Annotated in this window: 49 protein-coding genes and 7 tRNA genes (1 of these 56 only partly in view); 38 read left to right on the top strand and 18 right to left on the bottom strand. The window is 62.3% G+C overall.

Annotated features, from left to right (window positions below; genetic code table 11):
- Both efp and earP read right to left on the bottom strand, forming a co-directional pair.
- Positions 1-163, bottom strand: partial view of an elongation factor P gene (gene efp, locus P0D70_RS17365; RefSeq protein ID WP_091792575.1) — the beginning only. The gene continues 395 nt to the left of window position 1, outside the view; 163 of the gene's 558 nt are visible here — the first part of the coding sequence; the start codon lies at positions 161-163; its stop codon lies off the left edge, out of view.
- Between the two features lie 408 nt (positions 164-571).
- Positions 572-1,765 (bottom strand): elongation factor P maturation arginine rhamnosyltransferase EarP, encoded by a 1,194-nt coding sequence (gene earP / locus P0D70_RS17360; protein WP_408185403.1) that lies wholly within the window; start codon positions 1,763-1,765, stop codon positions 572-574.
- 263 nt (positions 1,766-2,028) lie between these two features.
- Between earP and uvrC the strand changes: the two genes are divergently transcribed.
- The 12 genes from uvrC (at position 2,029) to P0D70_RS17300 (ending at position 10,156) form a co-directional block, all read left to right on the top strand.
- Positions 2,029-4,227 (top strand): excinuclease ABC subunit UvrC, encoded by a 2,199-nt coding sequence (uvrC, locus tag P0D70_RS17355; protein ID WP_408185402.1) that lies wholly within the window; start codon positions 2,029-2,031, stop codon positions 4,225-4,227.
- 132 nt (positions 4,228-4,359) lie between these two features.
- Complete coding sequence (gene pgsA / locus P0D70_RS17350; RefSeq protein ID WP_091792578.1) at positions 4,360-4,953, top strand: CDP-diacylglycerol--glycerol-3-phosphate 3-phosphatidyltransferase; 594 nt, start codon at positions 4,360-4,362, stop codon at positions 4,951-4,953.
- Positions 4,954-5,181: 228 nt separating this feature from the next.
- Positions 5,182-5,257: transfer RNA gene (locus tag P0D70_RS17345), tRNA-Gly, on the top strand.
- Between the two features lie 63 nt (positions 5,258-5,320).
- Positions 5,321-5,396, top strand: a tRNA-Gly gene (locus P0D70_RS17340).
- Between the two features lie 63 nt (positions 5,397-5,459).
- Positions 5,460-5,535: transfer RNA gene (locus tag P0D70_RS17335), tRNA-Gly, on the top strand.
- 63 nt (positions 5,536-5,598) lie between these two features.
- Positions 5,599-5,674 (top strand) — tRNA-Gly (locus P0D70_RS17330).
- Positions 5,675-5,779: 105 nt separating this feature from the next.
- Positions 5,780-5,853: transfer RNA gene (locus tag P0D70_RS17325), tRNA-Cys, on the top strand.
- Positions 5,854-6,356: 503 nt separating this feature from the next.
- The gene (locus P0D70_RS17320; protein ID WP_408185401.1) at positions 6,357-7,091 is read left to right on the top strand and encodes a hypothetical protein; all 735 of its coding nucleotides are present in this window, start codon (positions 6,357-6,359) and stop codon (positions 7,089-7,091) included.
- A gap of 102 nt (positions 7,092-7,193) precedes the next feature.
- Positions 7,194-7,592 (top strand): hypothetical protein, encoded by a 399-nt coding sequence (locus P0D70_RS17315; RefSeq protein WP_408185400.1) that lies wholly within the window; start codon positions 7,194-7,196, stop codon positions 7,590-7,592.
- Positions 7,593-7,640: 48 nt separating this feature from the next.
- The gene (locus tag P0D70_RS17310; protein WP_408185399.1) at positions 7,641-8,399 is read left to right on the top strand and encodes a TraB/GumN family protein; all 759 of its coding nucleotides are present in this window, start codon (positions 7,641-7,643) and stop codon (positions 8,397-8,399) included.
- Between the two features lie 189 nt (positions 8,400-8,588).
- Positions 8,589-9,569: a sensor domain-containing diguanylate cyclase gene (locus P0D70_RS17305; RefSeq protein WP_408185398.1), complete on the top strand. Its 981-nt coding sequence runs from the start codon at positions 8,589-8,591 to the stop codon at positions 9,567-9,569.
- 92 nt (positions 9,570-9,661) lie between these two features.
- Positions 9,662-10,156, top strand: a complete 495-nt coding sequence (locus P0D70_RS17300; protein ID WP_408185397.1) for a GNAT family N-acetyltransferase — start codon at positions 9,662-9,664, stop codon at positions 10,154-10,156.
- Positions 10,157-10,224: 68 nt separating this feature from the next.
- On the opposite strand, the gene P0D70_RS17295 is transcribed toward P0D70_RS17300, so the two are convergent.
- The 3 genes from P0D70_RS17295 to P0D70_RS17285 are packed head-to-tail and all read right to left on the bottom strand — an operon-like array spanning position 10,225 to position 12,258.
- Positions 10,225-11,109: a cytochrome c oxidase assembly protein gene (locus P0D70_RS17295; protein WP_408185396.1), complete on the bottom strand. Its 885-nt coding sequence runs from the start codon at positions 11,107-11,109 to the stop codon at positions 10,225-10,227.
- 9 nt (positions 11,110-11,118) lie between these two features.
- On the bottom strand, positions 11,119-11,580 hold the full coding sequence (locus tag P0D70_RS17290; protein ID WP_095418637.1) for a copper chaperone PCu(A)C: 462 nt from the start codon (positions 11,578-11,580) through the stop codon (positions 11,119-11,121).
- Positions 11,581-11,598: 18 nt separating this feature from the next.
- Positions 11,599-12,258, bottom strand: coding sequence for an SCO family protein (locus P0D70_RS17285; RefSeq protein ID WP_408185395.1), 660 nt, complete (start codon positions 12,256-12,258; stop codon positions 11,599-11,601).
- Between the two features lie 383 nt (positions 12,259-12,641).
- Between P0D70_RS17285 and otsB the strand changes: the two genes are divergently transcribed.
- Complete coding sequence (gene otsB / locus P0D70_RS17280; RefSeq protein WP_408185394.1) at positions 12,642-13,391, top strand: trehalose-phosphatase; 750 nt, start codon at positions 12,642-12,644, stop codon at positions 13,389-13,391.
- A gap of 55 nt (positions 13,392-13,446) precedes the next feature.
- Positions 13,447-14,904, top strand: coding sequence for an alpha,alpha-trehalose-phosphate synthase (UDP-forming) (gene otsA / locus P0D70_RS17275; protein ID WP_408185393.1), 1,458 nt, complete (start codon positions 13,447-13,449; stop codon positions 14,902-14,904).
- 126 nt (positions 14,905-15,030) lie between these two features.
- Here the strand turns inward: otsA and P0D70_RS17270 are convergent, their stop codons facing one another.
- Positions 15,031-16,902 carry an ABC transporter ATP-binding protein gene (locus tag P0D70_RS17270; protein WP_408185392.1) on the bottom strand — a complete coding sequence of 624 codons (1,872 nt, stop codon included), beginning with the start codon at positions 16,900-16,902 and terminating at the stop codon, positions 15,031-15,033.
- Between P0D70_RS17270 and P0D70_RS17265 the strand changes: the two genes are divergently transcribed.
- From P0D70_RS17265 to P0D70_RS17250, 4 genes are all read left to right on the top strand, one after another.
- Positions 16,858-17,154, top strand: a complete 297-nt coding sequence (locus P0D70_RS17265; protein WP_408185431.1) for a hypothetical protein — start codon at positions 16,858-16,860, stop codon at positions 17,152-17,154. The two genes, P0D70_RS17270 and P0D70_RS17265, sit on opposite strands and share 45 nt — an antisense overlap.
- A 405-nt stretch (positions 17,155-17,559) precedes the next feature.
- The gene (locus tag P0D70_RS17260) at positions 17,560-18,624 is read left to right on the top strand and encodes a glycosyltransferase family 4 protein (protein ID WP_091792589.1); all 1,065 of its coding nucleotides are present in this window, start codon (positions 17,560-17,562) and stop codon (positions 18,622-18,624) included.
- Positions 18,625-18,874: 250 nt separating this feature from the next.
- Positions 18,875-19,729, top strand: a complete 855-nt coding sequence (locus P0D70_RS17255) for a hypothetical protein (protein WP_408185391.1) — start codon at positions 18,875-18,877, stop codon at positions 19,727-19,729.
- A 151-nt stretch (positions 19,730-19,880) separates the two neighbouring features.
- Positions 19,881-20,345, top strand: a complete 465-nt coding sequence (locus P0D70_RS17250) for a DUF2214 family protein (RefSeq protein ID WP_408185390.1) — start codon at positions 19,881-19,883, stop codon at positions 20,343-20,345.
- A gap of 185 nt (positions 20,346-20,530) precedes the next feature.
- Here P0D70_RS17250 and P0D70_RS17245 read toward each other — a convergent pair whose 3' ends face one another.
- From P0D70_RS17245 to P0D70_RS17225, 5 genes are all read right to left on the bottom strand, one after another.
- Positions 20,531-22,408, bottom strand: a complete 1,878-nt coding sequence (locus P0D70_RS17245) for an ABC transporter ATP-binding protein (RefSeq protein WP_408185389.1) — start codon at positions 22,406-22,408, stop codon at positions 20,531-20,533.
- A gap of 589 nt (positions 22,409-22,997) precedes the next feature.
- A tRNA-Val gene (locus P0D70_RS17240) sits at positions 22,998-23,072 on the bottom strand.
- A 48-nt stretch (positions 23,073-23,120) separates the two neighbouring features.
- Positions 23,121-23,855, bottom strand: a complete 735-nt coding sequence (gene dnaQ, locus P0D70_RS17235; protein WP_408185388.1) for a DNA polymerase III subunit epsilon — start codon at positions 23,853-23,855, stop codon at positions 23,121-23,123.
- 80 nt (positions 23,856-23,935) lie between these two features.
- Positions 23,936-24,382: a ribonuclease HI gene (gene rnhA / locus P0D70_RS17230; protein WP_408185387.1), complete on the bottom strand. Its 447-nt coding sequence runs from the start codon at positions 24,380-24,382 to the stop codon at positions 23,936-23,938.
- Entirely contained in the window at positions 24,379-25,245 is an 867-nt protein-coding gene (locus P0D70_RS17225) for a class I SAM-dependent methyltransferase (protein ID WP_408185386.1), read from the bottom strand. The genes rnhA and P0D70_RS17225 overlap by 4 nt, the downstream gene beginning before the upstream one ends.
- A gap of 19 nt (positions 25,246-25,264) precedes the next feature.
- On the opposite strand from P0D70_RS17225, the gene gloB reads away from it, so the two are divergent.
- The 7 genes from gloB to P0D70_RS17190 all read left to right on the top strand — a co-directional run bounded on the left by gloB (position 25,265) and on the right by P0D70_RS17190 (position 35,643).
- Entirely contained in the window at positions 25,265-26,056 is a 792-nt protein-coding gene (gloB, locus tag P0D70_RS17220) for a hydroxyacylglutathione hydrolase (RefSeq protein WP_408185385.1), read from the top strand.
- Positions 26,057-26,212: 156 nt separating this feature from the next.
- Positions 26,213-27,907: a transglycosylase SLT domain-containing protein gene (locus tag P0D70_RS17215; protein ID WP_091792596.1), complete on the top strand. Its 1,695-nt coding sequence runs from the start codon at positions 26,213-26,215 to the stop codon at positions 27,905-27,907.
- Between the two features lie 212 nt (positions 27,908-28,119).
- Positions 28,120-29,364, top strand: coding sequence for an MFS transporter (locus tag P0D70_RS17210; RefSeq protein WP_408185384.1), 1,245 nt, complete (start codon positions 28,120-28,122; stop codon positions 29,362-29,364).
- Between the two features lie 502 nt (positions 29,365-29,866).
- A complete protein-coding gene (carA, locus tag P0D70_RS17205; RefSeq protein ID WP_091792599.1) occupies positions 29,867-31,021 on the top strand; it encodes a glutamine-hydrolyzing carbamoyl-phosphate synthase small subunit in 1,155 nt (384 codons plus the stop codon).
- A 209-nt stretch (positions 31,022-31,230) separates the two neighbouring features.
- Positions 31,231-34,485 (top strand): carbamoyl-phosphate synthase large subunit, encoded by a 3,255-nt coding sequence (gene carB / locus P0D70_RS17200; protein ID WP_091792600.1) that lies wholly within the window; start codon positions 31,231-31,233, stop codon positions 34,483-34,485.
- Between the two features lie 151 nt (positions 34,486-34,636).
- Complete coding sequence (gene greA / locus P0D70_RS17195) at positions 34,637-35,113, top strand: transcription elongation factor GreA (protein WP_091792601.1); 477 nt, start codon at positions 34,637-34,639, stop codon at positions 35,111-35,113.
- Between the two features lie 20 nt (positions 35,114-35,133).
- A complete protein-coding gene (locus P0D70_RS17190) occupies positions 35,134-35,643 on the top strand; it encodes a DUF4149 domain-containing protein (protein WP_408185383.1) in 510 nt (169 codons plus the stop codon).
- A 146-nt stretch (positions 35,644-35,789) separates the two neighbouring features.
- Here the strand turns inward: P0D70_RS17190 and P0D70_RS17185 are convergent, their stop codons facing one another.
- The gene (locus tag P0D70_RS17185; protein ID WP_091792603.1) at positions 35,790-36,317 is read right to left on the bottom strand and encodes a YhbY family RNA-binding protein; all 528 of its coding nucleotides are present in this window, start codon (positions 36,315-36,317) and stop codon (positions 35,790-35,792) included.
- A 202-nt stretch (positions 36,318-36,519) separates the two neighbouring features.
- On the opposite strand from P0D70_RS17185, the gene P0D70_RS17180 reads away from it, so the two are divergent.
- The 11 genes from P0D70_RS17180 (at position 36,520) to phoR (ending at position 48,846) form a co-directional block, all read left to right on the top strand.
- A complete protein-coding gene (locus P0D70_RS17180; RefSeq protein ID WP_408185382.1) occupies positions 36,520-37,182 on the top strand; it encodes an RlmE family RNA methyltransferase in 663 nt (220 codons plus the stop codon).
- A gap of 188 nt (positions 37,183-37,370) precedes the next feature.
- Entirely contained in the window at positions 37,371-39,260 is a 1,890-nt protein-coding gene (gene ftsH, locus P0D70_RS17175; RefSeq protein WP_006051983.1) for an ATP-dependent zinc metalloprotease FtsH, read from the top strand.
- A gap of 170 nt (positions 39,261-39,430) precedes the next feature.
- Entirely contained in the window at positions 39,431-40,243 is an 813-nt protein-coding gene (folP, locus tag P0D70_RS17170; RefSeq protein ID WP_408185381.1) for a dihydropteroate synthase, read from the top strand.
- 28 nt (positions 40,244-40,271) lie between these two features.
- Positions 40,272-41,630, top strand: coding sequence for a phosphoglucosamine mutase (gene glmM, locus P0D70_RS17165; RefSeq protein WP_408185380.1), 1,359 nt, complete (start codon positions 40,272-40,274; stop codon positions 41,628-41,630).
- Positions 41,631-42,011: 381 nt separating this feature from the next.
- Positions 42,012-43,043 (top strand): phosphate ABC transporter substrate-binding protein PstS, encoded by a 1,032-nt coding sequence (gene pstS / locus P0D70_RS17160; RefSeq protein WP_091792606.1) that lies wholly within the window; start codon positions 42,012-42,014, stop codon positions 43,041-43,043.
- Between the two features lie 136 nt (positions 43,044-43,179).
- Positions 43,180-44,181 carry a phosphate ABC transporter permease PstC gene (gene pstC, locus P0D70_RS17155; RefSeq protein WP_408185379.1) on the top strand — a complete coding sequence of 334 codons (1,002 nt, stop codon included), beginning with the start codon at positions 43,180-43,182 and terminating at the stop codon, positions 44,179-44,181.
- Positions 44,178-45,074 (top strand): phosphate ABC transporter permease PstA, encoded by an 897-nt coding sequence (gene pstA, locus P0D70_RS17150; protein ID WP_091792608.1) that lies wholly within the window; start codon positions 44,178-44,180, stop codon positions 45,072-45,074. Before pstC ends, pstA begins: the two co-directional genes overlap by 4 nt.
- A gap of 17 nt (positions 45,075-45,091) precedes the next feature.
- Complete coding sequence (pstB, locus tag P0D70_RS17145; protein ID WP_091792609.1) at positions 45,092-45,940, top strand: phosphate ABC transporter ATP-binding protein PstB; 849 nt, start codon at positions 45,092-45,094, stop codon at positions 45,938-45,940.
- A 28-nt stretch (positions 45,941-45,968) separates the two neighbouring features.
- A complete protein-coding gene (gene phoU, locus P0D70_RS17140; protein WP_091792610.1) occupies positions 45,969-46,673 on the top strand; it encodes a phosphate signaling complex protein PhoU in 705 nt (234 codons plus the stop codon).
- 26 nt (positions 46,674-46,699) lie between these two features.
- Positions 46,700-47,401 (top strand): phosphate regulon transcriptional regulator PhoB, encoded by a 702-nt coding sequence (gene phoB, locus P0D70_RS17135; protein WP_091792611.1) that lies wholly within the window; start codon positions 46,700-46,702, stop codon positions 47,399-47,401.
- Positions 47,402-47,532: 131 nt separating this feature from the next.
- Positions 47,533-48,846: a phosphate regulon sensor histidine kinase PhoR gene (gene phoR, locus P0D70_RS17130; RefSeq protein WP_408185378.1), complete on the top strand. Its 1,314-nt coding sequence runs from the start codon at positions 47,533-47,535 to the stop codon at positions 48,844-48,846.
- Between the two features lie 237 nt (positions 48,847-49,083).
- Here the strand turns inward: phoR and ppk1 are convergent, their stop codons facing one another.
- Positions 49,084-51,147 (bottom strand): polyphosphate kinase 1, encoded by a 2,064-nt coding sequence (gene ppk1 / locus P0D70_RS17125; protein WP_408185377.1) that lies wholly within the window; start codon positions 51,145-51,147, stop codon positions 49,084-49,086.
- Positions 51,148-51,348: 201 nt separating this feature from the next.
- Between ppk1 and P0D70_RS17120 the strand changes: the two genes are divergently transcribed.
- Positions 51,349-52,974, top strand: a complete 1,626-nt coding sequence (locus P0D70_RS17120) for a Ppx/GppA phosphatase family protein (protein ID WP_408185376.1) — start codon at positions 51,349-51,351, stop codon at positions 52,972-52,974.
- Between the two features lie 108 nt (positions 52,975-53,082).
- On the opposite strand, the gene P0D70_RS17115 is transcribed toward P0D70_RS17120, so the two are convergent.
- From P0D70_RS17115 to P0D70_RS17095, 5 genes are all read right to left on the bottom strand, one after another.
- Entirely contained in the window at positions 53,083-53,895 is an 813-nt protein-coding gene (locus P0D70_RS17115; RefSeq protein ID WP_091792616.1) for a GNAT family N-acetyltransferase, read from the bottom strand.
- 353 nt (positions 53,896-54,248) lie between these two features.
- A complete protein-coding gene (gene sixA / locus P0D70_RS17110) occupies positions 54,249-54,707 on the bottom strand; it encodes a phosphohistidine phosphatase SixA (RefSeq protein ID WP_091792617.1) in 459 nt (152 codons plus the stop codon).
- Between the two features lie 252 nt (positions 54,708-54,959).
- Positions 54,960-55,036: transfer RNA gene (locus P0D70_RS17105), tRNA-Pro, on the bottom strand.
- 95 nt (positions 55,037-55,131) lie between these two features.
- On the bottom strand, positions 55,132-55,290 hold the full coding sequence (locus P0D70_RS17100; protein WP_091792618.1) for a DUF3309 family protein: 159 nt from the start codon (positions 55,288-55,290) through the stop codon (positions 55,132-55,134).
- Between the two features lie 386 nt (positions 55,291-55,676).
- Positions 55,677-55,850, bottom strand: coding sequence for a hypothetical protein (locus tag P0D70_RS17095; protein ID WP_177204940.1), 174 nt, complete (start codon positions 55,848-55,850; stop codon positions 55,677-55,679).
- A 189-nt stretch (positions 55,851-56,039) separates the two neighbouring features.
- Here P0D70_RS17095 and P0D70_RS17090 point away from each other — a divergent pair, with 189 nt between their 5' ends.
- A complete protein-coding gene (locus P0D70_RS17090) occupies positions 56,040-56,210 on the top strand; it encodes a hypothetical protein (RefSeq protein WP_177204941.1) in 171 nt (56 codons plus the stop codon).
- The last annotated feature ends 283 nt before the right edge of the window (positions 56,211-56,493 follow it).

The raw sequence follows: 56,493 nt of genomic DNA, 5'->3' as shown, positions 1-56,493 counted from the left end.
TGTACACGCTTTCCATGCCTGCGCCGGTCAGCAGGTTCTTGAACTTCATCTTGACGACGGCGGAGTTGCGGCCCGATTTGTTGTATTCGGCCTTTTGCACAACCATTGCGTCTGCGCCGATCATCACGACGTTACCGGTGCGGAGTTCCTGTGCGGTCTTCATAAAACTGTCCTGTACGAAATAAGTAGCTTCAACTTTTGCTCAACGGCATACGGCGCAAGCGGCTTCGGCGTTTCGCCCACTGCGCGCCGCGCCGACTGGAGTGGCTCGGCGGGTTGCGGGCGAATCAAGGCGTGGCCGGCTTGCCGCGGAGACTGGCTCTCGGGCCGCAACCTTTGGCCTGTGCCATTCCCAGCAATCCGTTACCTGCTTTTTACCCTGTGCGGGCGGGTACACGAGTGGCGCCGATCCGCAACATACGTCCCTTTTTTGACATTTTCGCCATTCAGACTTTGATGTGGGGACTGTCTCGCATCTTTCGATACGGGTCGACGGGCCGGTCAAGCCAAATGGCCGGATTCTGCCGCTGCGATCGGGCCGCGCTTGCGTCGTCGGCCGTTGGATAACCGCTTATATTAACTGAGTTTTTGCGAACAAGGCCAGATTTCCGGCGAGGTCGCCCACTTGAGCCAGCTCGCCGGCCCATTCGCCTGCACGGCGCTCGAGCGCCGGGGCGTGGCGCTGCAATTGCGCCCAGTCCGGCCGGCCCGCGCCGTTCCACGCGTGCCAGAAGCGCCCAAGGGCGTCGCGCGCGTCGGCGGGCAGGGTGCGCGCGTAGTGCGCGAGCGCCGCGTCGAGCTTCGGCAGATGGGCGTCGTCGGCTTGCGGGTAGATGTGCCAGACGAACGGTTTGGCGGCCCATTGAGCCCGGACGAACGAATCTTCGCCGCGCACGAAATTGATGTCGCTGACCCACAGCAGCGCGTCGTAGCCGGCCTGGTCGGTAAAGGCGAGCGCGTGCGCGCTGAGGTTTCCGCGCACGGCGTGCGAACCGGCAGCGAACGAGGGCAGGTCGAAGAAGCGCGCGAGCGCCCCGGAGATGCGGCCTTCGGGCACCAGCAGCACGACCGGGCTGGCGCCGTCGCGCCATTGTTCGAGCAGGCTGTCGACGGCGGGGTTCTCATAGGCGAACAGCGACACGACGGTGGCCGCGGCGGGCGGCGGCGCGTGGCCGGTGGCTTGACGCCACCACGCTTCGCGCGCGGTGGGCGAGCTCTCGAACGCGGCGCGCGCGCCGTCGAGATGCCGTTCCTTCAGTACGCCGCCAGTGCCCGGGCCCAAGCCGGGGAAAAAGAAAGTCTTGGTCAGCGCATAGCGCGGGTGAGGCGAGGGCCGTAAATGAAAATCCGCCACCCAGTCCTCGGCGCTCAAATATTCGAGGTTGATCCAGACGGGCGTGCGCGTGCGCGCGGCCATTGCGGCGACATAGACAGGTGGCAGTTCGCAGCCGAATGCTTCGATCACGACGTCGGCCACTTCGAGCGTATCGCCCGCATGGGCCGGCTCGCGCCAGTGTTCGACGACGATGCCGCTCACCGTCTGGCGGGCGCGCTCCAGCGTCAGGGCTGGGCACAGCTTCTGAAACGCATGCAGGTCGTCGACGAACACGCGCACCTGCCAGCCGTGTTCGCTCGCGAGTTGGCGCGCAAGTCGCCAGCACACGCCGATGTCGCCGAAATTGTCGATCACCGCGCAGAAGATATCGCAAGCGATTGCCGTGGAGGCGTCAGCAGCGTGGTCGGGAAGAGGCGGGGCGGAGGACATGATGGCCTGAGTCGCGGATTGGAACGGATGGAGGGAGCGGTACGGTTCGAGCCGTCTGAACCTGCTGCGTCAAGGCGTGACCGGCTGCCGCGGGTGCGTGGTCCGATTCGGGGCAACAGGGTTCGAACGCACGCGGAATGTTCTAAACTGGCGATTCTAAAGCACCCGTTCACGATTGCGCGCGCGACGCACATTGAGGTTCGCCGAGGCGCGCGGCACGCGGGGCAACGCTTCGCAAGACCGTCCCACCCAACCGATTCTGCATGACTGAACCCGAAGCAACCGACGCTTTCGAGCCGAAAAAAGTGCTCACCCAACTGCCGCATCTGCCCGGCGTCTATCGCTATTACGATACGCACGGCGCGGTGCTTTACGTGGGTAAGGCACGCGACCTGAAAAAGCGCGTCTCGAGCTATTTCACGAAGACGCAACTGTCGCCGCGCATCGCGATGATGGTGACGCGCATTGCGCGCATCGAGACGACCGTCACGCGCTCCGAGGCCGAAGCGCTGCTGCTCGAAAACAATCTGATCAAGGCGCTGGCGCCGCGCTACAACATTCTGTTTCGCGACGACAAGTCGTATCCGTACCTCAAGCTCACCGGGCACAAGTTTCCGCGCATGGCGTATTACCGTGGCGCGGTGGATCGCAAGAATCAGTACTTCGGTCCGTTTCCGAGTGCATGGGCGGTGCGCGAGAGCATCCAGATCCTGCAGCGCGTGTTCCAGTTGCGCACCTGCGAAGACTCCGTGTTCAACAATCGCACGCGGCCCTGTTTGCTGCATCAGATTGGCCGTTGTACGGCGCCGTGCGTCGCGGCCATCAGCGAAGAGGATTACGCGCGCGACGTCGCCAACGCGTCGCGCTTTCTGCTCGGCCGGCAAGGCGAAGTGATGAGCGAACTCGAGCAGAAGATGCATGCCTTCGCGAGCGAACTGAAGTTCGAGCAGGCCGCGGCGGTGCGTAACCAGATGAGCTCGCTGTCGACGGTGCTGCATCAGCAGGCGATCGAAGTCGGCAGCGACAGCGACGTCGATATTCTCGCGGTGGTCGCGCTGGGCGGGCGTGTGTGCGTGAATCTGGCGATGGTGCGCGGCGGACGGCATCTGGGTGACAAGGCGTACTTCCCGGCGCATGTGGAAAGCGCGTTGACGGCGGATGAGGGTGGTCTGGAAGAAGACGGCCAGGCGTTGGCTGCTGCACCTGGCTCGCTCGGTGAAGCGGGCGTGGACGATGCGGCGGAATCAGCTGCTACCGCGGACGCGCTGGCAATCGCACAAGATATGCCGCCGGAAGACGAAGAGCGCGAAACTGACGAGCAGGACGAACAGGACGGCGAACCCGAAGAACCCGAAGAACCCGAATCGGACTCCGAACCCGCGAAGCCGCGCAAAGGCCGCGCCCGCGCGGCCGGCAGCATCGAATCCGAGGTCCTCGAAGCGTTCATCGCGCAGCACTACCTGGGCAATCGCGTGCCGCCGGTGCTGGTGGTCAGCCACGCGCCCGCTACACGCGAACTGGTCGACGTGCTGATCGAGCAGGCCGGGCACAAGGTAACCGTGCTGCGTCAGCCGCAAGGACAGCGGCGCGCCTGGCTCGCCATGGCCGAGCAGAATGCGCGGCTCGCGCTCGCGCGCCTGCTCTCGGAACAGGGCTCGCAGCAGGCCCGCACGCGCGCGCTCACCGACACGCTCGGCATGGAGTGCGACGATCTTGCGCATCTGCGCATCGAATGTTTCGACATCAGCCACACCATGGGCGAGGCGACGCAGGCATCGTGCGTGGTGTATCACCATCACAAGATGCAGTCCTCGGAATATCGCCGGTACAACATTACCGGCATTACGCCCGGCGACGATTACGCCGCGATGCGCCAGGTCCTTACGCGCCGCTACGAGAAGATGGTGGCGCAAGCCGCCGCGAATGCCGCTGATGAGGCCGCCGAATTGCAAAACGACGCGGCCGCGGATCCGTCGCTCGCGCCGGACGCCGCGGAGCCGGTCGCCGCGGGCGGCGTCTTGCCGACCATCGTGCTGATCGACGGCGGCAAGGGTCAGGTCGAAATCGCGCGCCAGGTGTTCACGGAACTGGGTCTCGATACCGGCATGCTGGTCGGCGTCGCGAAGGGCGAGGGACGCAAGGTCGGCCTCGAAACGCTCATCTTCGCCGACGGCCGTGCGCCGCTCGAACTCGGCAAGGAAAGCGCCGCGCTGATGCTGGTCGCGCAGATCCGCGACGAAGCGCACCGCTTCGCAATCACGGGCATGCGCGCGAAGCGCGGCAAAACGCGCCAGACCTCGCGGCTCGAAGAGCTCGAAGGGGTGGGCGCGAAGCGGCGCCAACGGCTGCTCGCGCGCTTTGGCGGGCTGCGCGGCGTGGTCGCCGCCAGTGTCGACGATCTGGCGAGCGTCGAAGGCATTTCGCAGGCGCTCGCGGAGCAGATTTACCGCCAGTTGCATTGATTGCGGCGGGTCCGGCCGGCCGCTCGCACCTTTCGAGCGGCGCGTGCGCGAGGATCCGCGCGCCGCTTTGCTTGTGGCAGGCCCTGTGACACGGCACAATTGCATCTCCCTCGTCAGACGCTGCGCCTGCCCATGCCGTTTAATTTCCCGATTTTCCTGACTTGGCTGCGGATCGTCCTGATTCCGCTCGTCGTCGGTGTGTTCTATTTGCCCGACATGATGATGAGCCCCGCGCACCGCAATCTGGCGGCCGCGACGATCTTCATTCTGGCGGCGTTGACCGACTGGTTCGACGGCTTTCTGGCGCGCAAATGGAATCAGACTTCGGCATTCGGCGCGTTTCTCGACCCGGTCGCCGACAAGCTGATGGTGACCGCCGCGTTGCTGGTGCTCGTGCAGCTCGCGCGAATCGATTCGGCCATTGCGCTCGTGATCGTCGGGCGCGAGATCGCGATTTCGGCGCTGCGTGAGTGGATGGCGCAGATCGGCGCGTCGAAGAGCGTCGCAGTCAATTCTCTCGGCAAGTTCAAGACCGTTTGTCAGATGGTCGCGATTCCCATGCTGCTGTTTTATGGGCCACTGCCGTTCGGTGGGGGCGTGGTGATCGATACGCGCGTGTGGGGCCTGTGGCTCATCTATCTGGCCGCGTTCCTGACGATCTGGTCGATGCTCTACTACATGAAGCTCGCATGGCCGCAGATTCGCGAGAGGAGCGGTGTGGCCTGATCGCTCGCCGTGGCGGAAGACGTCCGGTGCGTGCCCGAACTTCGCGGCAACATGAGTGAAATCTGTTCAGCAAAAGAGATTCGCAAAAGGGGGTTGACACGTTTCAGTCGTTTCTCCATAATCTCGTTTCTCCGATGCACGCAGTTCGAAACGTCGGTGGCAGTAAGAGAGTAGTTGCAGTAACAAGGCAGCAGTTAGTCAGTAATAAGCAGGCAAAAGCAGCACAATGCGGGAGTAGCTCAGTTGGTAGAGCGCAACCTTGCCAAGGTTGAGGTCGCGAGTTCGAGCCTCGTCTCCCGCTCCAAATTTTTAAAGCAGTGCGTTGTTTGGCGAAGTAAAAAGGCAGCGCGTTGTGAAGCAGTGCAATGCGGGAGTAGCTCAGTTGGTAGAGCGCAACCTTGCCAAGGTTGAGGTCGCGAGTTCGAGCCTCGTCTCCCGCTCCAAATTTTTAAAGCAGTGCGTTGTTTGGCGAAGTAAAAAGGCAGCGCGTTGTGAAGCAGTGCAATGCGGGAGTAGCTCAGTTGGTAGAGCGCAACCTTGCCAAGGTTGAGGTCGCGAGTTCGAGCCTCGTCTCCCGCTCCAAATTTTTAAAGCAGTGCGTTGTTTGGCGAAGTAAAAAGGCAGCGCGTTGTGAAGCAGTGCAATGCGGGAGTAGCTCAGTTGGTAGAGCGCAACCTTGCCAAGGTTGAGGTCGCGAGTTCGAGCCTCGTCTCCCGCTCCATACATAAGGGGAAGCAGTGCTTCCCTTTTTGTTTGGTGGTCCGGTCCTTCCGGTTATCCGCCAGACAGAATCTGCGAATCTGTTGCTAGGTTCCAGTCCGCTTGCGGCGCGATAGCAAAGCGGTTATGCAGCGGCCTGCAAAGCCGTTTAGGCCGGTTCGACTCCGGCTCGCGCCTCCAGTAGTTGATGCAAAGAAAAGCCCCGACTTGTCGGGGCTTTTCTTTTTTGTGCGCGCTCCGTCAGCGCGGATGCAGATGCTCACGCTACGCATGTGTAGCGGTCTCACCTCTGGTGCTGCACATATCAGCGTCGGCCCGCGCGATCATCAGCGGGTTCAGCGCGAGTCCATCCTTGCTTGCAGCCAACCTCGAACCGGTCCCGCGAATCTCATGCCTGCCGAGTCATAGCCAACGCGGCGCCGCTCGCCTGAACCTTATGCCGTTTGCCAATCGCTTCTCGCGTACTTTCGTTTTTATTTAATTGGCTTTCATATTTATTTAGTAGTGGAACTGCGCTCGGTTTGCAGTATTGATTGCCATCGGTAATTGTCGATAATGTACAGTGGCAATGCACATTCGCGCATTTAAAGCATGGCTGCAATCTACCTGAATGGATGGCGATGTTTTTTCATCGTGAATGAATGGGGCAATGCAAACCCGCTACAACTACTACATCTCGACCAATGAAAAAAACGATAACCGCAGCCGTGCTGTTGACCGTCTGTTTGCCGATATTGGCCATTGCTCAGTCGGCGCCGCCTCCGGTCCTCAAGACCGGCGACACCTGGACTTACGTCAATACGTTTGAAAAAGCGCCTTCGGTTTGGCGCCAGACGCACGATGAGGTGACCGTTTTGCGCGCCACGTCGTCGCACATTTACTATGCGTCGAAGCCGTCGGGTTCGACTCAGGCGGCGAACGAACTGATCGCGGGCGCGGACTGGAGCCGCGAGCGCAGCGTGAACGGCACCGAAATGGTGGTCAACCGGCCACTCGCGTTCCCGTTATCGCCGGGTAAAACCTGGAGCATCGACTACGCGGAACAGCATCCCAACAAGATGCACGCCTTGGAGAAGTGGCGCACCCAATATCGGGTCGTGGACACGGAAGCGGTCGAAGTGCCGGCGGGCAAATTCCAGGCGATCAAGGTCGAAGCGGAGGGGGACTGGACCGCGCAAATCGAGCCGACGCAGACCGTTACCCAGGCCGTGCAGGTCCAGCAGGGCGATACGGCCATGGTGACGCATGCACAGAAAACCGGCCCGGTTCAGGCAACCGGGCGTACTTATAAAGCAATCTGGTATGTGCCCGAAATTGGCCGGTGGGTAAAATCAGTGGAAGAGTATTACGCCAGCAATGGAGTGCGAAACGAGCGCTATACGAGCGAACTGGAGTCGTTCAAAAGAAGCGCCGAATAATCTTCCGCGTGTGAGTATCAAGCGGAAGGATTTCCTGCGAGAGGCCCCGGCAATCCGGGGCTTTATTTTTGCTGAACACTTCGAAAATCGCCGGAAATACGTATGCAGGATATCGTCCGCCGCTCGCTTTATTTACGCGTGATCTACGCGCTTTGCCTGGGTGGCGCCACGTGGACGCATCTTCAGGCGATGCTGACGCATGGCCTCTCGTGGGACTACGGCAACGTCGCGCTCTTTACGCGCATCTACTGGACTTCTCTGCTCTTCATCGATCTTGTCACCGCGTTACTGCCGCTAGTCTCTCCGGCAATAGGGTTGATTCTTTGCATTGCCGTTATCGTCACGGATGTGGCGCACAATTCGTGGTTCGCGCTGCATCACCCGATCCGTATGGATCTGTATCTGTCGCAGATCGTCTTTCTGCTGTTCGTCGCCTTCACCGTGCGTACGGCCTGGCGAGGCGCGGCGAGCCGGTGCGCCGCGCCGCACGTGATCGGTTGAACGGCGGCCCAGCTTCTTTGCATCATTGCTTGTCCACACCGAGGTTGCATGTACCTACAACTCACCGGCACTCAGGTTCGCCTGCTCGGCTCGATGCATCTCTTTCCGGCGACGAGCCGCCGAACACCGCCATGGATCGCCGAAGCGTATGACTGGGCGGAGGCGCTCGTCTTCGAGTCTGATCCGCCGACGATCCTCCCGTTTCTGAAGGCCGCCAGCCACGGTGGAGCCGCTTGCCTGCAGCCTTTGCTATCCGCCGATGCGTGGCAGCGTCTTCAGGCGGCCTGGCCCGTTGAAGGCCCGCTGGCGCCGCTCGTCGATCTGTGCCCGTGGGCCGCGCTTATCGTTGCGCCGACGCTGTTCCAGCAGGTCGTCGAAGGCGTCGAGCCGCGCATGCTGCGCTCGGCGATCGCGCAGGCCAAACCCTATCGCTATCTCGAGACCGCGCAGGAAGTGGCGGCGGCGCTCGAATCGATTCCGCTCGATGCTGTCGGCGCGGCGCTCGGTCTGCTGATGGCCGATCTCGATGAACCGCAGCGCACGCTCGAACGCATGCATGCCGCGTGGCTGGAGGGCGATCTGGCCGCCGTGCACCGCATCGCCAACGAGTCGCCGATGTTCAATCTGCCAGGCATCCGGCATGCGATTCTCGACGCGCGCAATCGCGCATGGGCGGCGCGCCTGACGGACTTGCTGTCGCGGCCTGAGCGCACGTTGGTGGTCGTTGGCGCGCTGCATCTATGCGGACCCGACAACCTGATCGACTGTCTTGCGCGGCCCGTAGAGCCGGTCTTTGAAAGCTCTTAGTCAAGCCGCCGTCACACCTTGCCGCGCGGGCGTCTCGGCTCGGCGCGGCCTGCATCGGCGCGAATGCGGATGCAGCGGGCACGCAATCCGAGGGAACTCTCGCGCTCTGGTCTTGCCCCAAGTGACGTATGTCGCTATACACTAACCGCCTGCCACTTCGGCCACACCGGTCGCCTTGGGGACTACTACATGCATGTGCCACCGACGCCCATTGACGAAAGCGCCCGTCTCGACACCCTGCGTGCGCTGCATATTCTCGATACATTGCCGGAAGAGCGCTTCGATCGCCTGACACGGCTCGCCAAGCGACTCTTCGGTGTGCCTATCGCCCTCGTGAGTCTTGTCGACGCGGATCGTCAGTGGTTCAAGTCGTGCGTCGGCCTGAACGTGAGCGAGACCTCGCGTGACCTGTCGTTCTGCGCGCACGCCATCGTTGGCGACGAGATCCTGATGGTGCCCGACACGTTCGCGGACGAGCGGTTTCACGACAATCCGCTCGTCACCGACAGCCCGAATATCCGTTTCTACGCCGGCTGCCCGCTGACAGTGCCCAACGGCAGCAAGCTCGGCACGCTCTGTCTGATCGACACCAAGCCGCGCGGCCTCGACGAAGAAGAGCGCGAATTGCTGCGTGATCTGGCGCGCATGGCCGAGCAGGAACTGGCGGCGGTGCAATTGGCTACGCTCGACGATCTGACGCTTCTGTCGAACCGGCGCGGGTTCGAGTCACTCGCGCAACATGCGCTCAACGTCTGCAAGCGAATGCAAAAGCCGGCGTCTCTGCTGTTCTTCGATCTGAACGATTTCAAGCAGATCAACGACACGCTCGGCCACGCCGAAGGCGATCACGCGCTGAAGAACTTCGCCGACGTCCTGCGCACCGCGCTGCGTGAAAGCGATGTGATCGGGCGGCTCGGGGGCGACGAGTTCGTCGTGCTGCTCACCGATTCGGACCGCGGCGCCACGCAGGAAGTGACGCACCGACTTGCGCAACTGCTGGACGAGCGCAACGCCGAAGCCCAGCGTGGCTACGACATTCGCTATAGCGTCGGGCAGATTCAGTACGATCCCGCCCTGCACCGATCGGTTGCCGATCTGCTGGCGGCGGCCGACGCTGCGATGTACAGCCATAAACAGGCGTCGAAGGCGCGCGCCGCGCATCACAACTGAGCCGGCACGGCGGCGAAGCCGTGACGTGCCATGCGGCATAATCTCGCCTCACCGTTATTCGTGCGGTGCGCCTTTTTCTATTGAACGTTGTCATGATTGAACTGCAGCAAAGCGCCGCCACGCGGCTCGCGCAACTCGACTGGCGCTGGAAATACTTCGACGAGCTCACGAGTATCGAGGTCTACACGATGCTGGGGGCGCGCAGCGCGGTGTTCGTCGTCGAGCAGAACTGCGTGTATGGCGATATCGACGGGCTCGATGTGGACGCCTGGCATCTACTGGCCTATGGTCCCGGTGAAAAGCGGCCGCCGCTCGCGGGTTATCTGCGCGTGCTGCTGCCTGATGCGGACGACACGGATATCCGCATTGGCCGTGTGCTCACGACAGCGGAATTCCGCGGCATCGGTTTGGGCAATGCGATGCTCGAACGGGCGCTTACGCATATTCGCGCGCAGTGGCCGGGCACGCCGATCCGCTTGCATGCGCAGGCCCATCTGCAAGGCTTTTACGGTGCGTTCGGCTTCGCGCCGGTGTCGGAAGTCCACGAAGAAGACGGCATCCCGCATGTCTGGATGCGTTCCGCCTGAAGCAGCGCACATCCTCCGCGCAAGTTGTACGCGCGCGGAGTTTCCGGCGACCGTTGCAAACTATGGGATCAGTGGCGATTGCCCGCAGGCGTTGCAGCCGCGTTCGCCAAAGCGTGCGTCGCCTTCGCGCGCCGTTCGCCGCGCAAACGTCCGCGTGCCGACAGCCGCATCCAGTGACGCAAGGCCACCAGCGCGCCGATCACGCTCATCATCGAACCCGGAATCCACAGCAGCAACCCGCCGATCTGCTGATCGCGCATTGGGCTCAACCATGTAAACGCACGGCCGCAAATCGAGTAGATCGGATACAACTCGCGTGGCGTGAAGAAGATGAACGCGCCGAGAATGATCTGCGGCGGAATCGCGGCGATCACCACCAGCACGCGCTTGCCGGGCGACAAACGCGCCGGCGGCGCGGGACGCGGATCGAGTACGAGCCACCAGAACAGCAGGCCGTCGATCACCATGCTCCAGTTCATCACGCGATACAGCCGCCAGTCGAGCATCGCGACGAAATGAATCGGCGACATCAGCCAGAAGTAAATCAGCCCGACGAACAGCGTCACTGCAACGACCGGATGCATCACCACGTCGAGCAGCTTGCGCACGACCGGCGTCTCGAGCGCGGGCCGCACGAAGCGTTGCCGCCAGCTGAACGGAATACCCGCGCGCAACGCGGCACCCGGATACGACAGTGCAATGAAGAACGGCCCGAGATGATGCAGCACCAAGTGCTGCGCGCGATGCATGAAAAACTCATGCTCGAAGAAATAGTCGAGCCGCGTATGCAACGCGACATACAGCGCCACCAGCCCGAACCAGAAGGAGATACGCCGCGCGACCGACATCTTCGCCTTGCGCGCGCCGCGCACGAAGAGGATCGCCGGCACCAGCAAGGCGATCACGACGGTCGGCGAAAACTCCCAGGGATCGAGCCAGTAGAGCAGATTCATCGCGGCAGGTTACTTCGTCTGCGCCGGCGATTTGACGGCGAACGGCGTGTCGAGCGTTTCGCCGTCGGAGAACTTGAGCGTGAGGTGCACGGTGTCGCCCGGCGCGATCTTGTGCTTCGCATCTTCGAGCATCACGTGGTAGCCGCCGGGCGCGATGGCGACCTGGCCGTGCGCGGGCACGGTCAGCTTGTCGACCATCACCATCTTCTGCGACGAACCGTTCGACACCGTTTGATGCAGCATTGCGTCGCCGTAGTCGTTGCTGGAGATGTCGACGAGATCGACCGGTTTGTCGCTCGCGTTGACGAGCGTCACATAGCCGGCGGCGGGCAGGTTGTTGGGCAGCCAGCGGACCCATGCGTTTTTCGCGCTGACCGCGTTGGCGCCCGCCGCTTGCGCGGTCGAGGCAACACCGAACGAGAGGGCGAGGGCGCAACTCAGTGCAGCGAACGTTTTGATCTTGATCGACATGAATGGACTCGGGAAAGGTCAGGAACGGTCTTCAATGATACGGCGCAGGTCTTCTGCGATCGCATCGGGCGTGTCGTGGTCGGTGGCCAGCAGGCGTGCGTGCCCCTGGCTGTCGAACACGTAGACGGCGGAACTATGGGTGACCTCGTAGTTGCCGCTGGGATCGCGCTTTTCCATCTGATAGGCAACGCGGTAGCGCTTGGCGAGCGACTCGATCTGCCAGTCGGTGCCGGTCAGCCCTTCGGCGTGTTGCGAGTCGAAAGCGCCGACGTAGTCGTGCAAGGCTTGTGCCGTGTCGCGCGCGGGATCGACGGTGATGAACAGAATGCGCACCTTCTGCGCGTCGGGGCCGAGTTTGCCGAGCACCTGCATCAACCGGCCCATCGTTTCAGGACAGACGTCCGGGCAATGCGTGTAGCCGAAATAGACCAGCGAGGTGCGGCCCTTGAACGAGTCGCCGTTGACGGCGCGGCCATCGTCGCCGGTCAGCGTGAAGTCGAGATCCGGCAGGTGGCCGGTCACATTGGTCAACTGCCACGTGTCCTGGCGATGCGTGCAGCCGGCAAGCGCCGCGAGCGCGCCCAACGCGAGCGTCAGCGCCAACAGGCGCGCGCGGCGCAGCCCGTGTGAAGACGCCAGGTGCGTTTGCGAATGCCGGAATGAGAAGATCGGGAACAAAGCAGGGTTCAGTTACTCGATTGAATGGCGGCGCCAGTGCGCGCGCGAGCGGCGCTGCGCGATTCGGGCGTTTCGCGCGGGCCGTCATAGTGTGCAAAACTGGTCGTAACGGCAATGATCTGTGTGGCAGCGACTGTAGCGCAAAATCGTTGATGGCGTCGCGCAGCGCCGACGGGCGCACGTTTTGCGAGGCAATTTGACGCAGGCGGCTGAAAGCTGCATGAAGCCGGATTGTTTTCTTTTTGAACGCAATCGCCGACGGTGCTCGCTCGCGGCGTTCGGCCAGGCTTGTGTCCAGCCTTACTTTCTCGAAAAATTGATGGATGCGCGGTAAGATGCGCACACTTTTCCGGCCGCACAAGGCTGAAAGGCAAAACTAACCGATGCAAGCACTTCCGGCTGTTCTGTCTCCAGGCGAGACTGCATTTTTCTTCGATTTCGACGGTACGCTCGTCGAACTCGCTTCCACGCCGGACGGCGTGCTGGTGGAACCCCGCGTGGTCGATCTGTTGAGCGAGCTGCGCAGCCTGACCAACGGTGCGGTCGCGGTCGTGTCGGGCCGCGGTATCGACAGTATCGACGGTTTTCTCGGCATGCCCGATTTGCCGATTGCCGGACTGCACGGCGCCGAGCGGCGCGACGCGAACGGCGACACGCAGCGTATCGGTTTTCATGACGAGCGGCTCCTGCGCATGGAGCAGGTGCTCGCGCAGGTGGTCAACGAAAATCCCGGCATGCTGCTCGAAATCAAGGGCGCGGCCGTGGCGCTGCATTATCGCAATGCGCCGGATCGCGAGCCGGTGGCGCGCGAGGCAACCGGGCGGCTGGTGGCCGATTACGCCGGCTCCTACGTGCTGCAGCCGGGCAAGATGGTCTATGAAATCAAACCCAAAGATGTCGACAAGGGCCGCGCGTTGCGCGCGTTCCTCGACGAGCCGCCTTTCGTCGGCCGCCAGCCGGTCTTTGCCGGCGACGATCTGACCGACGAGAAAGGCTTTGCCGTCGTCAATGAGCGCGGCGGGGTGTCGATCAAGGTCGGTCCGGGCGAGACGCTGGCGCAAACGCGTATCGACTCCGTCCCGGCGCTGCTCGACTGGCTGGCGTCGGTCGTCACGGCGGCGCGCTCGGCGTGATGGCCATGCCGCATCGCTCAAAGAAAACAACGTACTGCATCGGGAAACGCGCTTCATGAGTCGACTGATCATCGTATCGAACCGGGTTGCGCCGATCTCGGAGGGCGGCCCGGCGGCGGGCGGTCTGGCGGTTGGCGTGTACGACGCGCTGAAGGAAACCGGCGGCATGTGGTTTGGCTGGAGCGGCGACGTGCTCGGCTCGGGCCAGCCGCAGATCAAGGTCGAGGAGCGCGGCCCGGTGACGTTCGCGACCATCGCGCTGATGCGCCGCGATTACGACCAGTACTACCGGGGTTTCTCGAACGCCACGCTGTGGCCGGCGTTCCACTATCGCGCCGACCTGTTGCAATACGACCGGCACGACTTCGAGGGCTACTGCCGCGTCAATGCGTGGCTCGCGCAACAACTCGTGCCGCTGCTGCGTGAAGACGACGTGATCTGGGTTCACGACTATCACCTGATTCCGTTTGCGCAGGCTTTGCGTGCGGCGGGCGTAAAGAATCGCATCGGTTTTTTCCTGCACATTCCGTTTCCAGCTTCGCAGGTACTGCTGGCGGTGCCGCCGCATCGCGAACTCGTCGAAGCACTGTGTTCGTTCGATCTGCTCGGCTTCCAGACGGCGCCGGATTTGCGTGCGTTCTGCGACTACATCGTCAACGAGGCGAACGGCACCGTCGACGCATCGGCGAAAGGCCCGCTGACGATCCACGCATTCGGTCGCACGCTGCGCGCGGCCGCCTATCCGATCGGCGTCTATCCGGACGAGATCGCCGAACTCGCGAAAGCGGGCGAGCGCGGCAAACCGGTGCGTACGATGAAGGCGACGCTGCATTCGCGCAAGCTGATCATGAGCGTGGACCGGCTCGATTATTCGAAAGGACTGGTCGAGCGTTTTCGCGCCTTCGAGCGGCTGCTCGAACATGCGACCGCGCAACGCAACAAGGTGTCGTTCCTGCAGATCGCGCCGCCGACGCGCGCCGACATGCACGCGTATCAGGACATCCGCTTGCAGCTGGAAGGGGAGTCGGGGCGCATCAATGGGCGCTTCGCCGAACTGGACTGGACGCCGATTCTCTACATCCATAAGCAATACGAACGCTCGGTGCTGGCCGCACTGTTTCGCACCGCGCACGTCGGCTATGTCACGCCCTTGCGCGATGGCATGAACCTGGTCGCCAAGGAGTACGTATCGGCGCAGGACCCGGAGAATCCCGGCGTGCTCGTGCTGTCGCGTTTTGCCGGCGCCGCGCAGGAACTGGACGGCGCGCTGATCGTCAATCCGGTCGACATCGACGGCATGGCCGAGGCGCTCGCGAGGGCGCTAGAGATGCCGCTGGCGGAGCGTCAGGCGCGTCATCGCGACATGATGGTGCAGTTGCGCGAGAACAATGTGTCCGTGTGGCGCGATAACTTCATGCGCGATCTGCAGGGCGTTGCTGGTGCAAAGAGCACCCGAAGCGGGAAGTCGCGCGCAGTGCCGGGGAAAAAGGCACGCGATACTCGGGCCGGGTAGGCGCGTTCGGGGCCGCCGGCAACCGGCGGTGTGAAAAGCAGAAAAGCCGCTCTTCGAGCGGCTTTTCTTTTGGCGCTGGGCGCTGTCGTTGCGACAGCGGCTCTAAGCATGCCCGCGCGCGTGGGTTCAGACCACGTGTTGTTCGTCGACCTTCTTGCCGCCGATATGCAGCGTCGTGCCTTTGCCATACTGCTTGGTGAGCAGATCGCGGTACAGGCCCGGGCGCTGGCGCAACTCGTCCGGGCTGCCGTCGTCGATGACTTTGCCGGCGCTCATTACGATGATCCGGTCGAAGTTGTTCAGCGTGGACAGACGGTGCGCAATCGCAACCACGGTGCGACCGACCATCAATCGGTCGAGCGCCTTCTGAATGGCTTCTTCCGACGCGCTGTCGAGCGCCGAAGTCGCTTCGTCGAGCAGCAGGATCGGCGCGTTCTTCAGGATCGCGCGCGCGATCGCAATCCGCTGACGCTGTCCGCCGGACAACTTCACGCCCCGATCGCCGACGATCGTGTCGTAGCCTTCCGGCATGGCCTCGATGAAGTCCGCGCAGCGCGCCTCGCGAGCGGCCGTGAGCACTTCTTCGCGGGTTGCCTCCGGACGCCCATAGGCGATGTTTTCGTACACCGTGCGATGGAACAGCGAGATGTCCTGCGGCACCAGCGCGATCGCGTGGCGCAGGCTGTCCTGCGTGACCGTGGCGATATCCTGGCCGTCCACCTTGATCGCGCCGCCCTGGGTTTCATAGAAACGCTGCAGCAGTGCCAGCACCGTGGATTTGCCCGCGCCCGACTTGCCGATCAGGCCGACGCGCTGGCCGGGTTGGATATGCAGGTCGAAATGGTCGAGAATCGGGCGGCGGCGCGGATAGGCGAACGTGACACTTTCGAAATCGATGCGCCCGCCTTGCGGCACCAGCTCGGTCGCATCGTCGCGGTCCGGCATGCCGTGCGGCTCGAGCAGCGTCCGGACGGCTTCCGCGAGACGCGCCACGTGTTGCGTGACATCGACGAGCGCCACGGCCAGGTCGCGCGTGCCGTGCAGGATCGTGAAGCCGAGCGAACTGACGAGCACGATGTCGCCGGAGGTCGCCCGGCCTTGATCCCACAGGTGCAACGCCCAGCCCAGCAAGCCCGCCGACAGCAGCGCGGTGATCACGGCATGCAGCAGGCGCAGCTTTTCCAGATACAGCAGGCTTTGCTGGCGCGCGTCCATCTCGGCCTTGACCGTTGCGCCGAAACGCTGCTGCTCGCGAAAGGTCATGCCGAAAGCGCGCACGAGGCCCATGTTGCTGATCACGTCGACCAGCTCGCCGTCCACCGAAGCCGCCTTGGTGGCGAAATGGTGATGGCGCGCCGACCCGCGGCCGGCGAGCTTGTACAGCACGACCGACAGAATCGCCGAGCACAGCATCAGGCCGCCGGCCATCAGCGGATTCACGGCGGTGATCATGACGATGGCGCCGAGCACCGCGATGCACGGCGGCAGCACGTTCCAGGCGGTGGTGTTCTCCGCCGTGTAGACCGCATTCGAGGTGGCCGTGATCCGGCTTGCTAGCATGCCCGGCTGTTTCTCGGAGTAATAGGTCGGCGAATGGCCGCTCAAATACTGGAACAGGTCGCGCCGCAGATCGCCGGTCACGGCGACGAACGTATGCGCGGCGACCCAGCCGCCGACACGCCACAACAGGTTGTCGGCGGCGATCAGGCCGACGAGGATGGCGAATGCGCCCCACAGCGGACCGGGATGATGCCGGCCTTCGCCGAGCACGTCGATCAGATGCTTGATCGCATACTGGGAAGCGAGCGCGCAGCCGACGGCCGCGAACACGCTGCACAGCACGATCGCATGCGCGAGCGGATGGCGGCGAATGAAGCGGAAAAGAAACGCGAGCGGCCGGTGCGCATAGCTCGCGAGCTTTGCGTCCTGGGCATTACGCTGGGCGACGGTTAAATGTTCCAATTGATCGTGAAGGTCGATGGGTTCGGGGTTGTGCATGCAAAGCGCGGGCCACGTCAGAAACGGTTCGCCGCGAAGCCGATGCTTCGCATTGTAAACATGCAAAAGCGATTGCGCCCTGTGTTATCGGGCCTTGGCGCGATTGATCTCGCGATGGACGTTCGAAACCTGCCGCGACAGGACCCGCCAGCGGGTCAGGTTGCCGCAGGTCGCGGAACCAATTCAGGATATAATTACAAATTGCATTCAACTGCGGCGCCGCATTTCTTCAATGCTTGCCGGCAAAGTTGACTCGGGACCTTACCGCGCCGTTCTGGCGTTGCTGCGCTGCAAACCAGTTGACACTGTAGAACTGTCTTAGAAAACAAGGGTTTGCAAAGTGTTTCGCCTTTGTAACAACGTAAAGACTTTGAAATGTTGTGGTGCAGCGAGAATCCCGGCATTGATAATGCATGCTCTGTAGGCCCACCGAAATTTCTGACAGTTTGTCAACGTAGGCGTCTTGCGTGCGTTTACCGGCACATGCACAGACGCTGACAACCAGTCTGGGCTCACTAGCCAAGCGATCCATCGCAGGATTTCTCGAAAGAATCAGGCCCGCGCCGGCATATCCGGCCAGACTGCCCTGGCGAGCAAGCGAGTCGCTTTTACCAAACGCAGTACTTTTGCCTGATTTTTTACGAGGAGTTCTTCATTATGCGAATCGCTCAAATCGCTCCGTTGCACGAGGCGGTTCCTCCCAAGCTGTATGGTGGTACGGAACGTGTGGTGTCCTACCTGACCGAGGCTTTGGTCGAGCAGGGCCACGACGTCACGCTCTTTGCGAGCGGCGATTCGCAAACCTCCGCGAAACTCGAAGCTTTCTGGCCGCAGGCGCTGCGCCTCGACCCGACCATCCGTGACGTGATGGCGCCGCACATGCTGCTTCTGGAAGAAGTGCGCCGCCGCGCGGACGAATTCGACGTGCTGCATTTCCACATCGACTACTACCCGTTCTCGTTGTTCGCCCGCCAGCCGGTGCCGTTCCTGACCACGCTGCACGGCCGTCTCGACCTGCCGGAACTGCAGCCGATCTTCAATACGTTCAGCGACGTGCCGGTGGTGTCGATTTCGGACAACCAGCGTATTCCGCTGCAACAGGCGAACTGGCTGCAAACGGTCTACCACGGCCTGCCGGAAAACGTGCTCACGCCGATCGACAACGTCGAGCCGGGCTATCTCGCGTTCCTCGGCCGCGTCTCGCCGGAGAAGGGCCTCGACCGCGCGATCCGCATTGCCGGCCAGGCAGGCATGAAGCTCAAGGTCGCCGCCAAGATCGACAAGGCCGACCGTGCCTATTACGAAGAAGTGATCAAGCCGCTGATGGCGCTCCCGCACGTCGAGTACATCGGCGAAATCGGCGAAGCCGAAAAGCGTGAGTTCCTCGGCAATGCGCACGCACTGGTGTTCCCGATCGACTGGCCGGAGCCCTTCGGTCTGGTCATGATCGAAGCGATGGCGTGCGGTACGCCGGCGATCGCGTTTAACCGCGGTTCGGTGCCGGAAGTGATCGAAAACGGCGTGTCGGGCTTCGTCGTCGAAGACGAAATCAGCGCGGTCGCCGCGGTCAAGCGTCTGCACACGCTGTCGCGCGCCAACGTGCGCAAGGCGTTCGAATCGCGCTTTTCGTCGAAGGTCATGGCGCAGAACTACGTTGCCACCTACGAAGAACTGCTGCGTCAGAAGCACCGCACCGTGCTGCGCGAAGTCAACGCCGGCTAATTGCCGTCGGTTCATGCGCAACAGATGAGTCGAATCGGTTGAGGAGCGCTTTGCGGTGCTCCGCCAGCCTCTAGCAACGCCCCGTGTGCCACCGGCCCACGGGGCGTTGTTGCAAGCGCGCCGCGCTTTTTTCAATGAACCGACGAAAGTGAGCGGTTTCGGCCGTTAAGAATGAGCCGCTCTCCGTAAAATCCCTATAATGGCCGTGCCGCAAATTTGGCTGCGGCGCCGCCGACGACAGGAGGATGCCTTGGCGAGAACGAAAGAGACGCGTGCGAACGCGGCGCCTGGCGCCGGAACGATTTTCGCGTTGCGCGCCATCGGTCTCGTGCTCCTCGCTCGCTGGCTCTTTTCCATGGCGCAGATGGATGCGGGCGCATCGCTGCTGGCCATGGTGTCCTCGCCTTGGGCGTGCATCAACCTCGTCTTCCTGTTCCTTCTGATTTTCCTGCCGGGCGCGCGCGCTGTCGCCGAGCGTCCGTTTCATCCGCTGCCGCAATGGCTGCGGCAAGCGTTGCGTCTGTTTGCTTTTCTCGGCTTCCTGTTTGCAATCTGGTCGGTCGGTGCGTTCGCGGCGAGCGCCGGCTGGCGCCGCGCCGCCAACGCGGTGGCGGCGTCCAACGGCTGGTTGCTGGCCGCGCCGGCGCTGTATGCGGCCGTGCTGTGGATCTGCCGCCCGCGCGCGCTGTGGCGTACCAATATCGCCGCGCGCCGGTTTGCGATCGGCCGCTATGCCGTTTCGCTCGACCCGGTCACGCGCACGGTCATTGTGTGGGCGGAGCGCCGCAAAGTGGGGCAGTACGACGCGCGCGAATTGTCCGTGCGCTGGGCTGCCGGCCAAGCCGCGCGACCCGCGCCGACGCCCACGCCCGCAGTGGCGTTCAGCGCCGCAGGCGAGCCGGGCGGCTCCGGCGCGTCACTCGGGGCGGCCGCTGCGCCGTCGCTTGCGCGTGGCGCGTTCGGTCGCCGTCCGAAAATCGAATTGTTGTGGGATTCGCCGGCTGCGGCGGGTCACAATCGCCAAACCGTGTTCCGTACCGCACTGACGACCGAGCGCGATCGGGTCGCCGCCCGTGCGCTTGACACATCCTTGCAGCAGGTCTGAATCTGCCGGTTTGTGCAGTTGGCCACACCCTGTGGTCGAAGCAGGCGTTGTAAATTGAGCCGTAGTCGATAATGAAGTCATGGCGCCCGGCGCTTCAGCGCGGGCGAGTGAGACATACAACGATCGTATTGCGTCCTTTGCAGGAGTCGCCATGCTGGTTCGCTGGTTGCTTGCCGCCATCCATCTGCTTGCTTATGGCTTCGCACTCGCGTCGATTCTGCGGCGCACATGGGCGCTGCGCCGCGCCACGGTGCCAGCCGCGCTACGATCCGTTTTCCGGGCGGATACCGGCTGGGGCATCTCGGCGTTGGTGCTGATCGTCACCGGGTTGATGCGCGCTTTCGGCGGGTTTGAAAAGGGCGCCGATTACTATCTCCACGAGCCGCTCTTTCACCTCAAGATGACGTTGGTCGTGGTCATTCTTATCCTCGAAGTGCCGTCGATGCTTGCGCTGATGCGCTGGCGGGCCGCCATCAGAAAAGGCGCCGCGCCCGATCTGCACAAGGCGCGCTCCTACGCACGCTTCAGCGTGATCCAGACGATATTGATGGTGGTTGTGGTGTTGGCGGCCACCGGGATGGCGCGAGGGGTGGGGTTGCCGGCGGGCGTGGTGTAGCCGGGGCTGCCGAAGGGTGGTTGGACGCTTGCGGAGAGCGGCGCTCAGGAGATCGGTGAGTGCGTGGGAAAACGATTGGCGGCAAAACGCTGCCTAAAAACTGCCTAAAAGCCGCCCCAACGCCCCCAAAAACCGCCGGCTTACACCGGCGGTTTCCAGCGGACATCCCACACGACTAGCATCATTTACTTCCCGACCAGCAAGCTGGAATCGTCCGTGCGGATCGCACTCGGCCGCGAGGCATGATTCGCGAGTTCCGGCTCGCCCAGCCCCTTGATCAGTTCCAGTGCCTGACGCTCGAACAGCCGCCGGTAGAGGCCGTTCTCGAGTCGGATCAGCGCGTCGTGACTGCCTTCCTCGATCACCTTGCCTTTATCCAGCACCAGCAAGCGGTCCAGCGCGCGCACGGTGGAAAGACGGTGCGCCACCACCAACGTCGTGCGGCCCATCATCAGCCGCTCCATGGCTTGCTGGATCAGCACTTCGCTTTCGCTGTCGAGACTCGACGTCGCCTCGTCCAGAATCAGGATCGGTGCGTCGGCGAGAAACGCCCGTGCGATGGCCACGCGCTGACGTTCGCCGCCCGACAGCTTGACGCCGCGTTCACCGACCAGCGTGTCGTAGCCATGGGGCAGCGCCGCGATGAAGTCGTGCGCGCTCGCGAGCTTCGCGGCGCGTTCGATCTCGGCGCGGCTCGCACCGGGCCGCGCATACGCAATGTTCTCGGCAAGCGAGCGGTGAAACAGCACCGGCTCCTGCTGAACGATCGCGATCTGGCTGCGCAGCGACGCCTGCCGCACCCGGGCGATGTCCTGACCGTCGATCGTGATGCGGCCTTCCGAAATGTCATAGAGCCGCTGGATCAGCTTGATGAACGTAGTTTTCCCCGAGCCCGAATGCCCGACCAGTCCGACGCGCTCGCCCGGCGCGATACGCACGGAGAAGTTGTCGTACAGCGGCTGGCCGCTCGCGCCGTAATGGAAGGTGACGTGCTCGAAACGGATCTCGCCTTTGCCGATCACGATCGGACCTGCGCCGGGCCGGTCCTCGATACCGAGCGGCTGGCTTTCCAGCGACACCAGTTCTTCCATGTCGTTGACCGAGCGTTGCAGGTTGCGGACGTGCATGCCCACGTCGCGCAGATAGCCTTGCAGCATGAAAAACATGGTTAGCGCGAACGTGATGTCGCCGACGCTTGCCTCGCCGCGCGCCCACAATAGCAGCGCCGCGCCGAGAATGGCGGCCTGGATTGCCACCAGCATGCCGCCCTGGATGCCGCCGTTGATCGTGCCGCGCATCCACGTGCGGCGCGTACGATGCCGCCATTTGCCGATCACGCGCGCGAGCAGCGCTTCTTCGCGATCTTCCGCGCCGAATGCCTTGACTATGCCATTGCAGCTGACTGCGTCAGCGAGCGCGCCGCCCATGCGCGTGTCCCATGCGTTTGCGAGGCGCGCAGCCGGCGCCACGAAGCCGAGCGACATGGCCACGGTCACCGCGATATACAGCACCGAGCCGATGCCGACCACCGCGCCCATCATCGGCCAGCGCCAGCCGAGCAGGGTCGTGGCGCCGACCAGCATGACGAGCGACGGCAACAACGCGATCAGCAGCGTGTCGTTGAGCAGGTCGAGCGCCCACATGCCGCGCGTGATCTTGCGCACCGTGGAGCCGGCGAAGCTGTTCGCGTGCCAGTCGGTCGAAAAGCGTTGCACCCGATGAAACGCGTTCGCGGCGATCTCGCTCATCATCTTGAGCGTGAGCCTGATGATGTTGAAGTACACGCCTTGCCGCAGCAGCGTGGCGCCGAGGCCGAGCGCACTCAGCACGCAGAACGCCGTCACTGCCGCGTGCCAGGCCACTGCGTTGCTGGCCGCACCCGACGCGATGGCGTCGACGAGACGTCCGGCGAACATCGGCGTGAGCACGTCGGCCAACGCGGAGAGCAGCACCAGCCCCGTAATCACGAGAATGCGCCAGGGCTGCTGCGCCCAATGATGGAAGGTAAAACCGAGGACGTCCTTGAAGGCCTGTCCGCGAAAGTCGAGTTTTTTTCTGGTCATTTGCCACGACCCGGTGACGCATGAGCGCACCGAGGTTCCAGTCAGAAGCGAAAGGACGAGACAGTCAAAACGCGCCGCTATGCACGGGCGATGGAACTGCGGACTGTCTGGGAATTGCGCGGAGCGCCTTTTCAGGCGGAACCGCGTGAGCAGCGAATGAGCAACCTGAGAAACTTAAGGTCGCGACAACGCTCGCGAAACCATGCCAGGGGCGGCGATACGCATTGCAAACATGTGGCGCCTCCCTGTGGTCGAATGAGGTGAAGAAAAAGGACGGGGCGAACGCCCGAGTGCCAACTATATCAGCAGTATTCGGCGCCCGCAAACGTACGAAGATTCGGTGTTGACGGCAAAGCGCGATGCGAGGTCTTGTGACGCCGCTTCGATCTGATCGATGCAAATCATTTGGAGCGAGGCGAGTGGCTCAACCGCTTCAGAGCACGCCGAGATCTACCTGGCATTCCATACGGTTTTCGGCGTGCAGCAAAAGCTCGCAGCAGCGCACAGCAGCCAACGGCCGCAAATGAAAAAGGGCTTACGCATTTCTGCGTAAGCCCTTTAGTCTTCGGTGATCGACACACCAAAATTCTGGTGGGTAGTACTGGGATCGAACCAGTGACCCCTGCCGTGTGAAGGCAGTGCTCTACCGCTGAGCTAACCACCCGAAGAGAGCCGAATTATGTCAGGGATTTTTGCACTCGTCCAGTACTTTTTAAGCGGTTTGCTCATCCGCGGTCGGCGCCGGTTCGAGTCGCCACACGCTCGTGCCCTTGATTGCCTTGTCGAGACCGTCGAGTACCGCCTGGTGCGCGGCCAGTTCGTCGTCGCTGGCGGCGAGCACGACCAGATCCAGCGAGTCGAGCGCGACACGCGGTACGCGCGCATCGCCGCCGGCATGTGAATCGCCGAGCATGTCGATGACGAGGCTTTCCTGGCCGCGCGTCATCGCCAGATAGACTTCGGCGAGCAGTTCCGAGTCGAGCAGCGCGCCGTGCAGCGTGCGGTGCGCGTTGCTGATGCCGAAGCGATCGCACAGCGCGTCGAGGGAATTGCGCTTGCCAGGGAACATCTGCTTGGCGCGCGCCAGTGTGTCGATGATTTCGCCGCAGTAGGTGTTCACCGGCGGCAAGCCGAGCAGGGCGAACTCGACATCCAGAAAGCCGATATCGAACGGTGCGTTGTGAATGATCAGGTCCGCGCCCTGGATGAAATCGCGGAACTGATCGGCGATCTCGCCGAACTTCGGCTTGTCGCTCAGGAATTCGGTGGTGAGGCCGTGAACGGCCAATGCGCCCGGATCGCTGTCGCGTTCAGGGTTGATATAGAAGTGCAGGTTGTTGCCGGTGAGCCGGCGGTTCACCAGTTCGACACAGCCGAGTTCGAGAATCCGGTCGCCGGTGCGGGGATTCAGGCCGGTGGTTTCGGTATCGAGGATGAGTTGACGCATGTCGGATTAGCCTGCCTCAGAAAATTGCAGCAAAAAAAGATGGCACGCGCGGCTAGCCGGCACGGCCGTCGCAGCAAGAATCAACTCTGCGCGAGTGATGCGACGCCGCGATTGGCCAGCTGATCGGCGCGCTCGTTTTCCGGGTGGCCATTATGCCCGCGCACCCAACGCCATTCGATTTCGTGTTGCGCGACGAGCGCGTCGAGCCGCTTCCACAGATCGGCGTTCTTCACCGGCTGCTTGGCGGCGGTGATCCAGCCTTTTTTCTTCCAGCCGTGGATCCATTCGCTGATGCCTTTCTGCACGTACTGCGAGTCGGTGTGCACGACCGCCTTGCAGGGGCGTTTCAGCGCTTCGAGCGCGGCGATCACGCCCATCAGTTCCATGCGGTTGTTGGTGGTGTTGGGTTCACCGCCGAACAGTTCTTTTTCCTGGTCGCCGAAGCGCAGCAGCGCGCCCCAGCCGCCGGGGCCGGGATTGCCCTTGCAGGCGCCGTCGGTATAAATATCGATGAGATCGGAAGTCATTGAGTGTGGTTACGTGTATTCGGTGTGGCGGCGGGCGCGAGGCCTGCGGCGAGGACGGGTTTCTTCACTTTCAGCGGGCCGATGAGGCGCATGCCGCGCACGCGCTTGATCGCCTTGACCATGTAGGTGGCGCCGAAGATCGGCCACCAGCGGTCGCCGGCGGCTTCCATGAAACCGTAGCGCGACAGCCATTGTTCGCTGCCAAGCGGCGGACGATAGCAGCCGAAGCGACCGCGTTCAAGGTCGAAGCCCAGCAGTTTGATCCAGTCTTTCAGGCGCGTGAAGGCAATCAGGTCGACAGCCGCCGGCACGAAAGGCCGGCCGGTCATCTTGCCGACCGACTGCCGCGCGCCCCATAGCGACAGCGAGTTGAAGCCCAAAATAATCAACTGGCCTTCGGGCATCAGCACGCGCTCGGCTTCGCGCAGAAGACGGTGAGGGTCGCTCGTGAATTCCAGCGTGTGCGGCATCACGATCAGATCGACGCTCTGTGCTTCGAACGGCAAGTCCAGCAGGTCGCACCACACGGCACTGCGCCCGACCGGCGCCGGCAGGCCTGCAAGTCCGCCTTGTGCGCCGCCGTTGCTCAAACCGTTGCGCGCGCCGTTGCTGAGCCCATGCCCCAGCCCGCGCGGAAAAGCGTAAGGCGCGCTCGCACCGCTCGCGGCGTCGAGCACGAGCCCGCGGCACGGCATGCGGTTTTCGCGCAATGCGTCGAGCTGCGGCAGGCCGAGTTGCAGCGCATGGTAACCGAACACGTCCGACACCACGCGATCGAGCTGGGTCTGTTCCCACTCGAGCACGTAGCGGCCAGGCGGCGAATCGGTCCACGCGGGCCAGTCTATAATCGCTCGATCAGTCATATCAGAGAATGCGTCGCCTATGAATGCGCTCGAGTACGTACCGGTCCCGGCGTTTGATGACAATTACATCTGGGTCGTCTCCGACGGACACAATGCGGTCGTCGTCGATCCGGGTGAGGCCGCCCCCGTGCAAGCTTATCTGGCGAAGCGGGGTTGGCGGCTGAGCGCTATTTTACTCACGCACCATCATCAAGACCACGTCGGTGGGGTGGCCGATCTGCTGAACGGCCAGGACGTGCCCGTCTACGGCCCGGCGGGCGAGGCGATCGAGCATCTCACGCGCCGTCTGAAAAATGGTGATCACGTGTCGATTGCGGCCCCCGCGCTCGAATTGAGCGTGCTCGATGTGCCGGGTCATACGAGCGGGCACATCGCTTATTTTCAGGCGGCCGACCCGCGCGGCACGCCGCACGTTTTTTGCGGCGACACGCTGTTCGCCTGCGGTTGCGGCCGGCTGTTCGAAGGCACGCCGAAGCAGATGCTCGCTTCGCTGGACGCGCTTGCCGCGCTGCCCGGCGCGACCGAGGTTCATTGCGCCCACGAGTACACGCTCTCGAATATCCGCTTCGCGCTCGCCTGCGAACCCGCCAACGTCGAACTGCAAGCCTGGCGGGATAAGGCGAGCGAATTGCGCGCGCGCGGCGTGCCGACGCTGCCCACCACGATCGCCCACGAACGCGCGGTGAATCCGTTTTTGCGCGCGGATAATCCGGCAGTCCAGGCGAGCCTGCAAGAGCAGTTGCACGAAAAAGTGCCCGATCGATTGACGGCCTTTACGTTGATGCGCGAATGGAAAAACCGCTTCCGTTGACCCGTTCCAATGAAGGGTGTTGTTCACGCGAAGAATCGGAAAAATTCGCCAAGCCCAAGATTTACTTGATTTTTTCGTAATTTTCCGATTGACGTAAACGTTGCCGTTTCGTACTATCGGCTGCAAATTCCAGCCCTTGTGGAAGCCGAGACGTTCATGCGATTTATCTTAAGTGCGTTGCTGGTTCTGACGCTCGCCGCCTGCGCGAGCCAGGGACCAACGACGAGTAGCCTTTCCACCGCAACAAATCCCGCCAGTCAGCAAGCCGTAGCCGACGCCCTTCGTAAGAGCGCCACCGCCAAAGAAACGATTAACGTTGACCAGGGCTCCGTCACGCAGTTGACGAGCGCCGACGCCGATCTTTGGGGCCGTATTCGCCGTGGTTTCCAGATGCCGGACCTGCAAACCGACCTCGTCGACATGCAGGTGAACTGGTATGCGCAGCGTCCCGATTACGTGCAGCGCATGACCGAGCGCTCGCAGAAGTATCTGTACCACATCGTCGAAGAGCTCGAAGCGCGCCATATGCCGACCGAGCTCGCGTTGCTGCCGTTCATCGAGTCGGCGTATAGCCCGCAGGCCTTGTCGGTAGCGAAGGCGGCCGGCATGTGGCAGTTCATGCCGGGCACGGGGCGCACCTACAATCTCAAGCAGAACATGTGGCAGGACGAGCGCCGCGACGTGCTGGCCTCGACCAGTGCCGCGCTCGATTATTTGTCGCGTCTGCATGACATGTTCGGCGACTGGCAGTTGGCGCTCGCGGCGTACAACTGGGGCGAGGGCAACGTGCAGCGCGCGATCGCGCGTAACGAAGCGGCGGGCCTACCGACTGATTACCTGAGCCTGCGCATGCCGAACGAGACACGTAACTACGTGCCCAAGCTGCAGGCGGTGAAGAACATCGTGATGAACCCGCAAATGTACGGGCTCGCGCTGCCGTCCATTCCGAACCACCCGTATTTCGTGACGGTGACCACCTCGCACGATATCGACGTGGACATGGCCGCCAAGCTTGCGAATCTCTCCACGGACGAGTTCCGCTCGTTGAATCCGTCGTTCAGAAAGCCGGTCATTCTCGGCGCCACGCAGCCGCAGATCCTGCTGCCGTTCGACAACGCCAGCGCGTTCGAACGCAATCTGAAGACCTACTCCGGCTCGCTGTCGTCGTGGACCACGTATACGGTCACCGAGCGCGCGGCGCCGGCGGCGATCGCGCAGAAAATCGGTGTCGATGCCGACACGCTGATGGAAGTGAACAAGATTCCCGTCGGCATGCGCCTGAAACCCGGCTCCACGATCGTCGTGCCGCGCGGTTCGGACGACGACGAAGACATCAGCGCGGACGTGGCTGAAAGCGCGGTGCTGGCAATGGAACCCGACGTCCCCGACACGCGCAAGATGCTGATTCGCGTGCGCCGCAATCAGACCATGGCTGCCATTGCCGTGCGTTACGGCGTGTCGATCGGTCAGTTGAAGGCATGGAACCGCACGCACCGGGACAGCGTCTCGCGCGGCCAGGTGATCGTGCTGCACGTGCCGGTCGGCAAGGCGATGCCGAGCGAACCGGGCCCTGAGCGCATCGCGACGGACGTGCAGGGCGGCGGCGTCGAGAAGATCGGCACCCGTGTCGCGGACACGAGAAGCGATTCGCGCTACGATAACAAGAAGGGTCGTGGCCGGTCAGGCGTGGTGAAGGTTTCCGAACCGGCAGGCAAAGTCAGCAAGCCGACGGCATCGAGCGCCAGTAAGGGCAAGGTGACCAAGGTATCGGCTTCCACGTCCAGCAAGGCGTCGAAGGCTGCGGCAGAGAGCCGCCCGAAGACCGCGGCCAACGCGAAGAAGGGTAAGTAGACCAATAGCGGCTCACACGGTAGTGACCACATGCGTTGCGGGGGCAGCGCATGAATTGCGCTCCGATCACGCACCGTGCTTTTTCCAACGCCGTCACCTGTGGTGACGGCGTTTTTCATTCTGCAGATCATTTTGGGTAAAGCCGGCGCTTTTCCTTTATCGTTCGTGCTTTGGATCAAATTGATCCGGCCAGCCGCCTGATCCAGGAGCTTATGTCGTCGACCCAGCTGCGCGTCTTTTTGCTGTTTTCTGCCGGTTATTTCGTTTCCTACGTGTTTCGCGGCGTCAACCTCGGCTTTGCGCCGTTCATTACGCGTGATCTCGGCTTGTCGGCGGCTGATCTGGGCTTGCTCACCAGTCTCTATTTTCTTGGCTTTGCGGGCGCTCAGATTCCAGCCGGCGTCCTGCTCGATCACTTCGGCGCGCGGCGGGTCACGGCTGCCACGCTGCTGTTTGCCGCGCTCGGCATCGGCGTGTTCGGCGCCGCGCAGGGCGTTGGCGCGATGATGGCGGGGCGGCTGCTGATCGGCGTGGGTGTCTCAGTCTGTCTTGGCGCCGCATTCAAGGCATTGGCGCAACACTTCACGCCGGCGCGCCTGCCGTTGATGAACGGACTGGTGATGGCGATCGGCGGCTTCGGCGGCGTGATGGTCGGCTCGCCGCTGACGTGGGTGCTGACGTTTGCCAGTTGGCGCATGGTCTGCGTCGGGCTGGGCTTGCTGACCGTGCTCGTCGCGCTGGCGCAATGGACGCTCGCTCCGGACACGAAGGAAACCCATCACCAGGCGAGTCTCGGCGCGCAGTTCAAAGGCACGCTGCATATTTTGCGCAGTGCGGCGTTCTGGAAGATCGCGTCGTTCTCAGTCGTCACGCAAGGCGTCTTCTATGCAATGCAGTCGCTTTGGGTCGGCGCGTGGTTGCGTGACGTGCAGGGCTTCGGGCCGCGCGAGGCGGCAGCGCTCGTGTCGGTTCTCGGCTTCGCGATGATGGCCGGCTGCGTGGGCTTCGGCGCGGCGGCGCGCGGTCTCGAGCGGCGCGGCATCTCGCTCCATGCGTTTTGCGGCGTCGGCATGGCGCTGTATGTGCTGACGCAGTTGCTGATCATGTTCAAGGCGCCGCTGCCCGCGGCTCTCTTGTGGGCGGCGTACGGGATCTTTGGTGGCACGGGCATTCTCAGCTACGCGGTCATGGCCCGGCACTTCCCCGCGCAGATGATCGGCCGGGTGAACACCACACTGACGTTGATCATCTTCCTGCTGATTTTCGGCTTCCAGATCGGCGTGGGCGCGGTGCTTTCACGTTGGCCGGCGAGTGGTGGCCATTACCCGGCGGCCGCGCATTTGACCGCGTGGGGCATTCTGGTCGCGCTGCAGATGCTGAGCGCGATCTGGTACGTATTGCCTGGCCGCAAAAAACAGCTGTGTCCGCCTGAAGTCCACCTCGAACAGGAAGCTTGAGTTCGCTAAACACTGTCTCGAGCACGCCTCGATGCTGCCAGCCGCGTCGATTCGCCACTCTGAGCAGTCCGCCGGCGTAATTCTGATGACCGTCGCCACCAGGCTCGGACTATCCCGATTCGAACCCGTGGAAATTATGTCGAATGTCGGCCGCGCCAGACGCAGCAAGGCTTTGAGCGGCTTTCAGGCGTGCTTTCCCAAGCTCGCTTGCCATCTCGGATTTGGACGGAAGGGCGTTTTCACGCTATAATTTCAAGGTTTGAGCTTATCAACCCGCACCCTAGCGCCTACCTCTCCCATACCGTTCATCCGCCGCGCGCCACTGGCGTAGCAAGCAGGGCTTCGCCCCCAGCCGATCCGTCCACACAATGGACCCATCGCGCCCCTTGCAACGTCAACGGCAGTTCGCGAGCGAGTCTGCGCGCGCATCCCGGATGCGTCTCGCTGCGGCTCGCAGTCGGATAGACAGGTCGGCAACAGGGTGTTCCCCAAGGAGTCTCCCGTGTTGCCGTCATTTTCTCCCGCTCTGCTCGCGCTCGCCGACGGCACGGTCTTTCGTGGTTACTCGATCGGCGCCCCCGGGCATACCATCGGCGAAGTCGTGTTCAACACCGCTATCACCGGCTATCAGGAAATCCTGACTGACCCGAGCTACGCGCGCCAGATCGTGACCCTCACGTATCCGCATATCGGCAACGTCGGCGTGAACGCCGAAGACGTCGAAGCAACGAAAGTCCATGCCGCCGGGCTGATCATTCGTGATCTGCCGGTTCTCGCGTCGAACTTCCGCATGGAGCGCACGCTCCAGCAATATCTGCAGGACGAAGGCGTGGTCGCCATCGCCGGTCTCGATACCCGCATGCTGACTCGCGTTCTGCGCGACAAGGGTGCGCAGAACGGCGCGATCCTCGCCGGTTCGGACGACGAAGCCCGCGCCATCGAACTCGCACGCTCGTTCCCGGGCCTCGCGGGCATGGACCTCGCGAAGGTCGTGTCGACGAAGGAATCGTACGAGTGGGCGCAGACCGAATGGCGTCTGGGCGAGGGCTACGGAACGCAAACCGCGCCGAAGTACCGCGTCGTGGCGTTCGATTACGGCGTCAAGTACAACATCCTGCGCATGCTGGCTGAACGCGGCTGCCACGTCACGGTGCTGCCGGCGCAAGCCACTGCGGCCGACGCGCTCGCGCTCAATCCGGACGGCGTATTCCTGTCGAACGGCCCGGGCGATCCGGAACCGTGCGACTACGCGATTCGCGCCACGAAGGAGCTGATCGAGCGTGGCATTCCGACCTTCGGCATCTGCCTCGGCCATCAGATCATGGGCCTCGCGGTCGGCGCCAAAACCATGAAGATGAAGACCGGCCACCACGGCGCGAACCATCCCGTGAAGGATCTGGACAACGGCCGTGTGGTGATCACGTCGCAGAACCACGGCTTCGCGGTCGACGCCGACACGTTGCCCGCCAACGCCCGCGCTACGCACGTCTCGCTGTTCGACGGCACGCTGCAGGGCTTCGCGCTGACCGACAAGCCGGCGTTCTGCTTCCAGGGGCACCCGGAAGCGTCGCCTGGCCCGCATGACATCGCCTATCTGTTCGACCGCTTCACGGCGTTGATGGACACGAAGAAGGCCGGCAAGACCGCTGCGGCATAAAGCAGCATCAAAGTCTCGGCGGCGCACGGCTCGCGCCGCGCCGCGCGTGATCGACGCACACGCGGCGTATGCGCGACGAACACGCGACGAACACGCGACCAACACGCGGCGAACACGCGGCGAGCCGGACCAGACAGAGCAGAGCGCGCGCAGCGTAACAGCAGCGCGCGCCGACGGAAAGAATTCAGGAATACATTAGCGAGAGCGTTATGCCCAAGCGGACAGACATCAAGAGCATCCTCATCATCGGCGCGGGTCCGATCATCATCGGCCAGGCGTGCGAGTTCGACTACTCGGGCGCGCAGGCATGCAAGGCGCTGCGTGAGGAAGGCTACAAGGTCATTCTCGTCAACAGCAATCCGGCGACGATCATGACCGACCCGAACACGGCCGACGTGACCTACATCGAGCCGATCACGTGGGAAGTGGTCGAGCGCATTATCGCGAAGGAGCGCCCGGACGCGATCCTGCCGACGATGGGCGGCCAGACCGCGCTGAACTGCGCGCTCGATCTGCACGCGCACGGCGTGCTGGAAAAGTACAAGGTCGAGCTGATCGGCGCGTCGCCGGAAGCCATCGACAAGGCGGAAGACCGCCAGAAGTTCAAAGACGCGATGACCAAGATCGGCCTCGGTTCGGCCAAATCGGGCACCGCGCATTCCATGGAAGAAGCGCTGCAGGTGCAGGCCGACATCGCCGCGCAAACCGGCAGCGGCGGTTATCCGGTGGTGATTCGTCCGTCGTTCACGCTGGGCGGCTCGGGCGGCGGTATCGCGTATAACCGCGACGAGTTCGAAGAGATCTGCAAGCGCGGTCTCGACCTGTCGCCCACGCGCGAACTGCTGATCGAAGAGTCGCTGCTCGGCTGGAAAGAGTACGAGATGGAAGTGGTCCGCGACAGGAAGGACAACTGCATCATCGTCTGCTCGATCGAAAACCTGGACCCGATGGGCATCCACACCGGCGACTCGATCACGGTTGCTCCGGCGCAAACGCTCACCGACAAGGAATATCAGGTCCTGCGGAACGCATCGCTCGCGGTGCTGCGCGAGATCGGCGTCGACACCGGCGGTTCGAACGTGCAGTTCTCGATCAATCCGAAAGACGGCCGGATGATCGTGATCGAAATGAATCCGCGTGTGTCGCGTTCGTCGGCATTGGCTTCGAAGGCAACGGGTTTCCCGATCGCCAAGGTCGCGGCCAAGCTCGCCGTCGGCTACACGCTGGACGAATTGAAGAACGAAATCACCGGCGGCCAGACCCCGGCGTCGTTCGAACCGACGATCGACTACGTCGTCACCAAGATCCCGCGTTTCGCGTTCGAAAAATTCCGCGAAGCCGATTCGCGTCTGACCACGCAAATGAAGTCGGTCGGCGAAGTGATGGCAATCGGCCGCACCTTCCAGGAGTCGTTCCAGAAGGCGCTGCGCGGTCTGGAAGTCGGCGTGGACGGTCTGGACGAAAAGACCGATAACCGTGACGAGATCATCCGCGAGATCGGCGAAGCCGGCCCGGATCGTATCTGGTACGTGGGCGACGCGTTCCGTGTCGGCATGACGGCTGAAGAGATTTTCGAGGAAACCTCGATCGACCCGTGGTTCCTCGCGCAGATCGAACAGATCATCCTGAAGGAAAAGGCGCTGGCCGGCCGCACACTCGGGAGCCTTTCGAAGGAAGAGCTGAAGTACCTGAAGCAAAGCGGCTTCTCGGATCGGCGTCTCGCGAAACTGCTCGGCGCGAAGCCTGCGGAAGTGCGTCAACGCCGTATCGAGTTGAACGTGCGCCCGGTGTACAAGCGCGTCGACACCTGCGCGGCCGAGTTCGCCACGAAAACCGCTTACATGTACTCGACCTATGAGGAAGAGTGCGAAGCGAACCCGACCAACAACAAGAAGATCATGGTGCTGGGCGGTGGCCCGAACCGGATCGGCCAGGGCATCGAGTTCGACTACTGCTGCGTGCACGCCGCGCTCGCCATGCGCGAAGACGGCTACGAAACGATCATGGTCAACTGCAACCCTGAAACCGTTTCGACCGACTACGACACGTCCGATCGTCTGTACTTCGAATCGCTGACGCTCGAAGACGTGCTCGAAATCGTCGACAAGGAAAAGCCGGTCGGCGTGATCGTGCAATACGGCGGTCAAACGCCGTTGAAGCTCGCGCTCGATCTCGAAGCCAACGGTGTGCCGATCGTCGGCACGTCGCCGGACATGATCGACGCCGCGGAAGACCGCGAGCGTTTCCAGAAGCTGCTGCAAGACCTCGGTCTGCGTCAGCCGCCGAATCGCACCGCGCGCGCCGAAGACGAAGCGCTCAAGCTCGCCGACGAAATCGGCTATCCGCTGGTGGTGCGTCCGTCGTACGTGCTGGGTGGCCGAGCGATGGAAATCGTCCACGAGCCGCGCGACCTCGAGCGCTACATGCGCGAGGCCGTGAAGGTGTCGAACGACTCGCCGGTGCTGCTCGACCGCTTCCTGAACGACGCGATCGAATGCGACGTGGATTGCATCTCCGACGGTGAAGCCGTGTTCATCGGCGGCGTGATGGAGCACATCGAACAGGCCGGCGTGCACTCGGGCGACTCGGCGTGCTCGCTGCCGCCGTATTCGCTGTCGAAGGAAACCGTCGCGGAACTGAAGCGTCAAACGGGCGCAATGGCGAAGGCGCTGAACGTGGTCGGCCTGATGAACGTGCAGTTCGCGATCCAGCAGGTGCCGCAGGCGGACGGTTCGAAAGAAGACATCATCTACGTGCTCGAAGTGAATCCTCGTGCTTCGCGTACGGTGCCGTACGTGTCGAAGGCGACCAGCCTGCCGCTCGCGAAAATCGCCGCGCGTGCAATGGTCGGCCAGACGCTGGCGCAGCAAGGCGTGACGAAAGAGATCGACCCGCCGTACTTCAGCGTGAAGGAAGCCGTGTTCCCGTTCGTCAAGTTCCCGGCAGTCGATCCGGTGCTCGGACCGGAAATGCGTTCGACCGGCGAAGTGATGGGCGTGGGTCAGACCTTCGGCGAAGCCTTGTTCAAGTCGCAACTCGCGGCGGGTTCGCGTTTGCCGGAGTCGGGCACGGTGCTGTTGACTGTGATGGACGCCGATAAGCCGAAGGCCGTCGAAGTCGCACGCATGCTGCACGAACTCGGTTATCCGATCGTCGCGACCAAGGGTACGGCCGCGGCCATCGAAGCGGCCGGTGTGCCGGTCAAGGTCGTCAACAAGGTGAAGGACGGCCGTCCGCACATCGTCGACATGATCAAGAACGGTGAAATCGCGCTGGTCTTCACGACCGTCGACGAAACCCGCGCCGCGATCGCCGATTCGCGTTCGATCCGCATGAGCGCCCAGGCGAACAAGGTCACGTACTACACGACCATGTCCGGCGCGCGGGCCGCAGTGGAAGGTTTGCGCTATTTGAAGGACCTGGAAGTCTATGATTTACAAGGCCTGCACGCTCGCCTAAACTAAGGCTTCGAATACCTGTCCAAGATGTAAGTGCCGCGGTTAAGCGGCGTTCCGCAGGTGCTTGGCACCGGGTTTTGCCCGGCGCTCTGGCCCCCGCGGAATGCACTTAACCGCGGTGATTTTTTTTACGGCTGTTTTTTGCATAGAGTTGTTTATGAGCACTGTTCCATTGACTAAGCGCGGCGCGGAAATGTTGCGCGATGAATTGCAGCGCCTGAAATCGGTTGAGCGTCCCTCGGTGATCAATTCGATCGCGGAAGCGCGTGCCCAGGGCGATCTGTCGGAAAATGCAGAGTACGACGCGGCGAAGGAAAAGCAGGGCTTCATCGAAGGCCGTATCGCCGAAATCGAATCGAAGCTGGCCGGTGCGCAAGTGATCGACCCGTCAGCGGTGGAAGCGGACGGTCGCGTGGTGTTCGGTGCAACGGTGGAACTGGAAGACCTGGATTCGGGCGCGTCCGTCAAATATCAGATCGTCGGCGACGACGAAGCGGACATCGATCATGGCCTGATCTCGATCAGCTCGCCGATCGCGCGTGCCTTGATCGGCAAGTCGGAAGGCGACGTTGCGTCGGTGCAGGCACCGGGCGGCGTGCGCGAATACGAAATCATCGCAGTCAGCTACGTTTGAACGCGCCCCTGGTGCCCCAGATGCCGCATCGATTGTTCCGGTTATTGACGGTGGTGTGGGTCGGTAGTCTGCTGACTATCGGCTATGCCGTCGCACCCGTGCTGTTCAGTTCGCTCGACCGAGTGACGGCGGGCGCGGTCGCGGCGCAACTGTTTCGCATTGAAGGCGTGCTGGGTGCGGTGTGCGGCATTTTGCTGCTCGGTCTTGCGAACGTACTGGTTCGCCGCGGCGGCGATGCCTATCGACGCTTGCGCTGGCTGATCGCCGGCATGCTTGTTTGCGTGCTCGTTGGCTACTTCGCGTTGCAGCCGTTCATGAATGCCATGCGCATTGCCGCGCTCGAAGCGGGCAGCGACGTCGGCCATTCGGCTTATGCGACGCGCTTTGGCATCCTGCACGGCGTGTCGAGTCTGTTTTATCTGATCGAAAGCCTGCTGGGCGTGGCGCTCGTGTGGAAGTTACCTGCGGGCGCAGGCGTTGCGGCGGCGGAGAAAGGTACCCGCAACACAGCGGGCAAGGTCACTGGCTGACGTTGCGAACCAGTGGGGCGCTTCGCAGCGTCTGTGCAAATCGACTCGGCGGCGGTTTCTTTCGCTGAGCACGATGTTGAGCTTGCAAGACGCGTTCGGCGGGCAACGCCGAGATGCGGGACTCGCCCGCACCTCTCATCAATCGCTTATTTCGACGACTGATGCGCGCGCTTCGCGCTGCTTTGGCGCTTCTTGGCGCGCTTGATGTTGCCGCCTTGGGTAACACGTTCATTGCCGCGCACCACGACTGCTTTTGCCTTCGGTTTGCGCATCGGGATTTCGCTGGGCTTGACGACCGTTACGACGCGTGGCGCGCGGCCTTTGCCCGGTTTGGCTTCCACCGCGGCTTCGCGCGCGCTCGGCAGTGCGCCGCGTTTGGCCTTCACCGCCGGTTGTGTGGCTTCCGGCTTCCAGATCACCAGCAGCTTGCCGATATGCTGGATCGGTGCGGCGTTCAGCTTGTCACAGATTTCTTCGTAGATCGCAAGGCGCGCTTCGCGCTCGTCGCCGAACACGCGGATTTTGATGAGCTGATGAGCGCCAAGGTGGACCTTGATCTCGGAGAGCACGGCGTCGGTCAAGCCTTCGGCGCCGACGAGTACGACCGGTTTGAGCGCATGTGCCTGGGAGCGCAACTCGGCGCGTTGGTCGGAAGAGACTTTGAGGGCGGGCATGGAAAGTGGGAGACTCGACTAAAATGGCGGCACCTGCGTTCCCCGGTACAGTCGTTCGATTGACTTGATCGAGGCGATTCGGCAGGGCGGCGCGTCAGAACAACAGAATCGCGGATGGCCGCCAGTTTTGGCGGTGGCCGCGCGAATTAACCGCGTATTATCCGCTAAAGCGTGACATCACGCAGCAAGAGTTCAACGTTTAATGGCAAAAAACAAGTTCAACACCGCGTGGCTGCATGACCACATCAACGATCCTTACGTAAAAATGGCGCAGCGGGAGGGCTATCGCGCCCGCGCAGCCTACAAACTCAAGGAAATCGACGAACAGGACAAGCTGATCCGCCCGGGACAGGTCATCGTCGACCTTGGCTCGACGCCGGGTAGCTGGAGCCAGTATGCGCGCAACAAACTTGCCAAGGGCGCCCAGCGCGACGCCGAGCGCGAAGGCGGGATCGACGGCACGATCATCGCGCTCGACCTGCTGCCAATGGAGCCGGTCGCCGACGTTCACTTCATTCAGGGTGACTTCCGCGAAGACTCGGTTCTGGCGCAACTGGAAGAATTGGTCGGCGAACGTCAGGTAGATCTTGTAATTTCGGATATGGCGCCCAACCTGTCGGGAGTGGCGGTGGCGGATGCCGCGCGAATCGAGCACCTATGCGATCTCGCGCTGGAATTCTCACAAAATCACCTGAAACCGGATGGTGCCCTTTTAGTCAAATGTTTTCATGGCAGCGGTTACAGCCAGATTGTCGAAAAGTTCAAGCATCAGTTCAAGGTAGTGGGGGCCCGCAAGCCGAAAGCGTCGCGGGACAAATCGTCAGAAACGTTTATTTTGGGTAAGCATCTCAAGCGGCCCGTATAGAGGCGCTGCAGGAAGGTTCCGCATCTGCCGTTATGCGATCACGACTTCAGAAACGGGTGCTGCAATGGCACGCTGTCCTATTTCTGTGGTAGTGAAACCTTATGGCAGGGGTCTGCGGACTGGATTAGAATGCTTTCGTGGTGCCGCAAGGCAAATGTAGGCGCCCGTCTAAGTGAAGGAGTGGTGCTTTGAACAACAATATGTTTTCGAAAGCAGCAGTGTGGCTGGTTATCGCACTGGTGCTGTTTACGGTGTTCAAGCAGTTCGACAAGCCCCGTGTCCAGGAAGGCGTTTCCTATTCGCAGTTCATGGACGACGCAAAGAACGGCAAAGTCAAGAACGTCATTGTCCAGGGGCGGAACCTCACGGTCACTCCAGCAGACGGTCAGAAGTACCAGATCGTGTCGCCCGGCGACATCTGGATGGTCGGCGATCTGATGAAGTACGGCGTTCAGGTGAGCGGCAAGGCTGATGATGAACCCAATGCGCTGGTGTCCGCGCTGTATTACCTCGGGCCGACGATCCTGATCATCGGTTTCTGGTTCTACATGATGCGACAGATGCAGGGAGGCGGGAAAGGCGGTGCGTTCTCGTTCGGTAAATCCCGTGCACGTCTGATCGACGAAAACAACAACGCAATCAATTTCACCGACGTCGCCGGTTGCGACGAAGCCAAGGAAGAAGTCTCCGAACTGGTCGACTTCCTGCGCGATCCGCAGAAATTTCAGAAGCTGGGCGGCCGTATTCCGCGTGGTGTGCTGCTGGTCGGGCCGCCGGGAACCGGTAAGACGCTGCTCGCACGTGCTATCGCCGGTGAAGCGAAAGTGCCGTTCTTCAGCATCTCGGGTTCGGACTTCGTCGAAATGTTCGTGGGTGTCGGTGCGGCTCGTGTTCGCGATATGTTCGAGCAAGCCAAGAAGCATGCGCCATGCATCGTGTTCATTGACGAAATTGATGCGGTTGGCCGTCATCGCGGTGCCGGCATGGGCGGCGGTAACGACGAACGCGAACAGACGCTGAACCAGATGCTCGTCGAGATGGACGGCTTCGAAGCGAACTCGGGCGTGATCGTGATCGCTGCAACCAACCGTTCGGACGTGCTCGACAAGGCGCTGTTGCGTCCGGGCCGTTTCGACCGTCAGGTGTATGTCGGTCTGCCGGACATTCGCGGCCGTGAACACATCATGAAGGTCCACCTGCGCAAGGTGCCGATTTCGAACGACGTCGATGCAGCAGTGATCGCACGTGGCACGCCGGGCTTCTCGGGCGCCGATCTCGCGAATCTCGTGAACGAAGCGGCCTTGTTCGCGGCTCGCCGCGGTAAGCGCATCGTCGAAATGACGGACTTCGAAGACGCGAAGGACAAGATCTTCATGGGTCCGGAGCGCAAGTCTGCCGTGATTCGCGAAGAATCGAAGCGCGCAACGGCGTACCACGAGTCGGGCCATGCGGTGATCGCCAAGCTCCTGCCAAAGGCTGATCCGGTGCACAAAGTTACGATCATTCCGCGCGGCCGTGCGCTGGGCGTGACGTGGCAGTTGCCGGAGCATGACAACGAAACGTATTCGAAGGACTACCTGCTGGATCGTCTCGCGATCCTGTTCGGTGGCCGCGTTGCGGAAGAGTTGTTCCTGAACCTGATCAGCACCGGCGCGTCGGACGACTTCAACAAGGCGACGCAAACGGCGCGCGCCATGGTGGCCCGCTTCGGCATGACGGATGCGCTCGGACCAATGGTCTACGTCGACGACGAAAACGACGCGACGCCGTTTGGCCGTGGCTTCACTCGCACCATTTCGGAAGCGACGCAGCAGAAGGTCGATGCCGAAATCCGCCGTGTGCTGGACGAGCAGTACAACCTCGCGAAGCGCCTGCTGGACGAGAACCGCGATAAGGTCGAGGCAATGACCGCCGCACTGATGGAGTGGGAAACGATCGACGCTGATCAGATCAACGACATCATGGCTGGCCGTCCGCCGCGCTCGCCGAAGAGCTCGCCGCCGTCGGCAAGCGACGCCTCATCGGGCGGCAGCCCGGGTACCGAGGTCAAGCCGGGTAGCGCAACAGCTCCGGCCTGATCGGCGACCACTAGAAAGTGCGGGCCGGTGTGTTTTCACACCGGCCCGTTTTGCATTTATTCGTTTGCGTGAAGTATCTCCTCGTGTCGAAAGTCGAATTTTCTGCTTTACCAGTTCCGGAACCGTTGCAGTGTGGCCGTTTCAAGCTGATCTTTGAACGCCCGTTGGTCATGGGCATTCTGAACGTCACACCCGATTCTTTTTCCGATGGCGGCAAATACGCGATGCGCGGCGATGCGTTGCGCCAGGCTGAGCGTATGATGCTCGACGGCGCGGACATCATCGACATCGGCGGCGAATCGACGCGGCCCGGTGCGCCGCCAGTGCCGCTTGACGAAGAACTCGAGCGGGTGATCCCTCTCGTCGAGCAATTGCGCGGCGCGAATGTGCCGCTGTCAGTCGACACATACAAGCCTGAAGTGATGCGCCACGCATTGGCCGCGGGCGCCGATCTGATCAATGACATCTGGGGCTTCCGGATGGCCGGCGCAATCGACGCCGTGCGCGACAGCCAATGCGGCCTGTGCGTCATGCATATGCTCGGTGAGCCGCAGACCATGCAACTCGGCGAGCCTCTCTATGATGACGTGGTGAGTGCCGTTCGGGAATTTCTGGAGGAGCGCGTCGCAACGCTTGAACAGGCTGGCATCGCGCGTGCTCGCATCAGCGTGGATCCAGGTTTCGGGTTCGGGAAGGCCGTGGTCGAGCACAATTACGCGCTGCTTGCCCACCTGCCGGATACGGCGCCGCGGGCCGAGCCGCCGTATCCCATTCTTGCCGGCATGTCGCGCAAGTCGATGATCGGCGCGGTGGTGGGGCGGCCGGCGCCTGAACGCGTCGCGGGCAGTATTGCAGCGGCGGTGTGCGCCGCTGAACGGGGCGCTGCGATTCTGCGCGTGCACGACGTCGCGCAAACAGTAGATGCATTGAAAGTCTGGGCAGCCATGCGCGAAGCGGCGAATCACAGTCGCGCGCGCTGTTGAGCCCACAAGCCAAGGAGGAACATAAAACATGGCACGTCGTTATTTCGGAACGGACGGCATTCGGGGCAAAGTCGGCGAAGGACCTATCACGCCGGAATTTGTATTGCGGCTCGGTTACGCGGCCGGCAAGGTGCTGGTGGGCGCGGACCGCTGGGCGAGGACGGGCACGCGGCCAACCGTGCTGATCGGCAAAGACACGCGGGTGTCGGGCTATATGCTCGAAGCGGCGCTGGAAGCGGGCTTCTCCGCGGCAGGTGTGGACGTGATGCTGGCCGGCCCGATGCCGACCCCCGGCATCGCCTATTTGACGCGCGCGTTGCGGCTGGCCGCGGGCGTGGTGATCAGCGCGTCGCATAACCCGTACTACGACAACGGCATCAAATTTTTCTCCGCCGACGGCAACAAGCTGCCGGACGAAGTGGAAGCGCAGATCGAAGAGCAACTCGATCAGCCGCTGAACTGTGCGGCATCCGAGCAACTCGGTAAGGCGCGGCGTCTGGACGACGCGGCGGGCCGCTACATCGAGTTCTGCAAGAGCACTTTCCCGGCTGCGTTCGACCTGCGCGGGCTGAAGCTGGTGGTCGACTGCGCGCACGGCGCCGCGTATGACGTCGCGCCGCACGTCTTCCATGAACTGGGCGCGGACGTGATTCCAATCGGCGTTGCGCCGAACGGCTTCAACATCAACGACGGAGTCGGCGCGACCGCGCCGGATGCGCTGGTGCGCGCCGTGCGAGCGAACCATGCCGACCTCGGCATCGCGCTCGACGGCGACGCCGACCGCTTGCAGGTGGTCGATGCCGCGGGCCGGCTCTATAACGGCGATGAGTTGCTGTACATCCTCGTCAAGGACCGTATTGCGACCGAGGGCAAGGTGGAGGGCGCGGTCGGCACCTTGATGACGAACATGGCGGTGGAAGTCGCGCTGCAGAAGGCCGGCGTGAAGTTCGTCCGCGCGGCGGTCGGCGACCGTTACGTGCTCGAACAGTTGCGCGAGCACGGTTGGCAGCTCGGGGCCGAAGGCTCCGGCCATATTCTGTCGCTCGACCGCCATTCCACCGGCGACGGCATCGTCTCCGCGTTGCTCGTGCTGGCGGCCATGAAGCGCAGCGACAAGACACTCGCTGATTTGCTCGACGGCGTGACGCTGTTCCCGCAAAAGCTGATCAACGTGCGGATGAAGCCCGACGCGGACTGGAAGGGCAGCGACGTGATTCGCCGCGCCATTGCCAAGGCCGAAGACGCGCTGAGCGGCCGCGGCCGCGTGCTGATCCGCGCGTCCGGTACAGAACCGGTGTTGCGTGTGATGGTGGAAGCGGAAAATGTCGCCGACGCGGTTCATCATGCGGAATCGATTGCCAGCGCCGTGAAGCAGGCTACGGCGTAAGCTGCGCGCGTCAGTAGGGCAGCGCGGCGGGACATGGCCATATTGTCCCGCCGCCAAACCCGCCAAACCCGCCAAACCCGCCAAACCCGCCAAACCCGCCAAACCCGCCAAACCAATCTGCATCATGCGGGCCACATATCTGAACCTTTCCCCACCCTGCCTTCCACGCGCAAACGTTCGCGCCCCATCTTTTTCGTCTAATCTGTAGAACGAAGCCGCCCGGATCAGCAAAACCGGCAATTTCCCGCTAGAAAAGCCTTTCACCCTAGTAATCCCACTGTCACATCCGTTTCACGGTTAGTCACGTTACTGTCACAAAGAGACCCTAAGCTTCGCGGTGTTCGTGTTACTCGCTCACACCGCTCACACCTTGGAGGTCTCATGAAATTGATGCAAACCGTGTTCGCTGGCGTCGCTGGCGCGCTTTTCGCGATCGCAGCGCAAGCCGCAGACATCACCGGCGCGGGCAGCACCTTCGCAGCACCGATTTACACGAAGTGGGCCGACGCCTATCAGAAGTCCGGTGGCGGCAAGGTTAACTATCAGGGTATCGGTTCGTCGGGTGGCGTGAAGCAGATCGTCGCGAAGACCGTCGACTTCGCCGGTTCGGACGCTCCGCTGAAGGACGACGAACTCGCCAAGGAAGGCCTGTTCCAGTTCCCGACGGTGGTCGGCGGCGTGGTGCCGGTCGTCAACGTGCCGGGCGTGAAGCCGGCTGAACTGACGCTGTCGGGCGAAGTGCTCGGCGACATCTACCTGGGCAAGATCAAGAAGTGGAACGATCCGGCGATCGTTGCACTGAACCCGAAGGTCAAGCTGCCGGATACCGACATCGCCGTGGTTCGCCGCGCCGATGGTTCGGGCACCAGCTTCATCTGGACGAACTATCTGTCGAAGGTCAACGCGGACTGGAAGTCGAAGGTCGGTGAAGGTTCGACGGTCAACTGGCCGACGGGCACGGGCGGCAAGGGCAACGACGGCGTTGCAGCCTTCGTGCAACGTCTGCCGGGCGCAATCGGCTACGTGGAATGGGCGTATGCGAAGCAGAACCACATGACGTACGTCGCGCTGAAGAACTCGTCGGGCACGGTGGTCGAGCCGAAAACGGACACCTTCAAGGCAGCGGCAGCAGGCGCGGACTGGTCGAAGTCGTTCTACCAGATCCTGACGAACGAGCCGGGCAAGAACGCATGGCCGATCGTCGGCGCGACGTTCGTGCTGTTGCACACGGCGCAGGACAAGCCGGCGCAAGGAACGGAAACGCTGAAGTTCTTCGACTGGGCATTCAAGAACGGCACGCAAGCTGCGAACGATCTGGATTACATCTCGCTGCCGGATTCGGTCGTGGCGGAAATCCGCACGCAATGGAAGGCAAAGGTGAAGGACGCTTCGGGCAAGGCAATCGCCGAGTAAGTCAGGCGGTCAGCATCAGCAGTACGTAACACGTTGGCCGTCCTCATGTGAGGACGGCCAATGGCTTTAACCCTCGGCATTACCGGCCGCACGACACGTGTCATACGGCAACTGGAAACAGATCCATCAGGCTCTCATGTCCGATATCCAATTAGCGTCCGGCGCGAGCAGGTCGACCCCGCCCGGCAGCGCATCGCAGCAGAAAGCGCCTGGCCGCGCCGGCGACGTGATCTTCGGCGGTCTCGCGCGCCTCGCCGCCATCATCACCTTGTTGCTACTGGGCGGCATCATTGTTTCGCTGATCGTCGCGTCCATGCCGTCGATCAGGCAGTTCGGTCTCAGCTTCCTGTGGACCGCCGACTGGGATCCACCCAGCAAGCAATTTGGCGCACTGGTGCCGATCTACGGCACGATCGCCACCTCGATCATTGCACTCATCATCGCGGTGCCTGTGAGCTTCGGCATCGCGCTTTTCCTGACCGAACTCGCGCCCGCGTGGCTGCGCCGGCCGCTTGGTATCGCGATCGAACTGCTCGCCGCGATTCCATCGATCGTGTACGGCATGTGGGGCCTGCTGGTGTTCGCGCCGATCTTCGCGACGTACTTCGAAAAACCGCTCGGCGTGGTGCTCGGCGGCATTCCGGTAGTGGGTGCGCTGTTTCAGGGCGCGCCGATCGGCATCGGCATTTTGTGCGCGGGCGTGATTCTCGCGATCATGATCATTCCGTACATCGCCTCGGTGATGCGCGACGTGTTCGAAGTCACGCCGGTATTGCTGAAAGAGTCGGCGTACGGCATCGGCTGCACGACGTGGGAAGTGATGTGGAAGATCGTGCTGCCCTTTACGAAGAGCGGCGTGATCGGCGGCGTCATGCTGGGTCTCGGCCGCGCGCTCGGCGAGACCATGGCGGTCACGTTCGTGATCGGCAACACCAATCTGCTCGATAACGTCTCACTCTTTTCGCCGGGCAACAGCATTACGTCGGCGCTCGCCAACGAATTCGCCGAAGCGGATCCGGGCCTGCATACGTCGGCGTTGATGGAGCTCGGCCTCATTCTGTTCGTGATCACTTTCATCGTGCTGGCGATCTCCAAAGTCATGCTGCTTCGCCTCGAAAAAGGGGAGGGCGCGAAATGAGCCAGCCCACTTTGAATATGCCGGGTTCGACCGACGCCGCCGCGCTCGAAGCCATGCGCGTGCGTCTGCAAGGCCGCCGCCGCATGAAGAACGCGATCGCGCTGACCATGTCGCTCGCCGCGATGGCGTTCGGCCTCGTGTGGCTGATCTGGATTCTGTACACGACCTTGCGCCTGGGTGTTGGCGGCTTGTCGGTGGAACTGTTCACGCAATCCACGCCGCCGCCGAATACCGATGGCGGTGGTCTTGCCAACGCGATCGTCGGCAGTTTGATGCTGGTGGGGCTCGCCACTTTCGTCGGCACGCCGATCGGCATTCTGGCGGGCGTCTATCTCGCCGAATATGGGCAGAAGGGCTGGCTCGCGAGCATCACGCGCTTTATCAACGACATTCTGTTGTCGGCGCCTTCGATCGTGGTGGGTCTGTTCGTGTATGCGCTGGTCGTCGCGAAGATGGGCCACTTCAGCGGCTGGGCCGGTGTGTTCGCACTCGCCTTGCTGCAGATTCCAATTGTGATCCGCACCACGGAAAACATGCTGAAACTCGTGCCGAATGCGCTGCGTGAAGCCGCCTTCGCACTCGGCACGCCGAAGTGGAAGATGGTGCTGTCGATCACGCTGAAGGCTTCCATCGCGGGTATCGTCACCGGTGTGTTGCTCGGCGTGGCGCGTATCGCAGGCGAAACCGCGCCGCTGCTCTTCACGGCGTTGTCAAATCAGTTCTTCTCGATGGACATGGGCCAGCCGGTCGCGAACCTGCCGGTCACGATCTACAAGTTTGCGATGAGCCCGTTCGCGCAGTGGCAATCGCTTGCGTGGGCCGGCGTCTTCCTGATCACGCTCGCGGTGCTGGGATTGAATATCCTCGCGCGCACGATCTTCACGAACAAGTAAGGGCGGAGTGTAATCCGATGAATATGGCAGAAACTCAACTCAATCCGATCGAGCGCTCCACGGCGCCCGCCGGTTTCGACCCCGCCCAAAGCGGCCAATCGCAAGCGCCGTCGCGCCCGAAGATCGAGATCAACGACCTGAACTTCTTCTACGGCAAGTATCACGCGCTGAAGAACATCAACCTGCAAATCCCGGAAGGCAAGGTGACCGCGTTCATCGGTCCGTCGGGCTGCGGTAAGTCCACGTTGCTGCGCACGCTCAACAAGATGTACGCGCTCTATCCGGAGCAGCGCGCCGAGGGCGAGATCCTGATGGACGGCGAAAACCTGCTGACCACGAAGCGCGATATCTCGCTGCTGCGCGCACGGATCGGCATGGTCTTCCAGAAGCCGACGCCGTTTCCGATGTCGATCTACGACAACATCGCGTTCGGCGTGAAGATGTTCGAAACGCTGCCGCGCTCGGAAATGGACGACCGCGTGGAATGGGCGCTGACCAAGGCCGCGTTGTGGAACGAAGTGAAGGACAAGCTCGGCCAGAGCGGCTACGGTCTGTCGGGCGGCCAGCAGCAACGTCTGTGCATTGCGCGCGGTATCGCGATCCGTCCGGAAGTGCTGCTGCTCGACGAACCGTGCTCCGCGCTCGACCCGATTTCCACGGGCCGCATCGAAGAGCTGATCGCTGAATTGAAGAGCGATTACACGGTCGTGATCGTCACGCACAACATGCAACAGGCGGCCCGCTGTTCGGACTACACTGCCTATATGTACCTCGGCGAGTTGATCGAATTCGGCGACACCGAAAAGATCTTCATCAAGCCGGTCCGCAAGGAAACCGAGGACTACATCACTGGCCGCTTCGGTTAAATCGCCGAGTCAAACAAGGGAGTACGACATGTCCGACAAACACCTGTCCAGCCAGTTCGACGCCGACCTGAATCTGGTTTCCTCCAAGGTGCTCGAAATGGGCGGCCTGGTCGAATCGCAAATCGTCAAGGCCATGCAGGCACTCAACGAATTCGATCTCGACATCGCCGAGCAGGTGATCGCCGCGGAAGAGCGCCTGAACAAGATGGAAGTGGAGATCGACGAAGAGTGCAGCAACATCATCGCGCGCCGTCAGCCGGCCGCGCGTGATCTGCGCCTCCTGATCGCGATTTCGAAGACCATCACGAATCTCGAGCGCGCCGGCGACGAAGCCGAAAAAATCGCCAAGCGCACCAAGCGTTTGATGGAAGACGGCGCCTCGCGCACCATCAACATCGCCGAGATCAAGTTGTCGGGCGAAATGGCGGTGTCGATTCTGCGCCGCGCATTGGATGCGTTCGCGCGCCTCGACACGGTGGCCGCCGCGCAGATCGTGCGCGACGACAAAGCGATCGACGAAGAATTCCGCGCGTTCGTGCGCAAGCTGATTTCGTATATGACGGAAGATCCGCGTTCGATTTCGGTGGGCCTCGATTTCCTCTTCATCGCCAAAGCGATCGAGCGGATCGGCGACCACGCGAAGAACATCGCGGAATTCATCATTTACATCGTGAAGGGCACCGACGTGCGGCACAAGTCGCGCGACGCGCTCGAACGCGAAGCACTCAGTTAATCCAGACATAAGGACCAGAGGTGCCGATGCCCAGCAGCATTCTCGTCATTGAAGATGAGCCCGCCATTTCCGAACTGATTTCGGTCAATCTTCAACACGCCGGACACTGCCCGATTCGCGCGTACAACGCGGAGCAGGCGCAGAACCTGATCAGCGACGTATTGCCCGACCTCGTCCTGCTCGACTGGATGTTGCCGGGAAAATCGGGCATTGCGTTCGCGCGTGATCTGCGCAACAACGAGCGCACGAAACATATCCCGATCATCATGCTGACCGCGCGTGGCGACGAGCAGGACAAGGTGCTCGGCCTCGAAATCGGCGCCGACGACTACGTCACCAAGCCGTTCTCGCCGAAAGAATTGATGGCGCGCATCAAGGCGGTGTTGCGCCGTCGCGCGCCGCAGCTGACCGAAGACGTGGTCGCGATCAACGGTCTCAAGCTCGATCCGGCGACGCACCGCGTGGCCGCTGCAGCGGAAGGCAGCGAGATCAAGCTCGATCTCGGTCCGACCGAATTCCGTCTGCTGCACTTCTTCATGACGCACCCGGAGCGCGTGCACAGCCGCACGCAATTGCTCGATCAGGTGTGGGGCGATCACGTGTTCGTCGAAGAGCGCACGGTCGACGTGCATATCAAACGCCTGCGTGCGGCCCTCAAGCCGGCCGGGTGCGATGCTATGATTGAGACGGTGCGCGGCAGCGGCTACCGGCTCGCGAAGAGCGCCTGACGCTTGCGCTGGCGGCGTTGGGGCCGCCTGCATCAGGTATGTGATCTTTGCTGCTCGTCGTCACTCTTCGCTACGTTAGGCGCCGCGATTCCGATTCCGGCGCATAGGCTTTTTTCTTCGATCGCTAGACCATGAACATCATCTGGGCGCGCTCCATCGTGTCGGTCGTGCTGCTGGCTGTTCTGTGCGTGGTGGTCGGCGCACTGGTGAACGTCAAGACAGCGCTCGTCCTCGCGATCGTCATGTTGCTCGCGCAGAGCATTTTCAGCACCTTCCATAAGCAGCGTCTGTGGCGTTTGCTCGACGCGCCGGTGTACGGCGAAGTGCCTAGCGCCCCCGGCATCTGGGGCGAAATCTACTACCGTTTGCACAAGCTCGCGAAGCGCTGGCACGCCCAGGTGCGCCAGGTCGAGCAGCAGCATTCGCGTTTCATCCAGGCGATCCAGGCTTCGCCGAACGGCGTGGCGATGCTCGACGATCATGATCAGATCGAGTGGTGCAACGCGATCTCCGAACTCCATTTCGGCCTGGACGCGAAACGCGATCTGCGTCAGCACATCACGCATCTGGTGCGTCAGCCGGACTTTGTGCGTTACCTGAATTCGCACCGGTACGAAGAGATGCTGATCATGCGCGGCATGGGTGACAAGCGTCAAAACGTGCTGTCGGTGCAGGTCTTTCCGTACGGCGAAAACCGCAAGCTGGTGCTCTCGCAAGACATCACCGAACTCGAACGGACCGATGCGATGCGGCGCGATTTCGTCGCCAATGTGTCGCATGAGCTGAAGACACCACTCACGGTGCTCTCGGGCTTTCTGGAGACCATGCGCGAGTTGCCGTTGAGCGAAGCTGAACGTTCGCGCTATCTCGAGCTGATGGAGCAACAGGCTTCGCGCATGCGCCATATCGTCAGCGACCTGTTGGTGCTCGCCAAACTCGAGGGTGACAACAAGCCGCCGAGCGATCAGATGATCGACATGCGCGCGGTGTTGCGGCATTTGCGTGACGACGCGCAAAGCCTGTCGAGCGATCATCACAAGATCGTGTTCGATGCCGATGAAGGGCTCACCGTCACCGGCGTCGAAACGGAAATTCTCAGCGCGTTCGGCAATCTCGTCACGAACGCGATCCGCTACACGCCGGACGGCGGTGCGATCAAGGTGTCCTGGCACGCGCAAGGCGCCAATGCGGTCTTTTCCGTGACGGACAGTGGATTGGGCATTCCCGCCGCGGACATTCCGCGGCTGACCGAGCGCTTCTACCGCGTGGATCGCAGCCGTTCACGCGACACCGGCGGAACGGGTCTCGGTCTCGCGATCGTCAAGCACGTGCTGCAACGTCACGATGCACAGCTCGATGTGAAGAGCGAAGAGGGGCGTGGCAGTACGTTCACGGTGCGCTTTCCGGTGTATCGCACGGCGCGTCGGCAACCGGCGCCGGTTTGAGGTTAACGCATCGTTTGCATTGGCTCGGGATGTTCGCGTGAGCCACCGTGAGTCGATTGAACGCCTAATCGACTCAGAATATGAGCGGATATCGACTCCGCCCCGAACTGCCGCATGCGGGTGATGTGGGGCAAAACGTTGCCCGCCGCCGGGAAAGCCTCTTTCCAAAGCGAGAAGAACCTTATTCGACGGCGCGTGACGAGCGTTGTTACTGGCCCGCCGGAGCGAGCGCACCCGTCACGAACAGAATTTCCCCAGCAGACTCATCTGCGCGTTGCGCGAAGACTTGCCCGGCCGACGGCGCCGATAATGGCCGTCGCTTTGCATCAGCCACGCGGATTGATTGTCGCCGAGAAACGCCGACAGACCTTCGGCGATCACGCGCCGCTTAAGACGCCGGTTGTTGATCGGAAACGCGACTTCCACGCGCCGAAAGAAGTTGCGGTCCATCCAGTCGGCGCTCGACAGATACACCTGTTCCTTGCCACCGTCGTAGAAGTAGAAGATGCGGTGATGTTCGAGAAAGCGCCCGACGATCGAGCGCACGGTGATGTTCTCCGAAAGGCCCGCCACACCTGGCTGCAACGAACACACGCCACGCACGATCAGATCGATCTTGACGCCGGCTTGCGCTGCTTCGTACAACTCGGCAATCACCGTGGGTTCGAGCAGCGCGTTCATCTTCGCGACGATGCGCGCTTTCCTGCCGGCGCGCGCATGCTCGGCTTCAGCGCGAATCGCCTCGACCAGTTTCGGATGCAGCGTGAACGGCGATTGCCACAACTCGTGCAGCTTCAATTCACCGCCAATGCCGGTCAACTGCTGGAACACGTGATGCACGTCTTCGCAGATTTTCTGGTCGGCGGTCATGAGGCCGAAGTCGGTGTATAGACGCGCCGTACGCGGATGATAGTTGCCGGTGCCGAGGTGCACGTAACGCTTGAGCGTGGTCTTGCCGCCCACCGACACGCGCCGCACGATCAGCATCATCTTCGCGTGGCACTTGTGGCCCACTACGCCATACACGACGTGCGCGCCGACCGCTTCGAGCTGCGAGGCCCAGTTAATGTTGGTTTCTTCGTCGAAGCGCGCGAGCAGTTCGACCACCACCGTCACTTCCTTGCCGTTGCGCGCGGCTTGCATGAGCGCATCCATCAGCGGCGAATCGGTGCCGGTGCGATAGATGGTCTGCTTGATGGCCATCACGTTCGGATCTTTGGCCGCCTGCAGCAACAGTTCGAGCACCGGCTGAAAACTTTCGTACGGGTGGTGCAGCAGCACGTCGCCCTGATCGATCACGTCGAACATGCTGGTGCTGTTGGCGATCTGCGGTGGAATTGCGGGAATGTGCGGCACGAACTTCAGATCGGGGCGGTCCACCATCTCCGGCAATTGCATCAACCGCACCAGATTGACGGGGCCGTCGGCGTAATAGCAATCCTTGTTGGAGAGGCTGCTTTCATCGAGCAGGCGCCGCACCACGTGCGAGGGCGTGTCTGCCGACACTTCGAGCCGCACCGCGTTGCCCAGATGCCGCGCCGGCAATTCACCCTGCAGCGCGACACGCAGATTGGTGATTTCGTCTTCGTCGACGAACAGTTCGCTATTGCGCGTGATGCGAAACTGATTGCAACTGCGCACGACGAGGTTCGGAAACAGCTCGCCGACAAAGCGTTGCAACAGCGAGCTGAGCAGCACGAAGCCATGCGGGTAGCCGGATAGCTCCTGCGGCATGCGCACGAGGCGCGGCAGCGCGCGCGGCGCCTGCACGATGCCCATCATCGCCTGACGGCCGAAGGCGTCTTTGCCCTCCAGTTCGACGACGAAGTTCAGGCTCTTGTTGAGCACGCGCGGAAACGGGTGCGCGGGATCGAGGCCGATTGGCGTGAGCACCGGCAACAGTTCGTCGAAGAAGTAGTTGCGCGCCCATTCGGTCTGCGCTTCGTTCCACGCTTCGGTGCCGTGAAAATAGATGCCTTCCGCTTCGAGCGCGGTGAGCACCGTGTCGTGCAGCATGGTGTATTGACGATGCACGAGCTTCTGCGCGCGTTCGACCACGAGGTCGTAGACGTGCTGCAGCGACATGCCGTCCGGCGACAGTCCGCCCGGGTTGTCGCGCATCTGCTCCTGCAGTCCGGCCATGCGGACTTCGAAGAATTCGTCGAGATTGCTACTGGTGATGCAGATGAAGCGCAGGCGTTCGAGCAAAGGGACGGCTGGGTCGGCAGCTTGTGCCAACACACGCTCGTTGAAACCCAGAATGCCCAGCTCGCGATTCAATAAGGGGTAGCGGATGGACATCGGCAGCGAGAATGGAATGTCAGGAAGGGAGGCGGAAAGACGCTCGGAAATTCTCACAGTATGATGACGTTGTTATGACATTCTCGATCTTTTAAATTTTACGCCGGATTCGCTGCGTGTCGTCAATATGACGCAGTTCATATGGGAGCATAGTTTCCCCCAACGCTGCGAGGTGACATCGTGAGGTCCGGTACGCTTAGAATGGCGTCTTTGAACAGCGCGGCTGGCCAGAAGGCGCCTAAGGCACCGGGTGGACGACCGGCTCCCCAAGCATCTTCCGCCGCCACGCTCGCGCGCATGGAGTCCGCTTACTCGATGGTCACTACGCCACAACTCCTCGCTGCCGTCGATCTCGGCTCGAACAGCTTCCGGCTGATCGTCGGCCGGGTCGAGGAAACCGACGCAGGCAGCCAGATTTATCAGGTCGATGCGTTGCGCGAACCGGTTCGCCTCGCGGCCGGCCTGTCGCGCGACAAGATGCTCGATCGCGCTTCGCAGGTGCGCGGATGGGACGCGCTCAAGCGTTTCGGCGAGCGTCTTCGCGACTTTCACCCCGATCATGTGCGTGCTGTCGCCACCAATACGTTGCGCATCGCCAAGAATGCCGGTGAATTTCTCGGTGAGGCACAAGCTGCGCTGGGTTTTCCGATCGAAGTGATCGCCGGGCGTGAAGAAGCGCGCCTGATCTACGCCGGCGCTGCACACTCCGTGCCTGCGAGCCCTGGCAAACGTCTGGTGGTCGACATTGGCGGCGGCTCGACGGAATTCATCATCGGCTCGCATTACACGCCGATCAAGATGGAGAGCCTGTATATCGGCTGCGTGAGCCATAGCCGTGCGTTCTTCCCGGCCGGCAACGTCGACGAATACACCATGCGCCAGGCCGAACTCGCCGCGGGGCGCGAAATCCAGATCATTTCCGCCGAGTACAAGAAGACCGGTTGGGAGCAGGCGATCGGCTCGTCGGGCACCGCACGCGCGTTGGCCGAACTGGTCGAAGCGAATGGTTTCAACGATCCGGGCATCACGCACGGCATCTCGCGCGGCGGGCTTGAACGGCTCAAGCGCGCGCTCATCAAGGCGGAGAACGTTAATCGGCTGAAGCTCGTCGCGTTGAAGGGCGATCGGGTTCCGGTGCTGGCCGGTGGCCTGTCGATCATGATCGCGGTGTTCGACGAACTCGGCGTCGATTACGTCGACACCACGGACGGCGCGCTGCGTCTCGGCGTGCTGTACGACCTGCTGGGCCGTTCGCAGCACGAGGACATGCGCACGGTGACGGTGGAGGGCTTCATGCGCCGCTACGGCGTGGATCGGGCGCAGGCGGGGCGCATCGGCGAACTCGCGGTGCGCTTTTACGACCAGTTCGCGGAACCCGACGAAGAACGCCGTGCGGAAAACCGCATGTTTCTCGGCTGGGCGGCAGCGCTGCACGAAATCGGCCTGTCGATCTCGCACAGCGCGTATCACAAGCATTCGGCCTATATCACCAGCAACGCGGACATGCCGGGCTTTTCGCGCACCGACCAGGCGCGGCTCGCCGCGCTCGTGCTCGGTCACGCGGGCAAACTCGGCAAGCTGTCTCAAACGCGCGAAGTGGAGTGGCCGCTGTTGTTCTGTCTGCGGCTCGCGGCGCTGCTGTGCCGTCGGCGTGCGGATGTCGGCTTGCCGGGAATTTCGGTGGCGCAAGTCAACGGCGGTTACGAGGTGCGTTTGCCGAACGAGTGGGTGGCCAACAATCCGCTCACCGACTACAGCCTGATCCAGGAAGCTGCGGAGTGGGAGAAGGTCGGTTTGCCGTATCGCGTGGTCTATACGGACGATTGAACGTTCGAGCTCGTGCATGAATGAGAAAGCCCGGCATGTCGCCGGGCTTTTTTTACGGCCGTTCGTTTCGCCGACGCGCATCGAGGCGCGTCACGCGAGCGAGTCCGCTTAGCGCGGCAGCGCATCGCCGAGGAAATGGCGAGCGTAACGTGCATTGATATCGGACAAGCGGAACAGTGTCAGAAAGTCCGCGGTATTGAAGTCGGGATCCCATGCCGGTGCGCCGCAAATCTTGGCGCCGAGGCGCAGATAGCCCTTCACCAGCGGCGGCGGCGCCACTTCGGCGCCCGTTTGCAATTCATCGACCGGCAGCGGCGTATGCGGGAACGCGCGATATTCCGGCGCCGTCAGCGCGTTGTCGCGCAGCGAGCAATACAGATTCGCCGCGTAGTGGCCACCGTCGACCATCGCCACGCTCGCGCAGCCGAGCATCGTCTCGTAGCCGTTGTGCTTCATGTAGGCGGCAAGCCCCGCCCACAGCGACATGATGACCGAGCCGCTGCGATAGTCGGGATGCACGCACGAGCGGCCCACTTCGACCATCTTGGCGCGCAGGTGCGTCAGGCGCGACACATCGAATTCGCTTTCCGCATACAGACGGCCAATGCGCGCGGCCTGATGCGGCGGCAAGGCGCGATACGTGCCGACCACTTTCAACGTGTCGAGATCGCGCACCAGCAGGTGATCGCAGTAGGCGTCGAATGAATCGACGTCGAGACCCGCAGGGCCCGTCAGACGTGCGCCCATTTCGTCGGCGAACACGCGGTAGCGCAGACGCTGGGCTTCGCGCAGTTCCTCGTCGGTGCGCGCCCACGTGACCTGCAAACGATGCTGGGCGGTGACCGTCTCCTCGGCGCGCGGCAGGCGGCGCGACTCGAAGATCGAAGCGAGGGGCAGGGTAGGCGTCGGCAGTTCTCGCATTGGGGGTCCTAGTCGAAAAAAGGGAGAATTCTTTTTTCGCCAATGTAGTAACGCCTGGTGACGCTCGCATGGCAAAGCCATGACGATTGGATGACTGCCCGTAAGCTGTGGGCGCGCGGCTTGTAATGTTGTGCGTGCGTCGGGCGAGTGTTGCTCCCGCGCAAAAGCCGGGCAGCGGGGCGAAGTGTGGGAGCGGTTCGAGCGCAGGGACGATTCAATCCCGGCGAAGTGGGGCAAGCGTGTGATCGATACGGGCGGCGCGGCGAGGGTCGCGAACCGCGTGTGGGTTTTTATGGGCGCGGGCTCGCCGAACCGCGTGGGGTTTTTTAAGGACGCGGGCCCGCCGAACCGAATCAGACCAGATCGGGACTCATTGCGGCGCGCAACACGGCGTGGTCGTCGCCGTCGCGCTCGCGGCTCGCAATCCACCATACGCCGGCTTTCTTGAGCGGCCAACTCGCTTCGCTATTGCCAAGCAGACGGGCGGCCACGTGGCCGAGCGTGGGTTGATGGCCGACGATCACCACCGTCTGCGCGACGCCTTTGGGCCAGCCGGCCGCCTCGAGCACGTCGTCCGCGCTCGCGTTGGGCGCGAGTTCGCGCAGCACGCGATATTGATCGCTCAAGGTCTCGGCGGTCTGGATGGTGCGCACGGCAGGACTCGCGAGCACCACGGCGTCATCGGGCAGCCGGGTACGCAGCCACTTGGCGACGTTTTGCGCCTGCTTGCGGCCTCGGGTGGTGAGCGCTCGCGCGAGGTCGGTCGTGGCGATGTCTTCGGCTTCGGCGTGACGCCAGAGAATCAGATCCATGCGTGTCTCCTTGACTCTGGTTGCGGCGCTTGTGCCTGATGAGGCACGCGCACGGTTTTGATCACTGTCGCATGCGGGCTCGTGAATCCGCAAGGCGATCGGGGCAGACCGTATAAGCGTTGCGGCAAGTCGTCGCGGTGTGACGCGCGTGAGCCGTTGCTTCGTTTGTCGCGCTTTATTTGTCGCGACGCGAACGCCAAAAAGCAAAAACCCGCGAAGCCGGAGGCTACGCGGGTTTCCTGTTGCTTTTCGTGGTCGGAGCGAAAGGATTCGAACCTTCGACCCTCTGATCCCAAATCAGATGCGCTACCAGGCTGCGCTACGCTCCGACGAATCCGAGATTCTACGTGGCATTGGGTGCCAGAGTCAACCACGATTTGCGCCGGACCGAAAACGATTGCTCAGAAACGCGATGCGGCCGCGTTTATATGCGTCCCATCAGCAGCAAGACGATCACGATGATCAGTACGACGCCCACGAGTCCGGTCGGCCGGTAGCCCCAGCCGCTGCTATACGGCCAGCTCGGCAGCGCGCCGATCAGCAGGAGGATGAGCACGATAAGCAGTATGGTTCCGATGGTCATTCTGGTTCTCCCTGTCTGGCCTCGGCCAGTTAGTCTGATTGGTTCGGCGCATTCACGCCGGGACATTCCGCGCGCGATCTGCGCGCTGCTTGCAGACTGAAGAGCAGCAAGGCGTGTGCCTGAGCGGGTTGTAGCGACGAGCGAGCGCGGAACGGCGCTCGGGTGCCGTGCGTCACGAGAGCGCAACGTGCGTGGGGAGTGGCAAGCAGGAAAGATTCGCGCGGCCCGGGCGGATGCGTTGCCGCCGTTACCGCGCAATGGGTCACGCAATGGGTCAATGCGTCAGTGTGTAGCCGCCGCGCTTATCTGCTGCGCGCAGGCTTGATTGAAACCCGCCGCAACAGTAAGACCATTGCGGGCGTCGTCATTCGTCAGCCGGTTTCCGTTCAGTGCCGGCGACGCATCCAATGCGGCATGTGCTGATGAGTCAGCCAGTGATGCACCATGCCTTCGCCGTCGTGTTCGCGCCGATACGTTCTCGCTTCGAAAATCGACAAGGCGAGTAGCACGAGCAGGCCTATGGCGAGTCCGGTCAGACCCGCGATCGTTTCAGCGTCCATGGCAGCCTCCTATGACATGCGGCGGTGACTTTATAGTAGGTCACGCGCGACAAAATGGCAGGCACACGCTGTTTGCCGCGGCGTCGTTAAAGGCGCTTTGCGGTTAGACTCTCGGCGCTCGCGCTTGCCGGACTACCGGCGGGCTGCTGCTTTTTTATTCTGCATTCCGCTTCGAGAGACTACCTGTTTATGATCCGCGTTCCGATGCTTGCGTTGCTGCTGATTGCCGGCGTTGCCGGCTGTGCGAACAATCCGTCCGGCCATCACGGCGGTCCGCCGCCGCAAGATCCCGCCGACTATCACGGCGTGCCCACCGACACCCGGCCGCCTACGATGGTGCCTGCACCGGTCGCGCCTTGAGCGTCGACGGAACACGAAATCGGCAAAGAGGAGGCGGGGGATGAACAGCGGGGGCGAAGCACCGGCGCGGGCACGCCGGCGCCTCTGACCCGCGCAGACTGTTCGCGCGGAATGCGCGGGCTGGAGTCATTCTAGGGCGCGCGTGGCGGCGAATATGTGTGCGCTTGTTTCAAGCCGTAACCGGCTACCGCGATGCGAAATGAGTGGGGCTTAAGCTGGCCAGCTGGGCCAAGCCGCTTACGCCGCTCAAGCCCTTCGAGCCGATCAAGCCGATCAAGCCGAT

The organism is Paraburkholderia sp. RL17-381-BIF-C (assembly GCF_046026435.1).
GTDB lineage: Bacteria > Pseudomonadota > Gammaproteobacteria > Burkholderiales > Burkholderiaceae > Paraburkholderia.
Note: the sequence above shows the minus strand (reverse complement) of the source record. Positions and strands in the feature narration are given on the sequence as shown.

Bases quoted from the DNA above. Each gene is read 5' to 3' on its own strand.
- earP (WP_408185403.1), bottom strand. From the start codon at position 1,765: ATGTCCTCCGCCCCGCCTCTTCCCGACCACGCTGCTGACGCCTCCACG.
- uvrC (WP_408185402.1), top strand. From the start codon at position 2,029: ATGACTGAACCCGAAGCAACCGACGCTTTCGAGCCGAAAAAAGTGCTC.
- pgsA (WP_091792578.1), top strand. From the start codon at position 4,360: ATGCCGTTTAATTTCCCGATTTTCCTGACTTGGCTGCGGATCGTCCTG.
- P0D70_RS17320 (WP_408185401.1), top strand. From the start codon at position 6,357: ATGAAAAAAACGATAACCGCAGCCGTGCTGTTGACCGTCTGTTTGCCG.
- P0D70_RS17315 (WP_408185400.1), top strand. From the start codon at position 7,194: ATGCAGGATATCGTCCGCCGCTCGCTTTATTTACGCGTGATCTACGCG.
- P0D70_RS17310 (WP_408185399.1), top strand. From the start codon at position 7,641: ATGTACCTACAACTCACCGGCACTCAGGTTCGCCTGCTCGGCTCGATG.
- P0D70_RS17305 (WP_408185398.1), top strand. From the start codon at position 8,589: ATGCATGTGCCACCGACGCCCATTGACGAAAGCGCCCGTCTCGACACC.
- P0D70_RS17300 (WP_408185397.1), top strand. From the start codon at position 9,662: ATGATTGAACTGCAGCAAAGCGCCGCCACGCGGCTCGCGCAACTCGAC.
- P0D70_RS17295 (WP_408185396.1), bottom strand. From the start codon at position 11,109: ATGAATCTGCTCTACTGGCTCGATCCCTGGGAGTTTTCGCCGACCGTC.
- P0D70_RS17290 (WP_095418637.1), bottom strand. From the start codon at position 11,580: ATGTCGATCAAGATCAAAACGTTCGCTGCACTGAGTTGCGCCCTCGCC.
- otsB (WP_408185394.1), top strand. From the start codon at position 12,642: ATGCAAGCACTTCCGGCTGTTCTGTCTCCAGGCGAGACTGCATTTTTC.
- otsA (WP_408185393.1), top strand. From the start codon at position 13,447: ATGAGTCGACTGATCATCGTATCGAACCGGGTTGCGCCGATCTCGGAG.
- P0D70_RS17265 (WP_408185431.1), top strand. From the start codon at position 16,858: ATGTTCCAATTGATCGTGAAGGTCGATGGGTTCGGGGTTGTGCATGCA.
- P0D70_RS17270 (WP_408185392.1), bottom strand. From the start codon at position 16,902: ATGCACAACCCCGAACCCATCGACCTTCACGATCAATTGGAACATTTA.
- P0D70_RS17260 (WP_091792589.1), top strand. From the start codon at position 17,560: ATGCGAATCGCTCAAATCGCTCCGTTGCACGAGGCGGTTCCTCCCAAG.
- P0D70_RS17250 (WP_408185390.1), top strand. From the start codon at position 19,881: ATGCTGGTTCGCTGGTTGCTTGCCGCCATCCATCTGCTTGCTTATGGC.
- P0D70_RS17245 (WP_408185389.1), bottom strand. From the start codon at position 22,408: ATGACCAGAAAAAAACTCGACTTTCGCGGACAGGCCTTCAAGGACGTC.
- dnaQ (WP_408185388.1), bottom strand. From the start codon at position 23,855: ATGCGTCAACTCATCCTCGATACCGAAACCACCGGCCTGAATCCCCGC.
- rnhA (WP_408185387.1), bottom strand. From the start codon at position 24,382: ATGACTTCCGATCTCATCGATATTTATACCGACGGCGCCTGCAAGGGC.
- P0D70_RS17225 (WP_408185386.1), bottom strand. From the start codon at position 25,245: ATGACTGATCGAGCGATTATAGACTGGCCCGCGTGGACCGATTCGCCG.
- gloB (WP_408185385.1), top strand. From the start codon at position 25,265: ATGAATGCGCTCGAGTACGTACCGGTCCCGGCGTTTGATGACAATTAC.
- P0D70_RS17215 (WP_091792596.1), top strand. From the start codon at position 26,213: ATGCGATTTATCTTAAGTGCGTTGCTGGTTCTGACGCTCGCCGCCTGC.
- P0D70_RS17210 (WP_408185384.1), top strand. From the start codon at position 28,120: ATGTCGTCGACCCAGCTGCGCGTCTTTTTGCTGTTTTCTGCCGGTTAT.
- carB (WP_091792600.1), top strand. From the start codon at position 31,231: ATGCCCAAGCGGACAGACATCAAGAGCATCCTCATCATCGGCGCGGGT.
- greA (WP_091792601.1), top strand. From the start codon at position 34,637: ATGAGCACTGTTCCATTGACTAAGCGCGGCGCGGAAATGTTGCGCGAT.
- P0D70_RS17190 (WP_408185383.1), top strand. From the start codon at position 35,134: ATGCCGCATCGATTGTTCCGGTTATTGACGGTGGTGTGGGTCGGTAGT.
- P0D70_RS17185 (WP_091792603.1), bottom strand. From the start codon at position 36,317: ATGCCCGCCCTCAAAGTCTCTTCCGACCAACGCGCCGAGTTGCGCTCC.
- P0D70_RS17180 (WP_408185382.1), top strand. From the start codon at position 36,520: ATGGCAAAAAACAAGTTCAACACCGCGTGGCTGCATGACCACATCAAC.
- folP (WP_408185381.1), top strand. From the start codon at position 39,431: ATGGGCATTCTGAACGTCACACCCGATTCTTTTTCCGATGGCGGCAAA.
- glmM (WP_408185380.1), top strand. From the start codon at position 40,272: ATGGCACGTCGTTATTTCGGAACGGACGGCATTCGGGGCAAAGTCGGC.
- pstS (WP_091792606.1), top strand. From the start codon at position 42,012: ATGAAATTGATGCAAACCGTGTTCGCTGGCGTCGCTGGCGCGCTTTTC.
- pstC (WP_408185379.1), top strand. From the start codon at position 43,180: ATGTCCGATATCCAATTAGCGTCCGGCGCGAGCAGGTCGACCCCGCCC.
- pstA (WP_091792608.1), top strand. From the start codon at position 44,178: ATGAGCCAGCCCACTTTGAATATGCCGGGTTCGACCGACGCCGCCGCG.
- pstB (WP_091792609.1), top strand. From the start codon at position 45,092: ATGAATATGGCAGAAACTCAACTCAATCCGATCGAGCGCTCCACGGCG.
- phoU (WP_091792610.1), top strand. From the start codon at position 45,969: ATGTCCGACAAACACCTGTCCAGCCAGTTCGACGCCGACCTGAATCTG.
- phoB (WP_091792611.1), top strand. From the start codon at position 46,700: ATGCCCAGCAGCATTCTCGTCATTGAAGATGAGCCCGCCATTTCCGAA.
- phoR (WP_408185378.1), top strand. From the start codon at position 47,533: ATGAACATCATCTGGGCGCGCTCCATCGTGTCGGTCGTGCTGCTGGCT.
- ppk1 (WP_408185377.1), bottom strand. From the start codon at position 51,147: ATGTCCATCCGCTACCCCTTATTGAATCGCGAGCTGGGCATTCTGGGT.
- P0D70_RS17120 (WP_408185376.1), top strand. From the start codon at position 51,349: ATGGCGTCTTTGAACAGCGCGGCTGGCCAGAAGGCGCCTAAGGCACCG.
- P0D70_RS17115 (WP_091792616.1), bottom strand. From the start codon at position 53,895: ATGCGAGAACTGCCGACGCCTACCCTGCCCCTCGCTTCGATCTTCGAG.
- sixA (WP_091792617.1), bottom strand. From the start codon at position 54,707: ATGGATCTGATTCTCTGGCGTCACGCCGAAGCCGAAGACATCGCCACG.
- P0D70_RS17100 (WP_091792618.1), bottom strand. From the start codon at position 55,290: ATGACCATCGGAACCATACTGCTTATCGTGCTCATCCTCCTGCTGATC.
- P0D70_RS17095 (WP_177204940.1), bottom strand. From the start codon at position 55,850: ATGGACGCTGAAACGATCGCGGGTCTGACCGGACTCGCCATAGGCCTG.
- P0D70_RS17090 (WP_177204941.1), top strand. From the start codon at position 56,040: ATGATCCGCGTTCCGATGCTTGCGTTGCTGCTGATTGCCGGCGTTGCC.